Annotated in this window: 46 protein-coding genes (1 of these 46 running past the window's edge); 22 read left to right on the top strand and 24 right to left on the bottom strand. The window is 64.2% G+C overall.

Annotated features, from left to right (window positions below):
* Window positions 1–320: 320 nt before the first annotated feature.
* Window positions 321–938 (bottom strand): L,D-transpeptidase, encoded by a 618-nt coding sequence (locus RFM52_RS02890; RefSeq protein ID WP_320294333.1) that lies wholly within the window; start codon window positions 936–938, stop codon window positions 321–323.
* Window positions 939–1,162: 224 nt separating this feature from the next.
* Here RFM52_RS02890 and cueR point away from each other — a divergent pair, with 224 nt between their 5' ends.
* Complete coding sequence (gene cueR, locus RFM52_RS02885) at window positions 1,163–1,552, top strand: Cu(I)-responsive transcriptional regulator (protein WP_320294472.1); 390 nt, start codon at window positions 1,163–1,165, stop codon at window positions 1,550–1,552.
* 14 nt (window positions 1,553–1,566) lie between these two features.
* On the opposite strand, the gene RFM52_RS02880 is transcribed toward cueR, so the two are convergent.
* Entirely contained in the window at window positions 1,567–2,037 is a 471-nt protein-coding gene (locus RFM52_RS02880; protein ID WP_320294332.1) for a nucleoside deaminase, read from the bottom strand.
* Window positions 2,038–2,191: 154 nt separating this feature from the next.
* Here RFM52_RS02880 and RFM52_RS02875 point away from each other — a divergent pair, with 154 nt between their 5' ends.
* Together RFM52_RS02875 and RFM52_RS02870 are read left to right on the top strand one after the other, a co-directional pair.
* Window positions 2,192–2,413, top strand: coding sequence for a hypothetical protein (locus RFM52_RS02875; protein WP_320294331.1), 222 nt, complete (start codon window positions 2,192–2,194; stop codon window positions 2,411–2,413).
* Between the two features lie 136 nt (window positions 2,414–2,549).
* A complete protein-coding gene (locus RFM52_RS02870; RefSeq protein WP_320294330.1) occupies window positions 2,550–3,050 on the top strand; it encodes an MmcB family DNA repair protein in 501 nt (166 codons plus the stop codon).
* A 252-nt stretch (window positions 3,051–3,302) separates the two neighbouring features.
* On the opposite strand, the gene nhaA is transcribed toward RFM52_RS02870, so the two are convergent.
* The 5 genes from nhaA to RFM52_RS02845 all read right to left on the bottom strand — a co-directional run bounded on the left by nhaA (window position 3,303) and on the right by RFM52_RS02845 (window position 10,782).
* Window positions 3,303–4,493: a Na+/H+ antiporter NhaA gene (nhaA, locus tag RFM52_RS02865; protein WP_320294329.1), complete on the bottom strand. Its 1,191-nt coding sequence runs from the start codon at window positions 4,491–4,493 to the stop codon at window positions 3,303–3,305.
* Window positions 4,494–4,812: 319 nt separating this feature from the next.
* Complete coding sequence (locus RFM52_RS02860) at window positions 4,813–5,376, bottom strand: ActR/PrrA/RegA family redox response regulator transcription factor (protein WP_127227806.1); 564 nt, start codon at window positions 5,374–5,376, stop codon at window positions 4,813–4,815.
* Window positions 5,377–5,687: 311 nt separating this feature from the next.
* Window positions 5,688–7,013, bottom strand: a complete 1,326-nt coding sequence (locus RFM52_RS02855; protein WP_320294328.1) for an ActS/PrrB/RegB family redox-sensitive histidine kinase — start codon at window positions 7,011–7,013, stop codon at window positions 5,688–5,690.
* A 359-nt stretch (window positions 7,014–7,372) separates the two neighbouring features.
* A complete protein-coding gene (gene hrpB / locus RFM52_RS02850; RefSeq protein WP_320294327.1) occupies window positions 7,373–9,835 on the bottom strand; it encodes an ATP-dependent helicase HrpB in 2,463 nt (820 codons plus the stop codon).
* A gap of 56 nt (window positions 9,836–9,891) precedes the next feature.
* Window positions 9,892–10,782: a DMT family transporter gene (locus tag RFM52_RS02845; RefSeq protein ID WP_320294326.1), complete on the bottom strand. Its 891-nt coding sequence runs from the start codon at window positions 10,780–10,782 to the stop codon at window positions 9,892–9,894.
* Between the two features lie 21 nt (window positions 10,783–10,803).
* On the opposite strand from RFM52_RS02845, the gene RFM52_RS02840 reads away from it, so the two are divergent.
* From RFM52_RS02840 to RFM52_RS02765, 16 genes are all read left to right on the top strand, one after another.
* Window positions 10,804–11,502 carry a PIG-L deacetylase family protein gene (locus tag RFM52_RS02840; RefSeq protein WP_320294325.1) on the top strand — a complete coding sequence of 233 codons (699 nt, stop codon included), beginning with the start codon at window positions 10,804–10,806 and terminating at the stop codon, window positions 11,500–11,502.
* A 253-nt stretch (window positions 11,503–11,755) separates the two neighbouring features.
* Window positions 11,756–13,084 (top strand): ABC transporter substrate-binding protein, encoded by a 1,329-nt coding sequence (locus RFM52_RS02835; RefSeq protein WP_320294324.1) that lies wholly within the window; start codon window positions 11,756–11,758, stop codon window positions 13,082–13,084.
* A 123-nt stretch (window positions 13,085–13,207) separates the two neighbouring features.
* Complete coding sequence (locus RFM52_RS02830; RefSeq protein ID WP_320294471.1) at window positions 13,208–14,155, top strand: carbohydrate ABC transporter permease; 948 nt, start codon at window positions 13,208–13,210, stop codon at window positions 14,153–14,155.
* On the top strand, window positions 14,152–15,102 hold the full coding sequence (locus RFM52_RS02825) for a carbohydrate ABC transporter permease (protein WP_041001244.1): 951 nt from the start codon (window positions 14,152–14,154) through the stop codon (window positions 15,100–15,102). The genes RFM52_RS02830 and RFM52_RS02825 overlap by 4 nt, the downstream gene beginning before the upstream one ends.
* A gap of 217 nt (window positions 15,103–15,319) precedes the next feature.
* Window positions 15,320–15,523, top strand: coding sequence for a hypothetical protein (locus RFM52_RS02820; protein WP_320294323.1), 204 nt, complete (start codon window positions 15,320–15,322; stop codon window positions 15,521–15,523).
* Window positions 15,524–15,525: 2 nt separating this feature from the next.
* Entirely contained in the window at window positions 15,526–16,632 is a 1,107-nt protein-coding gene (locus tag RFM52_RS02815; protein WP_320294322.1) for an ABC transporter ATP-binding protein, read from the top strand.
* Window positions 16,625–17,638 carry an ABC transporter ATP-binding protein gene (locus RFM52_RS02810; RefSeq protein WP_320294321.1) on the top strand — a complete coding sequence of 338 codons (1,014 nt, stop codon included), beginning with the start codon at window positions 16,625–16,627 and terminating at the stop codon, window positions 17,636–17,638. The genes RFM52_RS02815 and RFM52_RS02810 overlap by 8 nt, the downstream gene beginning before the upstream one ends.
* Window positions 17,639–17,716: 78 nt before the next feature.
* Window positions 17,717–19,357: a dihydroxyacetone kinase subunit DhaK gene (locus RFM52_RS02805; protein ID WP_320294320.1), complete on the top strand. Its 1,641-nt coding sequence runs from the start codon at window positions 17,717–17,719 to the stop codon at window positions 19,355–19,357.
* Window positions 19,358–19,367: 10 nt separating this feature from the next.
* The gene (gene dhaL, locus RFM52_RS02800) at window positions 19,368–19,967 is read left to right on the top strand and encodes a dihydroxyacetone kinase subunit DhaL (protein ID WP_320294319.1); all 600 of its coding nucleotides are present in this window, start codon (window positions 19,368–19,370) and stop codon (window positions 19,965–19,967) included.
* On the top strand, window positions 19,967–20,356 hold the full coding sequence (gene dhaM, locus RFM52_RS02795) for a dihydroxyacetone kinase phosphoryl donor subunit DhaM (protein WP_140544084.1): 390 nt from the start codon (window positions 19,967–19,969) through the stop codon (window positions 20,354–20,356). The genes dhaL and dhaM overlap by 1 nt, the downstream gene beginning before the upstream one ends.
* 19 nt (window positions 20,357–20,375) lie before the next feature.
* Window positions 20,376–20,678 (top strand): HPr family phosphocarrier protein, encoded by a 303-nt coding sequence (locus RFM52_RS02790; RefSeq protein ID WP_320294318.1) that lies wholly within the window; start codon window positions 20,376–20,378, stop codon window positions 20,676–20,678.
* A gap of 41 nt (window positions 20,679–20,719) precedes the next feature.
* Entirely contained in the window at window positions 20,720–22,294 is a 1,575-nt protein-coding gene (ptsP, locus tag RFM52_RS02785; RefSeq protein ID WP_320294317.1) for a phosphoenolpyruvate--protein phosphotransferase, read from the top strand.
* A gap of 13 nt (window positions 22,295–22,307) precedes the next feature.
* A complete protein-coding gene (locus RFM52_RS02780; RefSeq protein WP_320294316.1) occupies window positions 22,308–22,733 on the top strand; it encodes a hypothetical protein in 426 nt (141 codons plus the stop codon).
* A gap of 32 nt (window positions 22,734–22,765) precedes the next feature.
* Window positions 22,766–23,752 (top strand): dihydroxyacetone kinase subunit DhaK, encoded by a 987-nt coding sequence (gene dhaK / locus RFM52_RS02775; RefSeq protein ID WP_320294315.1) that lies wholly within the window; start codon window positions 22,766–22,768, stop codon window positions 23,750–23,752.
* 267 nt (window positions 23,753–24,019) lie between these two features.
* Window positions 24,020–25,045, top strand: coding sequence for a nucleotidyltransferase family protein (locus RFM52_RS02770; RefSeq protein ID WP_320294314.1), 1,026 nt, complete (start codon window positions 24,020–24,022; stop codon window positions 25,043–25,045).
* A 7-nt stretch (window positions 25,046–25,052) separates the two neighbouring features.
* Window positions 25,053–25,982 (top strand): formyltransferase family protein, encoded by a 930-nt coding sequence (locus tag RFM52_RS02765; RefSeq protein WP_320294313.1) that lies wholly within the window; start codon window positions 25,053–25,055, stop codon window positions 25,980–25,982.
* A 61-nt stretch (window positions 25,983–26,043) separates the two neighbouring features.
* On the opposite strand, the gene RFM52_RS02760 is transcribed toward RFM52_RS02765, so the two are convergent.
* Genes RFM52_RS02760 through RFM52_RS02750 form a run of 3 tightly spaced genes read right to left on the bottom strand, consistent with a single transcriptional unit; the run spans window position 26,044 to window position 27,720 of the window.
* Window positions 26,044–27,024 carry a phosphoenolpyruvate carboxykinase (ATP) gene (locus tag RFM52_RS02760; RefSeq protein ID WP_320294312.1) on the bottom strand — a complete coding sequence of 327 codons (981 nt, stop codon included), beginning with the start codon at window positions 27,022–27,024 and terminating at the stop codon, window positions 26,044–26,046.
* Window positions 27,021–27,392: a lasso peptide biosynthesis B2 protein gene (locus RFM52_RS02755; RefSeq protein ID WP_320294470.1), complete on the bottom strand. Its 372-nt coding sequence runs from the start codon at window positions 27,390–27,392 to the stop codon at window positions 27,021–27,023. The genes RFM52_RS02760 and RFM52_RS02755 overlap by 4 nt, the downstream gene beginning before the upstream one ends.
* The gene (locus tag RFM52_RS02750; RefSeq protein ID WP_320294311.1) at window positions 27,310–27,720 is read right to left on the bottom strand and encodes a PqqD family protein; all 411 of its coding nucleotides are present in this window, start codon (window positions 27,718–27,720) and stop codon (window positions 27,310–27,312) included. The genes RFM52_RS02755 and RFM52_RS02750 overlap by 83 nt, the downstream gene beginning before the upstream one ends.
* A 451-nt stretch (window positions 27,721–28,171) precedes the next feature.
* Between RFM52_RS02750 and RFM52_RS02745 the strand changes: the two genes are divergently transcribed.
* Window positions 28,172–30,079: a propionyl-CoA synthetase gene (locus RFM52_RS02745; protein WP_320294310.1), complete on the top strand. Its 1,908-nt coding sequence runs from the start codon at window positions 28,172–28,174 to the stop codon at window positions 30,077–30,079.
* Between the two features lie 492 nt (window positions 30,080–30,571).
* A complete protein-coding gene (locus tag RFM52_RS02740; protein WP_320294309.1) occupies window positions 30,572–31,285 on the top strand; it encodes a metallophosphoesterase family protein in 714 nt (237 codons plus the stop codon).
* A gap of 61 nt (window positions 31,286–31,346) precedes the next feature.
* Here RFM52_RS02740 and RFM52_RS02735 read toward each other — a convergent pair whose 3' ends face one another.
* The 6 genes from RFM52_RS02735 to RFM52_RS02710 all read right to left on the bottom strand — a co-directional run bounded on the left by RFM52_RS02735 (window position 31,347) and on the right by RFM52_RS02710 (window position 38,981).
* Window positions 31,347–33,728 (bottom strand): polysaccharide biosynthesis tyrosine autokinase, encoded by a 2,382-nt coding sequence (locus tag RFM52_RS02735; protein WP_320294308.1) that lies wholly within the window; start codon window positions 33,726–33,728, stop codon window positions 31,347–31,349.
* 167 nt (window positions 33,729–33,895) lie between these two features.
* Window positions 33,896–34,792 (bottom strand): UTP--glucose-1-phosphate uridylyltransferase GalU, encoded by an 897-nt coding sequence (gene galU, locus RFM52_RS02730; protein WP_320294307.1) that lies wholly within the window; start codon window positions 34,790–34,792, stop codon window positions 33,896–33,898.
* 29 nt (window positions 34,793–34,821) lie between these two features.
* Window positions 34,822–35,871 (bottom strand): glycosyltransferase family 2 protein, encoded by a 1,050-nt coding sequence (locus tag RFM52_RS02725; RefSeq protein ID WP_320294306.1) that lies wholly within the window; start codon window positions 35,869–35,871, stop codon window positions 34,822–34,824.
* Complete coding sequence (locus tag RFM52_RS02720; protein WP_320294305.1) at window positions 35,861–36,799, bottom strand: glycosyltransferase family 2 protein; 939 nt, start codon at window positions 36,797–36,799, stop codon at window positions 35,861–35,863. The genes RFM52_RS02725 and RFM52_RS02720 overlap by 11 nt, the downstream gene beginning before the upstream one ends.
* On the bottom strand, window positions 36,799–37,782 hold the full coding sequence (locus RFM52_RS02715; protein ID WP_320294469.1) for a glycosyltransferase family 2 protein: 984 nt from the start codon (window positions 37,780–37,782) through the stop codon (window positions 36,799–36,801). The genes RFM52_RS02720 and RFM52_RS02715 overlap by 1 nt, the downstream gene beginning before the upstream one ends.
* A gap of 23 nt (window positions 37,783–37,805) precedes the next feature.
* Window positions 37,806–38,981: a glycosyl transferase family 1 gene (locus RFM52_RS02710; RefSeq protein ID WP_320294304.1), complete on the bottom strand. Its 1,176-nt coding sequence runs from the start codon at window positions 38,979–38,981 to the stop codon at window positions 37,806–37,808.
* Between the two features lie 283 nt (window positions 38,982–39,264).
* On the opposite strand from RFM52_RS02710, the gene RFM52_RS02705 reads away from it, so the two are divergent.
* Window positions 39,265–40,638 carry a polysaccharide pyruvyl transferase family protein gene (locus tag RFM52_RS02705; RefSeq protein WP_320294303.1) on the top strand — a complete coding sequence of 458 codons (1,374 nt, stop codon included), beginning with the start codon at window positions 39,265–39,267 and terminating at the stop codon, window positions 40,636–40,638.
* Here RFM52_RS02705 and RFM52_RS02700 read toward each other — a convergent pair.
* The 8 genes from RFM52_RS02700 to RFM52_RS02665 all read right to left on the bottom strand — a co-directional run.
* On the bottom strand, window positions 40,540–42,006 hold the full coding sequence (locus RFM52_RS02700) for a lipopolysaccharide biosynthesis protein (protein WP_320294302.1): 1,467 nt from the start codon (window positions 42,004–42,006) through the stop codon (window positions 40,540–40,542). The genes RFM52_RS02705 and RFM52_RS02700 overlap by 99 nt on opposite strands.
* Window positions 42,003–43,121: a glycosyltransferase gene (locus tag RFM52_RS02695; RefSeq protein ID WP_320294301.1), complete on the bottom strand. Its 1,119-nt coding sequence runs from the start codon at window positions 43,119–43,121 to the stop codon at window positions 42,003–42,005. The genes RFM52_RS02700 and RFM52_RS02695 overlap by 4 nt, the downstream gene beginning before the upstream one ends.
* 210 nt (window positions 43,122–43,331) lie before the next feature.
* The gene (locus RFM52_RS02690; protein ID WP_320294300.1) at window positions 43,332–44,411 is read right to left on the bottom strand and encodes a glycosyltransferase; all 1,080 of its coding nucleotides are present in this window, start codon (window positions 44,409–44,411) and stop codon (window positions 43,332–43,334) included.
* A 44-nt stretch (window positions 44,412–44,455) separates the two neighbouring features.
* Window positions 44,456–45,676, bottom strand: coding sequence for a glycosyltransferase family 2 protein (locus RFM52_RS02685; protein WP_320294299.1), 1,221 nt, complete (start codon window positions 45,674–45,676; stop codon window positions 44,456–44,458).
* A gap of 146 nt (window positions 45,677–45,822) precedes the next feature.
* The gene (locus RFM52_RS02680; RefSeq protein WP_320294298.1) at window positions 45,823–47,154 is read right to left on the bottom strand and encodes a UDP-glucose dehydrogenase family protein; all 1,332 of its coding nucleotides are present in this window, start codon (window positions 47,152–47,154) and stop codon (window positions 45,823–45,825) included.
* A gap of 172 nt (window positions 47,155–47,326) precedes the next feature.
* Window positions 47,327–48,211: an endo-1,3-1,4-beta-glycanase ExoK gene (gene exoK / locus RFM52_RS02675; RefSeq protein ID WP_320294297.1), complete on the bottom strand. Its 885-nt coding sequence runs from the start codon at window positions 48,209–48,211 to the stop codon at window positions 47,327–47,329.
* 194 nt (window positions 48,212–48,405) lie between these two features.
* Window positions 48,406–48,783, bottom strand: coding sequence for a hypothetical protein (locus RFM52_RS02670; protein ID WP_320294296.1), 378 nt, complete (start codon window positions 48,781–48,783; stop codon window positions 48,406–48,408).
* A 124-nt stretch (window positions 48,784–48,907) separates the two neighbouring features.
* A protein-coding gene (locus RFM52_RS02665; protein ID WP_320294295.1) for a glycosyltransferase family 2 protein crosses the window boundary here: on the bottom strand, window positions 48,908–49,432 show its 3' portion. Its footprint extends 486 nt past the window's final position; 525 of the gene's 1,011 nt are visible here — the last part of the coding sequence; the start codon falls outside the window, past its right edge; it ends in the stop codon at window positions 48,908–48,910.

The following is a 49,432-nucleotide window of genomic DNA, read 5'->3' as shown; positions in this document are numbered from 1 at the left end:
TGCTTTAAGTCTTTGATCTTAAGCATGTCTTTGTCCCGAAACCGGGACCACTTTCGGGAGACATGCTTTAAATGTACGCTCCGCTCCGGCTTTCGCCGGCCGAAGCCCTTACAAGCGTTTCCACTCTATGAAGGCTACGGCCGGCGTAGGCCGGTTCTCGAAAACCAAGCCACATGGATTCTGCAGGGCGAACTCTCAAAAGGGCGTCGCGTCGCGATAAGCAAACCGCAAAACAAAAAACCGGGCCCCAACAGCCCGGTTTTCTGTTTTTGGACGTCTTGTTGTTGCCTAGACGGTCCGCTTGCGAAACTTTTTCGTGATTACATCACGATGACTTTGGCGCCGACCGACGTGCGGTCGTAGAGGTCGATAATGTCCTGATTCATCAGCCGGATGCAGCCCGACGACATCGCCTTGCCGATCGAGAACCATTCCGGGCTGCCATGCAGGCGGTAGCCCATGTCGCCGCCCTTGTTGAACAGATACATGGCGCGCGCGCCGAGCGGGTTCTTCAGCCCCGGCTCCATGCCGCCGGCGAACTTGGCGAGCTCGGGCTGGCGCTTGATCATCTGCGAAGGCGGCGTCCAGGTCGGCCATTCGCGCTTCAGCGCGATATGGGCGGTGCCGTGCCATTCAAAACCCTCGCGGCCGACGCCGATGCCGTAGCGCATCGCCATGCCGTCGCCCTCGATGAAGTAGAGGAACTTGTTCTGGGTATCGACGATGATGGTGCCTGGCTTCTCGGGAGAGTCATACCGCACTTCCTGGCGGTGGTATCTGGCGGGGACCTTCTCGATCGGGATGCGCGGCAGCTGATAGCCGGCATCGGTCATCGCGCCATAGTTGTTGGTGAACAATTGCCCACCGATGGTGCTGCACCCGCTGATCGCGGTCGACAGCGCAAGGGCGGCGAGGATTGCAAATGACTTCAAGCGCATGAATAGGTCCGACGCCCTGTCTTAACGAGCGGCACGAGTCGGCCGCTTTCTTGCCATCATTCATGCTGGCATTTCTTTTGCTTGCCAAGCGCGCACTGCCTATATGCAAGACCTTACGTGCCGGTAAGTGCCCGACTGCGGCATTTCCGCAACAGGCCTCACAGGATTGTGAAGCAAAATCAATGACGCGGCTCGAGAGCCGCCTGGAATTCGAGGAGAGCGCCATGAATGTCGGTGATGCCGCCGAGCGTTCCGGCCTGCCGGCCAAGACCATCCGCTACTATGAAGAGATCGGATTGATCCGCCCGGCGCGGGCCGAGAACGGCTATCGCGATTACTCCGGCGAGGATATCCACCGGCTTGCCTTCCTGCGCCGCGCACGCAACCTCGGCTTCTCAATCGACGATTGCAGGCAACTGATGGCGCTCTATCAAGACCGCGACCGCGCCAGCCACGACGTGCGCGAGATCGCCGCCGCCCATGTCAGGGCGATCGAGGAAAAGGTGCGCGAATTGCAGTCGATGCGCTCGACGCTGCAGAAGCTGATCCACGCCTGCCACGGCGACCATCGGCCGGACTGTCCGATCCTGGATGACATGGCAGGCGCAGCCTGAGTAAGGATGGCCGATCAGCGCTTCCAGAAATCGCGATGCGGGGCGAGCAGCTCATCCGCGATTTCGGGGAACGGACCGAAGACCTCGATCGTCTTCTGGCCGGAGGCGAAGACGGTGCGCGAGGCGAGGTTCATCGTCGGATTTTCCTCGTGATCCCCGGTGAGCGCCAGGAGATCGGTCTCCTCATAGCCGTAGACCAGCCGCCCGATATTGGCCCAATACATCGTGCCGGCGCACATCGCGCAGGGCTCGCCGGTCGAGACCAGCGTGCATTGCCACAGGAACTCCGGCTCATAGGCCGCCGCGGCGCGGCGGACGAGCTCGGTCTCGGCATGGCGCACCGTGTCGAGATTGCCCTGCCGCATCAGAACCCGATCGTCGGGCCCGACCAGCACGCAGCCGAAGGGATGATGCCCATGCGCCGCCGCCTCGCGCGCGACGGCGTCGGCGGACCGGAGGTGGGCGAGCATCTGATCTCGGGTCATCGGAAAAATTCCTCTCAGGGCGAGATTGCTGCCAGGGGATATGATTAGCAAGGCCTAACCTTCTCTTGGCTACGGCTCGAGCGTCGCGCTGGCTTTGCACTCCGCCTATTCCGGTTTTGGTGCTACTTTGACCGCACAATGAGATTGCCGGATCATGGGCATCCAGAAAGACATCGAACGCGTCGAGCAGCACGTCCGCGAGATCGAACAGCGGATCGAGCGACAGCGCGCAGTCATCACCCAGGCAAAGGAAAGCGGCTTGCCGACAGACGGCCCGCGCAACTTCGTGTGGTTCCTGAAGGAGACATTGAGCCTGAGCCGCGACCAACTGGCCAAGCTCCTGGCGGACGAGTTTCGAGCGAAGGATTCGCAGTAGCGGGCGTCGCCGTAGGCATCTGCTTTTAACCCGCTGCCTTTTCCGCCCTAGGCCTCCGACCATCGAAGGACCAACCAAATAATCGCCCGGCTTTCAGGGGTTCAAACCGTGAACAAAATCTGGCATGGTGCTTCCCATGCCCATCGTTTCCCCGATTCCCCTCAACCCTTTGATCGACGGCCGCCAGTCGGAGCGCGCCATGCTGGTGCGGCGCGGCGTGCAGCGGCTGCTCTCCGAAATGGGCGCGCATGTGTTGCCTGAGCTTTCTTTGGCCACCGGGCGCCGCGCCGATCTCGTGGCGCTGACCAGGCCGGGCGACATCTGGATCATCGAGATCAAATCCTCGATCGAGGATTTTCGGGTCGACCGCAAATGGCCTGACTACCGGCTGCATTCGGACCGCTTCTTCTTCGCCACCCATCCCGGCGTTCCGCAGGAGATCTTTCCCGAGGAATGCGGCTTCATCCTTTCCGACGGCTATGGCGCGGAGATCATGCGCGATGCGCCTGAGCACCGCATGGCGGCCGCGACGCGCAAGGCGCTGATGCTGCGGATCGCCCGCGCGGGCGCCGCGCGGCTCTTGGCAGCCGAGCTTGCCGGCGTTGCGGTGCCGGCGCTGGATGGCGAGAGCGAGTAGCGCTGGTTCCTCGCCCCACCAAGTGGGTACCAAGTGGGAGAGGAGGCCGGCATAGCCGGTCGGAGAGGGGCCAGCGCGGCGTTGGGAAGTTTGTTGTCTCCATGCCTCCCGAAGGCCTCCCATTGCTGATCTTGCATTCCTTCTTGGATTGGTTCTGGTGTCGCCACGGGCGTCCCCCGCTCCGTCCCGGCTTCGCCGGGCCACCTCTCCCCCGCCTTCGCGGGGGGCGAGGAAATGGCGGCGCGGCGTTGCCTACTCCACTTCCTCTTCAACCCCGCCGGCCGCCGGCGCCGTGAGAAGCACGGCGGCGCCCAGCAGCGCGGCGATCAGCGAGCCTGCCAGGATGCCGACCTTCACCGCGTCCTGCAGCGCCGGGTCGCTGGCGAAGGCGAGCAGGCCGATGAACAGGCTCATGGTGAAGCCAATGCCGCAGAGCAGCGAAATGCCCAGCATGTGCAGCCAGCCGGCATTGGCCGGCAGGTCGGCGAGGCCGAGCCGGATGGCGAGAGCCGAGGAGCCGAAGACGCCGACCAGCTTGCCCAGCACAAGGCCGGCGGCGACGCCAAGCGTCAGCGGCTCGACCAGGGCTGCGAAGCTCAGGCCGCCGAGCGAGACGCCGGCATTGGCGAAGCCGAAGATCGGGATGACGATGAAGGGCACGAGCTTGTGCAGGCCGTGTTCCAGGCGGTGCAGCGGCGAGTGCTCGAGATCGTGGCTGATGCCCGGAGAACGCTCAAGCGGGATCGTCAGCGCCAGCGCCACGCCGGCCAGCGTGGCGTGCACGCCCGACTTCAACACCAGCACCCATAGCAGCGCGCCAAGCAGGAGATACGGCCAGAGCTTCATGGCCCGCATACGGTTGAGCAGGACAAGCAGGCCGATGACGACGAAGGCGGCGGCCAGATAAGCAAGCGACAGGCCGCTGGTGTAGAACAGCGCGATGATGATGACGGCGCCGAGATCGTCGATGATGGCCAGAGCGGTGAGGAACACCTTCAGCGAGGCCGGCACGCGGCTGCCGAGCAGCGACAGCACGCCGAGCGCAAAGGCGATGTCGGTGGCGGTGGGGATCGCCCAGCCGGAGAGCGCTGCCTGATTGTCGCGGTTGATCAAGACATAGACCAGCGCCGGCACCACCATGCCGCCGGCGGCAGCGATGCCCGGCAGCACGCGGCGCGGCCAGGTCGAGAGCTGCCCGTCAAGCATCTCGCGCTTGATCTCCAGCCCGACCAGCAGGAAGAACACCGCCATCAGCCCGTCATTGATCCAGTGCGAGATGCTGAGCGGCCCGAGATAGGCGTGCAGCACGGCGAAATAGGTTTCGGCCAAAGGCGAGTTGGCAACGATCAGCGCCAGGGCCGCGGCCACCATCAGGATGATGCCGCCCGCGGCTTCGCCGTCGAGGAATTCGCGCAGGATCGATTTCGGCCGCTCGTCTCGCATGGTCCCTCTCTCACCCACCCTGTTGGCCGGGAATCTGTAGTCCAATGATCCGCAGCGTCAGTGGCGATGCAAGGCTTACGAGTCTACACGGGCGGCGCATGCTTCGAAAATTATTTGAAACGTCCGTCTCTTCGTCATCCACGGGCGAAGCAAGGAGCGAAGCGACGCAGCGCAGACCCGAGGATCGATTCCGTGACATCGGAGCGGTGCCAACGGTGCAGAATTCTGCTCCGCTGCATCCTTCGGCCAAGGTCACGGCATGGATCCTCGGGTCTTCGCGCCGCTTTGCGGCGCTACGCCCAAGGATGACGACGTTTGTTCAGCGCGGCGCGCGCTTGGCCAGAATCCGCTGCAGGGTGCGGCGGTGCATGTTCAACCGGCGCGCCGTCTCGGAGACGTTGCGGTCGCACATTTCGTAGACACGCTGGATGTGCTCCCAGCGCACGCGGTCGGCCGACATCGGGTTTTCCGGCGGTGCCGCGCGCTCGCCGGAGGTGCGGGTGAGCGCGGCGAAGACGTCGTCGGCATCGGCCGGCTTGGACAGGTAGTCGATGGCGCCGAGCTTCACCGCGGTCACCGCGGTGGCGATGTTGCCGTAGCCGGTCAGGATGATGGCGCGGGCGTCGTCGCGCTTCTCGCGGATGGCTGCAACGACATCGAGGCCATTGCCGTCGCCGAGCCGCATGTCGACCACCGCATAGGCCGGCGGATGGGCGCGCGCCTTGGCGACCGCCTCTTCCACGCTCTCCGCCGTTTCGACCACGAAACCCCGGGTCTCCATCGCGCGGGCAAGCCGGGTGAGGAACGGCTTGTCGTCCTCGACGATGAGCAGCGAGGTGTCCTCGCCCTCGACCATTGCGCCCGTCGTTTCGTCTCCGCTCATCTTATCGGCATCCTACTGACCAAGAGCACTTCGCATCAAAATTCTAACGAATGCACCTTAAAGCGCGTCGAGCTGAAACGGATTCAGGCGACGCACTTTAAGTCCTTGTTTTGATGCATGTCGTTGTCCCAGAACCGCTGCGCACTTCTGGGCGACATGCATTAAGTCCTTGTTTCCAGGCATGCCGCCTCGCCAAACGCGGCTGCACAATTTTGGGCGACATGCCTCACTTTTACGCAGATACAATTCCGCAACAGCAATGTCCAATTTTTAGAGCCGGCAACAGAGCTGCCATGCGGTAATCACAAGGTTTACGCATTGTCGAATATGGTGGCCGAGGCCTGGTCCTGGTTGAGGAAGACGCCGCGCGGCCACGCGATCTGGACCACAGCGCCTTCGCCCAGCCCGCTCGAATTGCGGAAATCGATGGTGGCGCCGGAACGCTCCAGCAAGGTCTTGGCGATGAACAGCCCCAGGCCCAGGCCGCCGCCGGCCTCCGTGCCCTGGCGCGTCGACATATAGGGCTCGCCGATGCGGTCGATGATCTCGGCCGGAAAGCCCGGCCCGTCATCGGTGATCGAGAAGGTGACCGCCTCATTGTCCCAGCTCCAGCTGACGGTGACCGACTTGCGGGCGAAATCGACGGCGTTCTCGACAAGGTTGCCGAGCCCGTAGATGACGCCGGGGTTACGCTGGCCGACAGGCTCCGGGCCGATGCGCTCGCCGGGCCGCAACCGGATCGAGATGCCGAAATCGCGATGCGGCGCCGTCACCTCCTCGATCAACGAGGTGAGCGGCATGCGCGACAGATGCGCTTCGCCTTCCGACGAAAGGCTGGTCAGCCGCTTCAGGATCTCGCGGCAACGCTCGCTCTGCGAGCGCAGGAGCTTCACGTCCTCGCCGTATTTCGGATCCTTGCCGAGCGCCTTTTCCATCTCCTTGGCGACAACGGTGATGGTGGCCAAGGGCGTGCCGAGCTCGTGCGCGGCCGCCGCCGCCAGCCCGTCCAGCGCAGACAGATGCTGCTCTCGCTGCAGCACCAGCTCGGTGGCGGCCAAAGCGTTGGCGAGCAGGCGCGCCTCCGCCGCGACGCGGAAGGCATAAATGGCGGTGAAGGCGATCGAGGCGAACACAGCCATCCACATGCCGGCGACATAGATGAAGGGCATCGGCAGCGGCGATCCCTCGTACCAGGGCAGCGGCAAATGGAAGAACACCAGCAGCGTGGCGGCTATCATGACCAGCGCGCCTAGCACCGCGGTCATGCGCAGCGGCAGCGACGCGGCCGAGATGACGACCGGCACCGAAAGCAGCACGCAAAACGGATTGGTCAGGCCGCCGGTCATATAGAGCAGGCCGGTGAGCTGGATGCCGTCGAAGGTGAGTATGGCGAAGGCCGAAAGCGGGGTAAGCCGGTGCGCCGCCGGATAGCGGAAGGTCAGCCACAGATTCATCCAGGCCGAGCAGGCGATCAACGCAAAGCACATCGACACCGGAAGCGGGAATTTCAGGCCATAGGCGACAACAAGAACCGTCAGGCTCTGGCCGACGATGGCCAGCCAGCGCAGGCGGATCAGCGTGTTGAGCCGCAACCGCTGGCTTTGCTGGGTATCGGGCGCGCGCAGGATGTTGATCATCGACTTACGATTATAGCCGCAGGAGGGTAAGCGCTAGTAGTGCTGTTAGCGGACTTGAGAGGCCGGCAGCAGAGCGCCGAGTGACTGGCCGAGGCCCTTCGCGATTCGTCATCCACGGGCGGAGCGACGCGAAGCGGAGCGCAGACCCGAGGATCCATTCCGTTACCTTGACCGTAGAATGCAGCGGAGCAGAATTCTGCAGCGCCGCAGCGCTTCGAAGTCACGGCATGGATCCTCGGGTCTACGCGCGTCGCTTCGCTCCTTGCTCCGCCCGTGGATGACGACGTGATGGGCGTTTGCGCCAATCGCCAACATATGTCGTCCGGTAACGCGAGGCCGCCGAAGCTTCCGTCGCAAGCCTACGTCCCACGCGGCTTGGCGCGGCTGGTGGCGGCGGCCAACAGCGGGTTTTCCGGCCAGACATGCTTTGGGTAGCGGCCGCGCATGTCGGTGCGCACATCCGCCCAGGAACCCCGCCAGAAGCCGGGGAGGTCGCGCGTCGTCTGGATCGGACGGTGCGCCGGCGAGAGGAGCTCCAGCGTCAACGGTACGGTTCCATTGGCGATCGCCGGATGACGGTCGAGGCCGAACAGCTCCTGCACGCGGACCGCAAGCACCGGCCATTCGCCGTCATAGCGGATCGGCACGTGGCTGCCCGACGGCGCGTCGAAATGGGTCGGCGCCAGCGCTTCGACCTTGCGCTGCAGGTCGTGCGGGACCAGCGCCATGAGCGCCGACGACAACGTCGCCGGCCTGATGGCCGTGAAGGAGGCGTCGCCGGAGAGAAACGGCAGGAGCCAATCGTCGAGGCCTTCGACAAGCGCTTCATCCGAAACGTCGGGCCAGGGTGCGCCGAGGCCGCGATGCAGCCAGCCTAGCCGCTGGCGGAGCGCCTCCGCTTCCTTGCCCCAGTCGAGCAGCGACAGGCCGTGCTCGCGCAAAGCATCTATCATGGCGCGGTCGGCATCGGCGCCGGACGGCGCCGGCAGCATGCGTTCGGACAGCGTGATGGCGCCGAGCCTGGCGGTCTCGCGCATGCGCACGGCGCGGCGTTCGCGATCGAAGGTCGCCTCGCGCTTCATCTCGATGCGATCGGCAAGGGCGGCGCGGATACCGGCTTCGCCGACCGGCGCGGCGGCGGTGATGCGGGCGTTCTGCGCCTTGCCCTGCAAGTCGGCGACGACCAGCCAGGTTTCGTTGGCGAGCGGATCGGCGGCATCGACCATGGCGCCCGAGCCGTTGGCGAGCACGAAGCGGCCGCGCTCGCCGCGCGCCCTTGCGACGCGGTCCGGCCAGGCATGGATGAGGAGCGAGCCGGCGGAGGCCGCCTCGCCGTCCTGCCGGCCACCGGCCTGTCTGGCCAAACGCTCGGCGAGCTGCCTGGCGGCATTGGCGCGGGGTGATTTCTCACCGCGAAAACGGATCAGACGCCGCTCCAGGTCGGCGCTGTCGCCGCCCAGTCCACGCTCGGTGAGCAACACGGCAAGCGTCGCCGCTTCCCGCGCATGGGCGGTCTTCGCCGCCTCGGCCACCATATGCGCCAGCCGCACCGGCAGCGCCAATTTGCGCATCGCAGCGCCCGCCTCGGTCAGCCTGCCGGCATCGTCGATGGCATGAAGGGCGGCGAGGAGGACCCTCGCCTCGTTGAGCGCCGGGGCCGGCGGCGGATCGAGGAAGGAAAGGCTCGACGGATCGGCGACTCCGAAAGCGGCGCAGTCGAGCAGCAGGCCCGACAGATCGGCCTCGAGGATTTCCGGCGGCGTGAAGGCGGGAAGCGACGCGGTCTGCTCGGCACGCCACAGGCGCACCGCCACGCCGGGCTGCGTGCGGCCGGCGCGGCCGGCGCGCTGGTCGGCCGAAGCCTTGCTGACACGCACCGTCTCCAGCCTTGTCAGACCGCTCGCCGGCTCATAGCGCGGCAGACGCGACAGGCCGGAATCGATGACGACGCGCACGCCGTCGATGGTGATCGAGGTCTCGGCGATCGAGGTCGCCAGCACCACCTTGCGACGGCCGGCCGGCGCCGGCTTGATCGCCGCGTCCTGCGCCCGGTTGTCGAGCTGGCCATAGAGCGGCACGATGTCGGTGTCGGCGGCGACATCGCCTACGAGCCGCTCGGCGGTGCGCTCGATCTCGCGCTGTCCGGGCAGGAAGGCGAGCACGCTGCCCTGCTCGCCGGCCAGGGCGGCGCGCACGGCCTTGGCCATCGCGTCCTCGATCGCCGTGCCGGCGGCCCGTTCGTCGTAGCGGATCTGGACCGGAAAGGCGCGGCCCTGGCTTTCGATCACCGGCGCTTCCGACAAAAGCCGCGCGACGCGCGCACCGTCGAGCGTCGCCGACATGACCAGCAGACGCAGGTCCGGCCGCAGCGCACCCTGCACGTCGAGCGCCAGCGCCAGGCCGAAATCGCCGTCGAGCGAACGCTCGTGGAATTCGTCGAAGATCACCGCCGAGACACCGGGCAATTCCGGGTCATCGAGGATCATGCGGGACAGCACGCCTTCGGTGACGACCAGGATCTTCGTCCGCGCCGAAGTGCGGTTCTCCATGCGCATGGCGTAGCCCACCGTGCCGCCGGGTTCTTCGCCGAGCAATTCGGCCATGCGGCGGGCGGCGGCTCGGGCGGCGAGCCGGCGCGGTTCGAGGAGCACGATCCGGCCTTGCCCCAGCCATGGCGCATCGAGCAGCGCCAGCGGCACCAGCGTGGTCTTGCCGGCGCCTGGCGGCGCCACCAGCACGACGCTGTTGCGCCGCGAGAGTGCTTCGCCGAGTGCCGGCAGCACAGCTGTCACCGGAAGCTCCGGCAGGGATTTCGTCGTCATCTGGCCCGCATATCAGCGGTCGCGGTCACCATGCAACTTGCGCGGCCGGTGCGCGGTCAAAGCCTGGTGCGCGAAAACGGATTCCAGCGCACGGTGCCGAGCCTCACCTCTTCGCGCACCATCGTCAGCAAGCCGGAGGCGCCGACCACCGCCAGGCCGACCAGTGACAGCCAGTCGGGATATTCCTGGAAGAACAGCGCGCCGAGGATAACCGCCCAGACGATCTGCGAGTAATGCGTCGGCGCGATACGATTGGCGGGCGCGTATTTGACCGCAAGAAGTTGCAGCAGCTGCCCGCCGGCGGTGAAGACGCCGGCCAGCATCAGCCAGACCAGTTGGCCGAGACCAGGGAGCGAGAACGACGTCGTGGCCGCGCCGACGCCGTTGAAGACCAGGCCATAGCCGACCAGCGCGCCGAGAATGGTCGTGCGCTTTTCCTGCTGGGCCAGCGAGCGCATCAGGATGACGCTGGTGGCGGCGAGGAAGGCATTGGCGAAGGCGGCGAGATGGCCGAGATGCAATTCGCGAAAGCCCGGCCGCACCACCAGCATGACGCCGACGAAGCCGGCGACGACGGCCAGCCACCGCCAGGGACCGACCCTCTCCTTCAGGATGACCGTCGACAGGATGGTGACCAGCAACGGCGCCAGGAAGATCAGCGCGTAGACTTCCGCCAGCGGAATGGTGGTGAAGGCAAAGACGCTGAGCACGCCCGACGCGATGCCCGCCAGGGCGCGGGCCTGCACCGCCCAGGGCCTTTTGGTGCGCCAGGCGTCGCGCCAGCGTTCGTCGCTGGGCCTGGTGAAGAACAAAAAGCAGCCGGCAAACAAAGTCGAGAAGAAGCCGATCTCGAAGACGGTGAACTGCCCGCCCAGGCTCTTGATGACGGCGTCGCTGAACGAATAGCTTGCATAGGCGATGAGAGCGAGCAGGATTCCGTTCGGCATACCATTTCCGGGAGAGAAGACGTGAAGATACTGGCGCTGGGGGCGCATCCCGACGACATCGAGATATTCATGTTCGGTACGCTGGCCGCCTATGCCGCGCAAGGCGCAGAGCTTTATTTTGCGATAGCCACCGATGGTGCCAAGGGCGGCAGGGGCGACCCGAAGGCGCTTGCACGCTTGCGGCGCGAGGAAGCGGCCAGGGCGGCGGGCCTGCTCGGCGTCGAGCCGCGTTTCCTCGATTTCCCCGACGGCGCGCTCATCGCTGATGCCGCGTTCATTGCCGTGCTGAAGGCGCTGATCGGCGAGGTGAGGCCCGACCTCGCGATCACCCACGCGCCCTACGATTATCATGGCGACCATCGCGCCCTGTCCGACGGCGTGCGCATCGCGGCGTCCTTCGCGGTGCCTGTGTTGCATGCCGACACGCTCGGCGGCACCGGTTTTTCGCCGACGCATTATGTCGAGATCTCGCATCATTGGGACATCAAGGCGAAGGCGATCCGCGCGCACCAGTCGCAGGGTCCGGAGCACTATGTGCACAGGGCGCGCCTCCAGAACGAATTTCGCGCCGGCCAGTGCAATGGCGCTTCCGGCGCGCTGGCTGAGGCCTTCCGCTTCGAGCCGACGTTTCCTTTCGCCGATATACGCGCCCTGTTGCCGCCGGCGCCGCCGATCCGGCCGCTGACGGCAAGCCCGGGCCTCGCCGACCCGGCCGGCTGACCGCGGCGGGCCACAGCGCCCGGCGGTCATTTCCCAACGATTTCAATCACCCGTTTCGCCATGCTGCGGCGCAGCAACGAATTCGCTTGCGTTGTTTAGTAAAAAGAGCATCACTAAACAAATTACTAAACATCGGCGGCGCATCGCGCGCCATGGCGACGCATAGCGCGCCTTGTTTAGGCCCTCGGAGGAGCGAGGGTTGAGGGCTCTTGAAACCGTCATCCGGACGCGTTTCGCAAATGGGAGGTAAGGCATGAAATCGACCCTGAAACTGGCGTTGGGACTGGCCTCGGCGATCTTTGCGTCGACAGCCGTCTCGAACGTCGCGCATGCGGAAGACCTGACGCTGTGCTGGGCGGCCTGGGATCCGGCCAACGCGCTCGTGGAACTGTCCAAGGACTTCACCAAGGAAACCGGCATCGGCATGAAGTTCGAGTTCGTGCCGTGGACCAATTACGCCGACCGCTTCCTCAACGAGCTCAACTCGCACGGCAAGCTCTGCGACCTGATCATCGGCGACAGCCAGTGGATCGGCGGCGCCGCCGAGAACGGCCATTACGTCAAGCTGAACGACTTCTTCGACAAGGAGAAGATCAGCATGGACGATTTCGTGCCGGCGACCGTGGTCGGCTATTCCGAATGGCCGAAGAACACGCCGAACTACTGGGCGCTGCCGGCGATGGGCGACGTCGTCGGCTGGACCTATCGCAAGGACTGGTTCTCGCGACCGGAGCTGCAGAAGGAATTCAAGGAAAAATACGGCTGGGAACTTGGCCCACCCAAGACCTATGACCAGCTGATGCAGATCGCCGAATTCTTCCAGAAGCGGCAGATCGACGGCAAGACGGTCTATGGCGCCTCGATCTATACCGAGCGCGGCTCGGAAGGCATCACCATGGGTGTCACCAACGTCCTCTATGACTACGGCTTCGACTATCAGAACCCGAACAAACCTTACGACATGAAGGGTTTCGTCAACTCGGCGGACGCGGCCAAGGGCCTCGAATTCTACAAGAAGCTCTATGATTGCTGCACGCCGCCCGGCTCGTCGAACGTCTACATGGGTGAATCGGCCGACGCCTTCAAATCCGGCCAGGTTGCCCTGCACATGAACTTCGCCTTCACCTGGCCCGGCCTCTACAAGGACGAGAAAGTAGGCGGCGACAAGATCGGCTTCTTCGCCAATCCCGCCGGCCCGAAGGGACATTTCGCCCAGCTCGGCGGCCAGGGCATCTCGGTGGTGTCCTATTCCGACAAGCAGGAATCGGCGCTGAAATACATCAAATGGTTCGCCAACAAGGACGTGCAGGCAAAATGGTGGGCGCTGGGCGGCTACTCCTGCCTCAATGCGGTGGTGAACGACCCCAAGTTCCCGGCCAGCCAGCCCTATGCGTCGACGTTCCTGGAATCGATGGCGATCGTGAAGGACTTCTGGGCCGAGCCGAGCTACGCCACGCTTTTGCAGGCGATGCAGAAGCGCGTTCATGACTATGTGGTGGCCGACAAGGGCACCGCGCAGGAAGCGCTCGACAGTCTGGTCAAGGACTGGACGCAGACCTTCCAGGACGATGGCAAGATGTAGTCGGGGCAAGATGTAAGGCTCCTCCCGAGCCAGACCGACGCGTCCCGTGCCGCCCTTGGCACGGGACGCAGTTCAGATAAATTCCATCATCGAGACTGACCCGTGACCGAAGCAGGACTGACCATGCTCAATCGGACTGCGGACAACGTTGCCCGGGCGACACCGGAACCGTTGGCCAAGAAGATCCGGGGCATCAGCGACAAGGGCCTCGCCTGGCTGTTCATCTCGCCGACGATCCTTTTGCTGTTGGCCATCAACATCTTCCCGCTGTTCTGGGCGATCTATCTCTCCTTCACCAACTACCGCGCCAACCGCCCCAACGAGGTGGTGAAGAATCTGGGGCTCGCAAACTACCAGCGCATCCTTGGCGACCAGGACATCTGGATCGCCATGCAGACGACGGCGCATTTCGTGTTCTGGACGATCCTCCTGCAGACCGTCATCGGCTTCACGCTGGCCTGGCTGATCGACCGCAAGTTCCGCGGCCACGCCTTCTGGACCACCATCATCCTGGTGCCGATGATGCTGTCGCCGGCGGTGGTCGGCAATTTCTGGCGCTTCCTCTACGAGCCGCAGATCGGGCTGTTTTCCTATGTCGTCTCGTTCGTCACCGGCATTCCGCCGACGAATGTGCAGATGCTTTCCAATGTCGAGCTGGCGCCGTGGTCGATCATCATCGTCGACACCTGGATGTGGACGCCCTACGTGATGCTGATCTGCCTCGCCGGCCTGCGCTCGATTCCCGAATACATCTACGAGGCGGCCGAGGTCGACCGCGCCTCCAACTGGCGGCAATTCTGGTCGATCACACTGCCGATGGCGCTGCCCTTCATCATGCTGGCGGTGCTGTTTCGCGGCATCGAGAACTTCAAGATGTTCGACATGGTCAACCTTTTGACCGGCGGCGGACCCGGCTCGACCACCGAGGTCGCCTCGATCACGCTGAAGCGGCAGGCCTTCGAGAGCTGGCGCACCGGCTATTCCTCGGCCTTCGCCATCATCCTGTTCGTCGCGGTGTTCGGGCTGGCCAACATCTACGTCAAGGCGCTCAACAAGGTGAAGCAGAGATGAGCCTGACCACCGCCCATTCCGTCGTCGCACCGTCGTCGAACGCCAAGCTGATCGCCGGCACGATCATCATAGCCTATGCGCTGATCTCGATCGTGCCGCTCTTGTGGATCTTCGCCACCAGCTTCAAGACGCCACCGGACTCGATCGCCTATCCGCCGAAAATCGTCTTCCAGCCGAGCATCGAGGGCTATTGCAACCTGTTCACGACCCGCACCCGGCAAACGCCGGAATACATCAACTCGCTCGGACCGGCGACCGGCTTCTGCGACGAGACCGTGCGCAAGCGCAACATGGTTATCGCCGGGCCGTCGAACTTCCTGCCGCGCTTCGTCAACTCGCTGATCATCGCCTTCGGCTCGACCTTCTGCGCGGTGTTCCTCGGCACGCTGTCGGCCTATGGCTTCTCGCGCTTCAAGGTGCCTTTGGCCGACGACCTTCTGTTCTTCATCCTGTCGACGCGCTTCATGCCGCCGATCGCGGTGGCGATCCCGATCTACCTGATGTATCGCGAGCTCGGCCTCTCCGACACCGCGCTCGGCATGATCCTGCTCTACACGGCGGTCAATGTCTCGCTCGCGGTCTGGCTGCTCAAGGGCTTCATCGACGAGATCCCGCGCGAGTACGAGGAGGCCGCGATGATCGACGGCTACACGCGGCTGCAGGCCTTCTGGCGCACCGTGCTGCCGCAGGCGACCACCGGCATCGCCGCGACCGCCATCTTCTGCCTGATCTTTGCCTGGAACGAATATGCGTTCGCCGCCCTGCTCACCTCCGGCACGGCGCAGACCGCGCCGCCCTTCATCCCAACCATCATCGGCGAAGGCGGCCAGGACTGGCCGGCGGTGGCCGCCGGCACGACGATCTTCCTGGTGCCGATCCTCGTCTTCACCATCCTGCTCCGCAAGCAACTCTTGCGCGGCATCACCTTCGGCGCGGTGCGCAAATGATTGGTGTGAGAACAAGTCGACCCCCACTCCGTCGAGCTTCGCTCGACACCTCTCCCCCGATCGACGGGGGAGAGGAAGGGCGCGAAATTCATTCAGCCAGGTTCCCTTCCTCTCCCTCCGGAGGGGGGAGAGGTGGCGCTGCGAAGCAGCGACGGAGTGGGGGGAACACCTGGCAACCATCTCTCCCCGTAACCGGGGAGAAGGAAGGGAGGAACGCATGAACCGCTCTGTTGCCTCCAAGCGCTCCTCTTGGCCGCGCTGGGCAAGGCGCGGGCTGATGGAAAACATCGCGACCGCGATCATCGCGATCGGCTTCCTGATGCTGTTCCAGCCCTTCGCGCTGTCGCTCTATACCTATTCCTTCATCACCATGCTTGCCGGCACGGTGATGTTCATCATCGTCTCGAAATTCCCGGAATAACGATGGCCGAGATCCGTGTTCAGAACCTGAGGAAGGCCTTCGGCGCATTCGTCGCCGTGCAGGATTCCAATTTCGTCGTCGAGGACGGCGAGTTCTTCGTCATGCTCGGACCGTCCGGTTGCGGCAAGACGACGACGCTTCGCATGATCGCCGGCCTCGAGCTGCCGACCGGCGGCAAGATCCTGCTCGGCGGCGAGGACGTCACCATGCGCCGGGCGCGCGAGCGCGACATCGCCTTCGTCTTCCAGCTCTTCGCGCTCTACCCACATATGAATGTGCGCAAGAATATCGGCTTCCCGCTGCTGGCGCAGGGTATGCCGGCGGCAGAGATCCGCGCCAGAGTCGAGGAGACCGCGAAGCTGTTGCGCATCGACCACCTGCTCGACAAATCCGTCTCCGGCCTCGCCGGCGGCGACCGCCAGCGCGTCGCGCTCGGCCGCGCCATCGTGCGGCGTCCAAAGTGTTTTCTCATGGACGAGCCGCTCGGCACTTTGGACACCGAATTCCGTGACCTCATGGTCCATGAGCTGCGCGAGCTGCACAACCGAATCCACGCCACGACCGTCTATGTCACGCATGACCAGATGGAAGCGATGTCGATGGCCGACAAGATTGCGGTGATGAACCACGGCGTCATCGAACAGTTCGGCACGCCGCGCGAGATCTACGACCGCCCGGCGACGATGTTCGTGGCCGATTTCATCGGCTCGCCGCCGATGAATTTCCTGAAGTTCGGCGGCGGGCTTGCCAAGGGCGCCAAGGAGATCGTCGTGCAGGGCGCCAAGGTGATGGTGCCGGAGGTGCGCGAGGACATCGCGCCCGCCGACATGGCACTCGGCATCCGGCCCGAGCACATCCGCTTCGACGACGCCTCGAAGCTGCGCGGCGCGATCTACGGCACCGAATATCTCGGCACCACGCAGATCGTCGCCGTCGAGACGGCCGACGGCATCATCAAGGCGCGCGTGCCGGCCGGCATCCATCTCAGCCCCGGCGAACAGGTCGGGCTGGCCTTGAGCAGCGCCCGGCTGTCGCTGTTCGACAAGGGTTCCGGCCGCGCGGTCGGGACCGCCATGCATGATCAGGCAGCGGAGGCGCGCCATGGCTGATGTCCGTATCCAGGGCGTGACCAAGAGTTTCGGCGACACCGTCGCGATCAACGATCTCGACCTCGCCATCAAGGACGGCGAGTTCGTCGTGTTGCTCGGGCCGACCGGCGCAGGCAAGACGACGGCGCTGAGGCTGATCGCCGGGCTGGAACGGCCGGACAGCGGCACGATCCACATCGGTGGCCATGATGCGACGGCGCTGTCGCCGGCCGAGCGCGACACCGCCTTCGTCTTCCAGCAATATTCGCTCTACCCGCATCTTTCAGTGTTCGACAACCTGGCGTTCCCGCTGCGCTCGCCGGCGCGGCGGTTTCCGGAGGAAGCGGTGCGCCGCCGTGTCGAGGACGTGGCGCGTATGGTGCGCATCGACCACAAGCTCGACAATCGCTCGACGAAATTGTCTGGCGGCGAGATGCAGCGCGTCGCCATCGGCCGCGCGCTGGTGCGCAAGCCGGCGATCTACCTGATGGACGAGCCGCTGTCCTCGCTCGACGCCAAGCTGCGCGCCGATCTCCGGCTGGAGCTCAAGCGCATCCAGTCCGAGCTCGGCGCGACCATGCTCTATGTCACGCACGACCAGATCGAGGCGATGACCATGGCCGACCGCATCGGCATCCTCGCCGACGGCGTGCTGGTGCAGATCGGCACGCCGCGGGCGATCTATTCCGAGCCGGCGAACCTGCATGTCGCGGCCCGCCTCGGCCAGCCTGCGATCAACCTTCTGCCGGCCGGGCTGCTGCCCGACGGCGGCGCGCCGACCGGAACGACGACGATCGGCGCCCGCACCGAGCATCTGGCGATCGAGAGGGCGATGAACGGCCATGCCGACGGCGTCGTCGACTGGGTCGAGCATCTCGGCGACCAGAACCACCTGCATGTGACGGTGGGGGCGAAGAAGCTTGTGACGCTGACCGACCCCGACACGCCGCTCGCGAAGGGAGACAAGGTGACGATCCGCTACATCGCGCCGCTCTATTTCGGCCCGGACGGGCAAAGACTGATGTAACCGGCTCGCGCCACATAATTGCAAACCGCCCTATACGCACACTGATCGACGACCGCAGATACGGACTGGACGAAATCCATGAAGCACTTTTTCAACCGCAAGGACACGATCGTCACCGAGGCGCTGGATGGCTTCCTGGCCACGGCGGGGTCGGGCGCGCTCGCCCGCCTCGACGGCTATCCCGAGATCAAGGTCGTGCTGCGCGCCGACTGGGACAAGACGAAGGTGGCCGTGGTTTCGGGCGGCGGCGCCGGGCATGAACCGTCGCATGCGGGCTTCGTCGGCGCCGGCATGCTGACGGCGGCCGTCTCCGGCGAGATCTTCGCTTCGCCGAGCGTCGAGGCGGTGCTGGCGGCGATCCGCGCCACGACCGGCCCCGCCGGCTGCCTGCTGGTCGTCAAGAACTACACCGGCGACCGGCTCAATTTCGGTCTGGCGGCCGAGAAGGCGCGCGCCGAGGGCCTGACGGTCGAGATGGTGATCGTCGGCGACGACATCGCGCTGCCCGACATCGCGCAGCCGCGCGGCGTCGCCGGCACGCTGTTCGTGCACAAGATCGCCGGGCATTTGTCCGAAAGCGGCCGGGATCTGGCGTCGGTCGCTGCCGCGGCGCGCGCGGCCGCGAAGGACATTGTTTCGCTCGGCATTTCGCTCTCCTCCTGCTCGATCCCCGGACAGGCGCATGAGGAGCGCTTCGGCGCCAATGACGGCGAGCTGGGCCTCGGCATCCACGGCGAGCCGGGCGTCGAGCGCATCGCCCTGGAGGCCGTCAGCAAGCTGGTCGCCATCATGGCGGAACGCCTCGCGGCGCGGCTCGATCCGCACGGCCGTTACGCTCTGCTGATCAACAATCTCGGATCGGTGCCGCCGCTCGAAATGTCGCTCATCGCCAATACCGTGCTCGCCTCGCCGCTGGCGAAGGCGGTGGCGCTGACCGTAGGCCCCGGTCACCTGATGACCGCGCTCAACATGAACGGCTTTTCGCTGTCGCTGCTCAGGTTGGACGCGGAGCGCGAGGCGGCGCTCAAGGCGCCGGTCGGCCCGCACGCCTGGCTGCCGGCCAAGCCGGTCCGCGCCCCGGTCGTCGTGGCGATGGCCAGGCCCGCCATCGGCGCAACCACCAGGCCCGCCAGCCGCGATGTGGCCGCGGAGCGGCTGATCACAGCCGTCTGCCAGAAGCTGATCTCGCTCGAAGAGCCCCTCAACGCGCTCGACGCCAAGGCAGGCGATGGCGACACCGGCTCAACCGTGGCGACGGGGGCGCGCAGCGTCCTCGAGCGCATCGACACGCTGCCGCTTGCCGATCGCGCCGCGACCGCCGCCACGATCGGCGATACGCTGGGCACGTCGATGGGCGGTTCCAGCGGCGTGCTTTTGTCGATCTTCTTCACCGCCGCGTCACAGTCGCTCGGCAGCGGCGCCTCGCTTGGCAAGGCCTTGCTCGCCGGGCTTGACCGGATGACTTTCTACGGCGGCGCCAAGGTCGGCGACCGCACCATGGTCGATGCGCTGGAGCCAGCGCTGAAAGCCCTCGATGCTACCGGGCTGGAAGCGGCCGCAAAAGCAGCGCGACAGGGCGCCGAGGCGACCGCCGCGATGCGGAAAGCCAAGGCCGGCCGTTCCGCCTATATCGGCAGCCAGCTCGACACAGCGGATCCAGGCGCCTTCGCGGTCGCCGAAGTCTTCGCTGCCGTGGCGACGCTGTTCGCCCCGGCCTGAAGGACAGACGATGGCCGCATCCGATTTCTCCCGATTGATCGCGGCGGCGGCCGATACGATCGCGGCGCATGCCGAGGAATTGACCGCGCTCGACCAGGCGATCGGCGATGGCGATCACGGGCTGAACATGAAGCGCGGCTTCGAGGCGGTGCGCGCCGAGGCGGACGCCTTCGCGGCCAAACCGCTGCCCGAGGCGCTGAAGGCGGTGGGAACCAAGCTGGTGATGACCGTGGGCGGCGCCTCCGGGCCCCTGTTCGGCACGCTGTTCATGGCGCTCGGCAAGGACCTGCCGGCAGCACCCGATCGCAACGGGCTTACGGTGGCGCTGGGCAAGGCGATCGAGGCGGTCGCGGCGCGCGGCAAGTCGCAGCCGGGACAAAAAACCATGCTCGACGTGCTGCAGCCGGTGTATGAGGCGCTGGCGCAAGGCAGGACGGCTACCGAAATCGCCAATGCAGCCGACAAGGCGGCGGAGGCCACCGTGCCGATGAAAGCCCTGCGCGGACGCGCCTCCTTCCTGGGGGAGCGCTCGATCGGGCATATGGACGCCGGAGCGCGCTCGACCGCGCTTCTGGTGCGCGCAGTCGCCGAAACTGTCGAGGGTATTTGATGAGCAATGTCGGTATCGTCATCGTGTCGCATTCGCCCCTGGTCGCCGAGGGCACGGCCGACATGGTGCGCCAGATGGTAGGCGACGAAGTGCCGCTTGCATGGTGCGGCGGAAACGGCCATGGCGGGCTCGGCACCAGCGTCGAGGCGATCATGGGCGCGATCGACAAGGCCTGGTCGGAAGCAGGCGTCGCCATATTGGTCGATCTCGGCGGCGCCGAGACCAACTCGGAGATGGCCGTCGAGATGATCGGCGAGCCGCGCTCCCACAGAATAGTCGTGTGCAACGCGCCGATCGTCGAGGGCGCGGTGATGGCGGCAACCGAATCCTCCGGCGGCGCCTCGCTCAAGGAAGTGGTGGCGACGGCGCATGAATTGTCGCCGTCGTGAACGAACGGGAACCGACCGAATGTCCGCATCCGCCGAAGCAACGGTCCTGATCACCCACGCGGTGGGCCTGCATGCGCGCCCTTCGGTGAAGTTCACCAAGCTCGCCAAGTCGTTCGCGGCCGAGGTGGAAGTGGCGGTGGCGGCGAACGGCCCCTGGTTCGACGCCAAGAGCATCGTCAAGGTGATGGCGGCGAAGGCGCCGAAAGGCACCCTGCTGCACATCCGCGCCAAGGGCGACGGCGCGCGCGAGGCGGTCGGCGCCCTGGTCGACCTGGTGCGGCGCGACTTCGACGAGGATAAGGACCATGCCCGGTCCGCTTGATGCCAGCCAACCCGGTTCCCCGACCACAAGGAACGCGGACCATGCGCATTGAGGGTGTTCCAGCCTCGGCCGGTTATGCCGAAGGCTCGCTGTTCGACCTCGACCAGCCTCCGGCCGGTTACGAAGCCAAGGCGGGAGCGGCGGAAGAGAGAGCCGCGCTGGAGGGGGCGATCGGCAAGGCCGTCGGTCGGCTGGCGGCGCTGATCGAAACCGCCGATGGCGACGCCGCCGGCATCCTCGAATTCCACATCGCCATGCTGGAGGACGACGCGCTGGGTGGTCCGGCCTTCGCGTCGATCGCTTCCGGGCAGCCGGCTGACGCCGCCTGGCGCGCGGCGCTGGACGGCGAGATCGCCGGCTACGAAGCGTCGGACCAGGACTATTTCCGCGCCCGCGCCGCGGACCTGCGCGACATTCGCGACCAGGTGCTGCGGGCGCTGAGCGAGGACAGCGAGGCCGCGGCGCCCCCGGGCGCGATCCTCTATGGCGAGGACATCGCGCCGACGCGCTTCCTCGAAACCGATTGGAGCAAGGGCGGCGGCATAGCGCTCAGGCGCGGCAGCGCCGCCAGCCACGTCGCGATGCTGGCGCGCTCGCGCGGCGTGCCGATGGTCGTCGGTCTCGGCGCTGCAGCCGAATCGCTAACAGGCGTCGCGCTGCTCGATGCCGAGCGCGGCGGGATCGTCTTTTCGCCGTCGCCGGCCGAGATCGAAGCCTTCCGGCAAGCCGCCGCCTCCTTCGCCGACCGCCAGGGCGCGGCGCGGACATTCCTGACGGAGCCGGCGGCGACCAAGACCGGCACCGCCGTGCGCGTCCAGGTCAACATCGCCTACCCTACCGACGTCGAAGGCATCGATATCGCGACCTGCGACGGCGTCGGCCTGATGCGGACCGAATTCCTGTTCGGCAAGGCTCTGCCGGACGAGGAGACGCAATATCACGCCTACCGCAAGGTACTGGAATGGGCCGGCGACAAACCGGTGACCATCCGCACCGTCGACGCCGGCGGCGACAAGCCGGTACCGGGTTTCACGGTCGAGGAGACCAATCCTTTCCTCGGCCTGCGCGGCATCAGGTTGTCACTGGCGCGACGCGACATCTTCCGTGTGCAGATACGGGCATTGCTGCGCGCCGCCATCCACGGCAATCTGAAGGTGATGTTCCCGATGATCGCCACGCCTGACGAGTACGCCCAAGCCGCCGCGCTGTTCGCCGGGGAGCAGGCCGCGCTTGCCGCCGAGGGCGTCGCGCACAGGCTGCCGCCGCTCGGCATCATGGTCGAGGTGCCGTCCGTGGCGCTGGCGCCGGAGGCCTTCGCCGATGTCGCCTTCTTCTCGATCGGCTCCAACGACCTGACGCAATATGTGATGGCGGCCGCGCGCGACAATGCCGCGGTCGCGCATCTCAACTCCGTCCGTCACCCGGCGGTGCTACGGCTGATCGCTGCGGTTGCCGACTTCGGACGCGAGAAAGCTATTCCGGTCAGCCTGTGCGGCGACGCGGGCGGCGATCCGGCAGCCATCCCGGCGCTGCTCGAGGCCGGCCTGCGCGACCTGTCGGTCGCGCCAACGCAACTCGCCATGGCCAAGGCGGCCATTGCGGATGTTGCGGTGTAGGTGCGGCATGGCCATGACCGAAAAGATCCCGGAAGCTGGCTCGGAAGAGGCGATCCGCGCCTACAAGACGATCCTGTCGCAGGTGATCGACCAGCGCCCGTCCGGCATGCGCCAGCGCCTGGCCGATGCGCTCGGCAAGCACCGCAGCTTCGTCACGCAGATTTCCAGTCCGGCCTATTCGATCCCGATCCCGTCAAAGCATCTGCCGTCCATCTTTTCCGTCTGCCATTTCAGCCAGGCGGAGCGCGACCAGTTCATGGCCGCCTATCACCAGGCGCATCCCGGCAAGGTGCCCGCGGCCTCCGGGCAGCGCAGGACACGCCATGTCTCGCTGATCGTGCCGGATTTCGGCGACGACAGGCAGAACGCCGCGCTCGACCGGGCGATCAACGAATTCATCCAGAAAATAACCAGCATCGCCGGCAAGGGCAGCGGCTGACTTTTTGTTGCCGGGCTGTTTGGGAGGACGCCATGAAGAAATTTTTAAACGCCGTGGACACGGTCCTGACCGAGAGCCTCGATGGCTTCGCCGCGGCCCATGCCGACATCCTCGTGCTGGGCGAAGAACACAAGTTCATCCGCCGCAGGGAATTGAAGCCAGGCAAGGTGGCGCTGGTCTCGGGCGGCGGCTCCGGCCACGAGCCGCTGCATGGCGGCTTTGTCGGCCATGGCATGCTGGACGCCGCCTGCCCCGGCCAGGTCTTCACCTCGCCGACGCCCGACCAGATGCTGGCCGCCGTTCAGGCCGTCGACACCGGCGCCGGCTGTCTGTTCATCGTCAAGAACTACGAAGGCGATGTGATGAACTTCGACATGGCGGCCGAGATGGCGGATGGTGTGCTGCAGGTGGTGACCAATGACGACGTCGCGGTCGAGAATTCGTCCTACACGACCGGACGGCGCGGTGTTGCCGGTACGCTGGTGGTGGAAAAAATCGTCGGCGCCGCCGCCGAGCAAGGCATGCCTCTGCCCGCGCTCAAGGCGCTGGGCGACCGCGTCAACGCCGCGACGCGCTCGATGGGCGTGGCGCTGACCAGCGGCACGGTGCCCGCCGCTGGCAAGCCGACCTTCGAGATCGGTGACGGCGAGATGGAATTTGGCGTCGGGATCCACGGCGAACCCGGCCGGCGCCGCGACGCGCTGAAGAGCGCCGACGCCATCGCCGAAGAGGTCTGCGCAGCGATTGCCGGCGACCTCGGCAATCGCGCCAAGGGGCCGGCGCTGCTGTTCGTCAACGGCTTCGGCGGCACGCCGTCGATGGAGCTTTATCTGATGTACAACAGCGCCCGCAGGATTTTCGAGAAGCAAGGCGTGACGGTTATCCGCTCGCTGGTCGGGTCCTACGTGACCTCGCTCGACATGGCAGGATGCTCGATCACGTTGACCATGCTGGACGATGAAACGTCAGCACTTTGGGACGCGCCGGTCCACACGGCAGCACTGCGCTGGGGGATGTAGCCGGCTTCAGCCAAACTGAAGCCGCTAACGCCTCAAAGCACCTTCGACTGCCCGCCGGCAACCAGGCTCGACAATTTTCCAGCCTTGCGCAGCACAGGCGCCTCATACTTCTTCTTCGTCATTTCCAACCCTCCGGATCGAATCCAGAGAATGGACGATCGGCGCGGAAAGTCAAACTCACAAGCCGTTCTGCCGCCACACACTGGCTTCCAGCCTGCTTTTCTGTAAGTTTGCCTCGTTCCTATCGTTCGAACGCCAACCGGATTGATGCTGCCTTCTCTTGCGCCTGCCGATGAAAAACTGCTGCTGACCTTCGCCGATCCCGAGGCGCCGGTTGCCATTGGCAACGGCCTTGCGGCAAAAACCCTGCTGGCGCTGCTCGCCAACGCAGCGTTCCATGGCGTGCTGCCGATCATGCTGCGCAAACTCCGGGAAATCGGCGACGCCCGACTGCCGCAGGACGCAGCCTTGCAGCGGAAATTGTCGGAGTTGCGCGACGAAGCGACGATCGCCACCGGCCAGTCGATGTTGTTGCAGTATCACGGCGACCGCATCATGAAAGCGCTCGCTGCAAAAGGCGTGCCGGCCCGGATCGTCAAGGGACCGGTGTTCGCGCGCAAGCTCTATCGCCATGTAGCCGACCGTCCCTTCACCGACATCGACATCCTTGTCGACCCCGCCAGCATCGAGGAGGCCAACAAGACCATCTGCGAATGCGGCTTCGAGCTCGGCAGCGACGAGGCCGAGTCGCACGAATTGCAGGAATTCAAATGGCTGGAGAAAGACAACTCCAGCCTGCTGATCGAATTGCACGGCAACCTTGTGCATGACACCGGCATGCGGCGCCGCCTGTCGCTCGGGTTCCGGGAGCTGCAGGTGATCGACGACGGCGAAACCGACACGCCGGCCGCGCTGCTCACCATCGCCATCGTCCACGCCGCCGGCGGCCACAAGTTCCACCGCTTGCAGCTCTGCGTCGACGTGCTGCAAGGCGTGCGGGCGCTGAAATCGCCTCAAGAGGAAGCGCGGCTGCTCGATGCCGCGCGCATGACCGGCATCGAGCTCGAGCTGGCGACGGTTCTCAACGTCACCGGACGCCTGTTCGGCGCGCCACGCGCGATCGAGCTTGCCAACCGTATCAAGCCGGATCTCTCGATACGGCTGGCGAAATGGCTCATCACCGGCAACATGCTGCTTCGGGTCAATTCCCGCGAAAAGCTGCGCTCGCGCCTCAGCCGCGACGCCTTCCGCTGGGTGCAGAGGCTGGCACGGCCGCGACCGTATCCAGCCTGAGCCCGGCATGGAGAAGCCGCTCTCGGCCGTGTTCGTCACCGAGGTTTCTTCCGTCACCGCGCCCATGCTTGCGCGTTGGGCAAACAGCGGCCACCGCATCGTTGCCGTTGTGGTGCCTGGCCCACGTGCCGGCAAACGCTTCAGCTTCAGTGTGCTCCGCCGTCGCCTGCGGCGACGGTTTGCGCTGATATCTCATCCCGGACACGCCATACCCGCGCTGATCGAATTCAGCCCGCCCTACGACTGGGATACGCTCGGGCCGCGGCTCAGCGCATCTGGCGCCGATCTCTTGATCTGTTTCGGCTACGGCAAGCGGATCCCGCGAACCGTGCTGGAGCTGTTTCCAAACGGCGGCCTCAACCTGCATCCCGCGCTTCTGCCGCACTATCGAGGCCCTCATCCAATCCACCGACTGGTTATCGACCAGACGCATGAGGCCCATGGCGGCGTGACCTTGCACGAGATGACGTCCGGCTTCGACGAGGGCGACATCCTCGCGCAAATTGGCTTTGCCGCAGAGGATTGGCATTCGGCCGCAACGGTGAACCGGGCCCTGGCCGACGCGATGGCCGTGCTTGCGGCGGATGTTGCGCCTGAGTTTTGCCGCGGCAGGCTTGCCGGATCGCCTCAGCCGGATGGGGCATATGTCTGGGCGCAGATCGAGCGCGGTCCGTTGATCGTCGGCGCGCGATCGTCAAGCGAGCATGTCGCCCGGCTGTGCCGGATCGTCGGGTCGAGCGTTCCGGTTAGCGTCCTGATCGATGCAAAGCCGGTCCGGCTGGCTCAGCCGATTCGCCGCCTGGGACCACCCACGGGCGAAGCAGCGAAATACCGATGGGGACTGGTGGCGTTCGACTGCGCCGACGCGCGCGTCGTCCATCTGGCCTACAACAGGCTGTCCCGGCTGTTGTTGCGATGGCAGTCGAAACCCCGCTAGGCCCGGCGGGAACAGCGATCCTTCGACATCCGGCGTTTCGGCGCGAAGGATTGAACGCGCTTCAGCCGTGCAGCGTAGCCTGAATCAGCGCGGCCGCATCCGAGGGACTCGAGCCGACTTCCAGCGTGAAGGTCGGAACCGCCTTCACCAGGGTTGCGATCATCGCCATGCGCCTTTTCTGCAGCGACAGCAGGCCGGTCATGCCGGTCCTTACATTGTCGGTGGCCAAAGCCACCATGGCGTCGGTCCTGGCCATCGGCAGCAACCGGGTCTCGGTGTCCGCCGAGCGCGCAAGATGCAGGAGCGCTGCGACGGGCCTGGCGCACACATCCTCGACGCGGATGATTTCGCCGAGGCGGTCCAGCGAAACGGATTGCTCGCCCTCGGCGTCCCATGTTCCGCCCAGGAAAGGCGCGACGAAGGGCAGCATCGCCGCGGTGTTGCGGTGGACCTTCACCTTGCGCGGCATGCCCCAGGCCGTGATGCCCTGCCCGTTTGCATTGAGGATCATGACGTCGTCCGAGCAGAGGCCGAAGCCCTGCGATGCAAGCGCCAGCGATGTGGTCGACTTGCCTGTGCCGCTTGGCGCATGAATGAGAACCAGGCCGTCCTTTCCAGGCAAGGTGAGACCCGCTGTGTGCAGCATATGCTGGCCATCCGCATCGAGCGCGGCATCCAGCACCATCATCAGCAAGGTCCACTTGATCTTGCTGTCCGGATGGAGACGGATCTCGGCCCGGCCCTCGCCGTCGTGTATCGACACGGTCTGCTGGCCCGGAAAGACGAGATGGAACACGCTTCCGCAGTCGATCATGCGGCAATGGCCGTCCAGCGGCACTTCGCCGTCGAAAGCCAGCTTTCCTTCGGGGTTCTCCCGCAGATCAAGCGTCTCGAAGATATCGACACGAAAACCGGGCTCGACAGGCGCGTCCACACGCAGGGCGCCGAGCATCAGGTCGAAGCTCGGCCACAGATCGGCACGCGCGGCGGTGATGCCCAGGACCTGACCGTTGAGGTCGTAGCGGAAAGTCTGGTCGCTCAAGCGGCTGGCGCCTTCATCCTGACCGGGTGGCGGTAAATCTCCACCATGCCGGGCTGGCTGTCGCTGACCACCGGCTTGCCGTCGAGGCAGACCCAGCAGTGCGCCGACAGGCGAGGCTCGTGCATCGATCTGGCGTCGACGCCGAAACGCAGCTCCGGGTCGAGGCCGGCCATGCGCAGAAAGCGGAAGCCGAGCAGACCTTCCCGAAGGCATCTGCGGTCGCGCATCAGCCAAGGGCGCCGCACCGTTCGCTTGACGCGATGGACGATGTAGGTCGAGGGCAAGTCACGATAGGGTGCAGGCGACTGCAGCGGCGCCAGTTTCAACACGCCTTCGAAATCGCGCCGGCCGACCAGCACCGGCATCAGCCGGGCGCTGAGCCACAGATGGACGCGGAACAGGGCGCGCAGGACGGGTCCGTCGGCCATCACGCGCCCGGGTCGGCGAGGATGCCTTCAGCCACACCATATCCTGGTCGAGCGTTGCCTTGTCGATGTCGAACTCGTCCGACAGCAGGTCGACGATCTGGTCGAGATTGCGCGCGCCATCGACCTTGCCGAGGAAAGCCTCGGTCGTGTCGTTGCAGGTGTAAAGCTGGCCGCTGCGCGCCAGGAGCACGACGGCGCCGTCGCCGACATGCTGAACAGACGCATCGTCCGCCATGCGCAGCACCGTTTCAGAGCCGATTTCAGCCATCCGCCCGCTCCCTTCGCTGAAAAGCAATTAGCGCGGCACCGCGAGGCTGTCCATCGCCATGGATGGCGAAGCGGACGATCCGCTCCGCAGGCCTGTCCGTAGGGGGCGAATATTAGCGAGGTCTTGCCTTCCTGCCCTTGGGTAAGCTATGAGTCCGCCGGGTTTTGGGGAGTGATTTGTATGCGTTACAATTGGGAACGGGCTCCGACGGCGTTCGAGCGCCATCGGAAGGCGCTTGCGGCGGCCATCCTGATCGCCGGCGGCGTCGGGCTGATGCTGGCGGCGCTGCCGCTCTAGCCGGCTTCCATCACGGACGGTGACAGCGACGCTTCCGCTGGAGGCGTCGAGGGAAGACATTCGCCGGCGATGTCGACCAAAATGCAGGAAGACATGGCCGGCAGAAACGACTTAGGCTATTCCCAGACGGCAAAATGTTCTGGGAGGAATGCCGATGGCCTCACGCTACCGCGAAGTCTATGAGGGCTGGAAAAGCGACCCCATAGGGTTCTGGGCCGAGGCGGCGAAGGCCATCGACTGGTATAAGCCTGCCGAAAAGGTCTTCGATCCGGCGGAAGGCGTCTACGGCCGCTGGTTCGTCGGCGCCTCTTGCAATACCTGCTACAACGCAATCGACCGCCATGTCGCCGGCGGACGCGCCGACCAGCTGGCGCTGATTCATGACAGCGCCATCACCGGTACGATCCGGAAATTCACCTATGCCGAACTGAAGCGCGAGGTCGTCGCGCTGGCTTCGGTGATCAGGCATCGCGGCATCGACAAGGGTGACCGCGTCATCATCTACATGCCGATGGTGGCCGAAGCGGCCATCGCCATGCTCGCCTGCGCAAGGCTAGGCGCCGTGCATTCGGTGGTGTTCGGCGGCTTCGCCTCGCATGAGCTCGCCACCCGCATCGACGACGCCAAGCCGAAGCTGATCATTACCGCTTCCTGCGGGCTGGAGCCCGGCCGCGTCATCGCCTACAAGCCGCTGCTCGACAAGGCGATCGAGATGTCGAAGCACAAGCCCGACGCGTGCCTCATCCTGCAGCGCGAGCAACTGCGCTGCGAGATGAAGGACAATTACGACTTCGACTATGCGGATGCGGTTGCCCGGGAGCGGGCCGCCGGCGCCAATGTCGACTGCGTGCCGGTGCTGGCCACCGACCCGCTCTACATCATCTACACCTCCGGCACGACCGGCCAACCGAAAGGCATCGTGCGCGACAATGGCGGCCATATGGTCGCGCTGAAATGGACCATGGACAACGAGTTCGGCGTCAAGCCGGGCGAAGTTTTCTGGGCGGCTTCCGATGTCGGCTGGGTGGTCGGCCATTCCTACATCGTCTACGCGCCGCTCCTGCATGGCTGCACCAGCGTGCTGTTCGAGGGCAAGCCGATCGGCACGCCGGACGCCGGCACCTACTGGCGCGTGATCTCGCAGCACGGCGTGGTGGCGCTGTTCACCGCGCCGACCGCCTTCCGCGCCATCAAGGGGCAGGATCCCAAGGGCGAGTTCGTGCCGAAATACGACCTGTCGAAGTTCCGCACCCTGTTCCTCGCCGGCGAGCGTGCCGACCCCGAGACCATCAAATGGGCGGAACAGAAGCTCGACAGACCGGTGATCGACCATTGGTGGCAGACCGAGACCGGTTCGCCGATGACGATCAACCCGGCGGGCCTGGGGCTGTTGCCGGTGAAATATGGCTCGCCCGGGGTGCCGATGCCGGGCTACGACATCCGCATCCTCGACGATGCCGGACACGAAGTGCCGCGCGGGACGCTCGGCAACGTCGTGGTCAAGTTGCCGCTGCCCGCCGGCTGTCTGCCGACGCTTTGGAACGCCGATGCCCGCTTCCGCCAGGCCTATCTCGAGGAGTTTCCCGGCTACTACAAGACGGCCGACGCCGGCATGATGGACGAGGACGGCTACCTCTATGTCATGGCCCGCACCGACGACATCATCAACGTCGCCGGCCACCGGCTCTCGACCGGCGCCATGGAGGAGGTGCTGGCGGCGCATCCCGATGTCGCCGAATGCGCCGTCATCGGCATTGCAGATGCCTTGAAGGGCCAAGTGCCGCTCGGCTTCGTCGTGCTCAATGCCGGTGTCTCGCGCGATAGCGGCGCGATCGAAAACGAGGTTGTGGGGCTGGTGCGCGAGCGGATCGGCCCGGTCGCCGCCTTCAAGACCGTGGTGACGATCAAGCGGCTGCCCAAGACCCGCTCCGGCAAGATCCTGCGCGGCACGATGCAGAAGATCGCCGACAAGGAGGCATGGACGATGCCGGCGACCATCGACGATCCCGTGATCCTCGACGAGATCGCGGCGGCGCTGAAGGGGCGCGGCATCGGGGTATAGCCCCTCGGCAGACGCGTTAAGGACGAATTCACCAATTTATCCCGCACTGCGATCACTTGTTGTGCAACGCAGCAATAGACTTTAGACTTCGCGTGGGGGCCATACCGAAGGCACGGCATGGCTCAGCTCAAGAGGACATCGGCGGCGGCGACATCCTGCGTTTCCTGGCCGCCGTCATGGTGATGTTCCATCACTATGGCTTCTGGGTCTGGGCCTTCCCCTACGGCGTTTCAGCGCGCCACCGGCGGCATCCCGCCCCATCCCGAAATGGGTTTTGCCGGCTCCGCTTGGGATTCTGTGAAACGCTGACCCGCTCTGAACGCGGACGCCGACCGCCGTGCAAGAATGAGCCGGCTTGGGAGCGCCGGTGTGGAATTGTTTGCATCCGGCATGATATCGAGGCGCAAACCAGTGCAAATATCCGAGTCTCAATCCGTGAGTCTGTTCCAACGTTCGAGACGTCCTCGGCCCGCGCCACGCGAGCGCCTTGTCATGGACATGCGCGACACGGTCGTCTACGCGATCGGCGACGTGCATGGCTGCCACAAGGAACTGCTGGCGCTGGAAGCAAAGATCGAGCTCGACGCGCAACGGTTCAGCGGCCGCAAGATCATCATCATGCTGGGCGACTATATCGACCGAGGGCCGCACTCGCGGCGCGTGATAGAACATGTGATGGCGCCGCCGCCGAAAGGCTTCCAGCGCGTTTGCCTGGTAGGCAACCACGAGGTCGCGCTGCTCCTTTATCTCGACGGCTATCTTTCGCGCGAGCCCTGGCTCGGCTACGGCGCGCGCGAGACCCTGTTCTCCTACGGCGTCGACCCGGACCGCCTGGCAAGCCTCTACGGCTCGAACGAGCAGACGGACGCGCGCATCCGCGAGGCCATTCCCGCCAGCCATGTCGACTTCCTGCGCACGCTGCCGGCGATGGTCTGCTCCGAGGAATTCGTCTTCGTGCACGCCGGCATCCGGCCCGGTATCGCGCTGGAGGCGCAGGACGAGAACGATCTCCTCAACATCCGCGAGGAGTTCTTCCAGGCGGCCCATCGTCTCGACCGCTGGGTGGTCCACGGACACACGATCGTCGACGTTCCGACGCTTGACGGGCGCCGGCTCGACATCGACACCGGCGCCTTTCAGACCGGGCGGCTGACCGCGCTCAGGATCGTCGGCAAATACGGCCGGCTGCTGTCTTCACAAGATTAGGGCGGTTCGCCGTCTTAGGCTGAACCGCCCTATAGCTCTGTCTTTCGAAGGGAAAAACGCCTCAAGCAGCCTGTTTGGGGCGCGATTCCGACTTGTCCAAATAGTAGGACGAATAGCGGTCGAAGAATCTTTCCGAGCCGCCGAGCGAGCCGTATTTGGCCAGCTTCTTCAAATCGACCTTGTTGAGCACCGCGCCGATCACCTTGTTGGCGATATAGGGCTCCGATTCCAGCATCGAGCGCACCATGTTGCGCGGCGTGCGGCCCCATTCGGTGACCAGCACGAAGCCGTCAACCAGCGGCGCGAATGCCTTGGCGTCGACGACGGGGCCGAGCGGCGGCAGGTCGACGATGATATATTCGAACGTCTCCTTGGCGTTCTCGATGAAGCGCCGCATGCCGGCCGAGCCCAGAAGCTCGCTGGTGTGCGAGAACTGGCCGCGCAGCACAGCGGGGATGATCGCAAGCTTGGTCTGGCGGTCGACCTTGCCGACCGACTGCCATGTCTGGCCGTTGACCACCGCCTCCATCAAGCCCTGCTCGCTCTCCATGCCGAGGCTGCGGCTCAAGCCCGGATTGCGCAGGTCGCCGTCGATGAGCAAGGTCCTGGCGCCGTTGGCGGCGAGCAGGCCGGCAAGGTTCGCGGCCACCGTCGACTTGCCTTCGCCGGGCAGCACCGAAATGACGCCGATCACCCGGCTGCCGCGGTCTTCCATCACGACGTCGAAGGCGATCTTGGCGTTGCGCAGCGTCTCGGCGAACATCGAGGCCGGGGCGTCGATGCTGACACGCATGCGCGCCCGTCTCTCGGCGGCGGAGAGGCTGGCCACCTTGTCATCGACCGGCAGGTCGTCGGCCTTGGAATCCCTGGCCTTGCCGCCGCCGATCGTCGGCAGATAACCGAGGAATTTCAAACCGGCGCGGTCACGAATATCCTCGCCCGTCCTGAAGAAACGCTCGTTGAACTCGTTGAGACCGCCGAAGCCGGCGCCGAGCATCAGGCCGAGCACCAGCGACAGCGCCAGCACGCGCAAGGTGCGTGGGCTGGAGGCCGCGAGCGGCATCGTCGCGTCGGAAATGATGCGGACCTTGCCGACCGGGAAGGACTGCTGCTGCGAGGCTTCCTCATAGCGGCTGAGGAAGGTCTGGTAGAGCGTGGTCAGCGCCTGCGCCTGCTGGTCGAGCTCCTTGAGCTTCACCTGCGATTGGTTGTCGATCGAACTCTTGCCGGCGGCGGTGGAGATCTTGTCGCGCAGCGCCGTTTCGCGCGCCTGCGCCACTTCGTAATCGTTGCGGTAGCTTTCGGTGAGCTGCTTCAGCTGGCCGAAGATCTGCGCCGACACATCGGCCTTTTCCTTGGCCAGCGCGACCGCCTGCGGATGATCCTTGCCGAAATTCGTCTCGACGTCCTGCAGGCGTTTGGCAATGGCCAGATAGCGGGTCTTGAGCGCGATGATGACCGAGCTGCTCGGCTGGTCGGCCGCTATGGCCGAATCGTTGAAGGCGCTTTCGGAGCCGCTGTCGACGATCGCCTTATACTGCTGGTAGCGGGCGCTGGTGCGCGCGGTATCGGCCTGGGCGACGATGAGCTGGGCGTTGAGGTCGGCAAGTTGCTTGTCGCTCAGCAGCTGGCCGTCGCTGTTGGCGGAAAGACCGTGCTCGGCCCTGAACTTCTCGACCGCCAACGAGGCGGCCTGCGAGCTCTCGCGCAACTCGGTAAGTCGGCCCTGCAGCCAAAGGGCCGCGCGCTCGGTGGCGTCGAAGCTGGCGTTGAGCTGGTCGGCGAGGTAGGCATCCGCATAGGCCTTGGTGATGGCAGTGGCGAGTGCCGGGTCTGCCGCCTGGTAGCCGATGCTGATGACATTGCTGCGGCTGACGCGATCCGCCAACAGTCCGGTCTGCAGCACAAGAACCGCGTAGTCGTGGGTCGCGGTCTTGATCATGGCTTCGCGCGTCGCGGCATCGACATTCTGGATGCCGGGAATTTGGTCGGCCGAATTGCCGCGGAAATAGCCGACGATGCCGCGCAGAAACCCGATGCCCTTGGCCAGAGCCGATTGCGGCGGGCTCATGAAGTCCTGGTTCTGGTCAAGCTTCAGCTTGTCGACCACCTCAGACGCCAGGCGCGCCGAGTTGAGAATCTCGATCTGGCTGAGGATCGTCGCGTCGGTCTGCTGCGTAGCGCTGGCAGCCGAGATATCGTCCATGACCTTATTCATGCCCTCGTCGATCAAGACGCTTGCCACGGACATGTATTGCTTGGGTGTGGTCTGCAGATAGATCACGCCCAGGAACAGGCCGATGATGGCGCAGACCGCCACCACCTTGGCCTGCCGGGCGGCCATGCCAAGCAGACGCTCGACGTCGATGAAGTCTTCACCCTTTTCCGGATCGGTGCTGGGCAACGGCATCCTCTTGTCGAGAGGGAAGTTGGCATAGTTCATGTTCGGTCCAATTCCAGGTTGCAGGCGCTAGCGGCCTTGGTAGATCGGCGTCGTGACCAGAAAAGACCGCGCAACGTCGTTGCCAGGATGCGCCGGGCCAAAAGGCCCGGGCGCTTGAGTGGCTGTCGCGCCATCGCGAGTTCGCATATGCACCCGAAAGATGGGCATTATGCGGCTACTTCCCGGCGCTCATGCGACCGGACGAATTGCTGCAGCATTTCGAAGACAGGCCCCTTCATGTCGTCGCGCGCCAGGGCAAAGGCTATTGTGGCCTCGATGAAGCCTTCCTTGGAGCCGCAGTCGAACATGCGGCCATCGAAGGGCTGAGCATAGAAAGGCTGGCTCTGAGCCAGGCGCACCATGGCGTCGGTGAGCTGGATCTCGTTGCCGGCGCCGCGCTGCTGGTTGCCGAGCAGCGCAAAGATCTCCGGCTGCAGCACGTAGCGGCCGTTGATATAGAAATTCGACGGCGCCTTGGCGGGCGCGGGCTTTTCGACCATCTCCGTGACCTTGAAGCCGGAACCGACCTCCTCGCCCCGGCCGACAATGCCGTATTTGCCGGTTTCGGCCGGGTCGCAGCGCTCGACGGCGATCACATTGCCGCCTGTACGCTGATAAAGATCGACCGTCTCGGCAAGGCAGCCGCGCGCGCCGAAGGACACCATGTCGGGAAGCAGCAGCGCGAAGGGCTCGTTGCCGATCACGTCGCGCGCGCACCATACGGCGTGGCCGAGGCCCTGGGGCGACTGCTGGCGGATGAAGGAGGTGGCGCCGGCCACCGGCAGCAGGTTCTCCAGCGATTCGAGCTGCGCCTTCTTGCCGGTCTGCTCCAGCGTGCCGATCAGTTCAGGATGCAGGTCGAAATAATCCTCGATGACCGCCTTGTTGCGCCCGGTGACGAAGACGATGTGCTCGATGCCGGCCTCGAACGCCTCGTCGACGGCATATTGCACGACAGGCTTGTCGACGACGGGCAGCATTTCCTTCGGCATCGACTTGGTCGCCGGCAGGAACCGCGTTCCGAGCCCCGCCACCGGGATGACTGCCTTCCTGACTTTCTGCATATGGTCTTCCTTCTGAGAGAAAAAGATTTCTACCTGTCGCCGGCTAATTCATTGTTGGGAGCATGATCTTTTCCGAAAACCGGTTCCCACTTTTCGGGATCATGCTCTAGAAAATCGCCCGCATGCTTCATCTCCCCGCCCCCACGGCGAATTTGCGCCGCAACCCTTCTGAGCCGGACCGCGATGGGCATGCTCATATGCCCGATCGCGGCCGGATCCCTGAGCGCCGTGCCGATCGCCTTGAGCGGGGCGCGCGCCTTGATGTGCTGAACCAGGGACAGGAACGACGATGCCTTGCGCAGGCTACGGCCGCGCCTGGCGAAGGCCGCCTTTGCGCTACTGTCCATGGAATATGCCGCCGCGAAGGCGGCGTCGGCGCGCGTCATCGCCTCGACGTGACGCAATTCGAGCACGCGCGAGATCGAGCCGGTGCGGATGTGGTAGACATAGCCGACGCTCGGCTCGACCGCGCAGCGACCGCCGCTGGCCAGCGCGCTCGCCAGGAGGATGTAGTCCTCGCCGATGCGCAGCTTCTCGTCGTAGCGCAGCCTGTTGTCGTCGAGGAAACGACGCTGGAAGATTGGCTTGAGGTAGCCGAGATTGAAACGCGATTCGAAGACCAGATTGCCGGCAATGTAGTCGGCCAGCGAGATTTCCCGCAGGCCTTCGAGATAGCCGGCCGGGAACATGGTGTCGTCGGGCGTGCCGTCCTCGCGCACGACCTGCACATTGTCGACCGCAATCTGGGCGCCCGCCGCTTCGGCGCGGGAGATCATCGTGGCCAGGCGGTCGGGAAGGACGGCATCATCGGAATCGAGCACCGCCACCCAGCGGCCCCTGGCAAGGTCGAGGCCGGCATTGCGAGCGCCGCCTGGACCACGATTGGCGGGCAGCGCCACGACCTTGACGATATCCTGCGGATAAGCGCGCGCCACATCCAGCGTGCCGTCGCGCGACTGGTCGTCGACGACGATGACCTCGACCGTCACGCCAAGTTGGGCGATCGCGCCGGCGATGGCGCGGTCGAGAGTCGCCTCCGCATTGTAGGCGGCGATGACGAAGCTGACGTCAGGCTGCACGCTTTTTCCCTTGTTCTGGCGAAGTGAGGCCGTACTGGCGGATTTCACGGACGCCGACCAAACCGCTAATGACGCCAACGTGCATAATGCCGCGCAGCACGCTGCGGTTCCGTCGCACCGGGCTGATCGCGGTCAAAATCGCCATGCCGAAGCAATAGGCGACCTTGGCCGAAGCGAGCCCAACCTGGCCGGCGCGGCGCACGCCGCCGGCGCCGCGGCCGATCAGATGGCCATGCGTCTGGCCGAAGCGGAAGCGGCGGCGGCGCAGCCAGTCGAAAGCGGCCCTGGCGCGCGGCACGACTTCGTCGACGAAGGCATCGGGCGCAAAGGCGATGCGGCCGCCGGCCCTAACCATGGCGTCAAAGAACTCGGTATCCTCGCCGCCGGTCTGGCCGCGCGCCAGGCTGAAGCGCCGGCCGCGCAGGCTCGCATCGGTCATTTTGAGCAGGACGTTGCAGGTGTAGCCGGTGCGGATCTCGCCGCGCACCCAGACCGGCAAGGTGGAATGGAAATCGCCCTTCTGCATCCAGTCCGGCGCGTCCTGGCGATAGTGCGCCCGCACCGGACCGAGCACCGCCGCGGCGCCCGCGGCATCGGCAGTCGCCATCAACTCGACCAGCCAGGAGGGAGAGGCCGTCTCGTCATCATCGATGAAGGCGGCGAAGTCCGACACGCTGGCGTCGAGGCAGGCGTTGCGGGCGATCGAGATGTTGCGCGCCGGCGCGTGACGGTAGCGGATCGGCAGCTTCAGCTCTTCGGCCAATGCCTTCACCAGCTTCTGCGCGCTGGGCTCATCGTCATTGTCGGCAATGACGATGCCGATCTCCACGCCCTCGGGCTTCTCCAGCGCGGCGACCGAGCGCAGCGTATCGGCCAGTTCCGGCCGGCGGAAGGTGCAGATGCAGATGTCGAGCGAGCGGCCGGCCATCACGCCACCTTACGCTGCAAGCGAGACGTCAAGAGCTGCTGCCAGAAGCCGACCGACCAGCCGAAATGCATGACCATCGCCGAGACCCCGACCAGCGCGATGCCTGCGTTGCGCTGACGTATCGCCGTCACCACGCCGTAACCGAGGCACACCGCCGCCCACATCAGGAAAGGCACCGCCGCGATCCAGTGGACGAAGGAGAACAGCGCGAGCAGCACCACGGGCGCCACCAGCAGCGGGATCATCTGACGAAGCTTCGGCACCATGCGGTGCTTCAGGACGTTCCTGGCGCGGCCGCGGCCATAGCCGAGATACTGGAAATAGAGGCTCTTCAGCGTCGAGCGCGGATAGTAGACCATCTGCGTCCTGCCGCTCATCCAGATACGGTAGCCAGCCTGGCGCAGCCGATAGTCGAGCTCGGCGTCCTCGTTGTGGCTGAAGCTCTCGTCATAGCCGCCGACATGCCTGAAAGCGGCAATGCGCATCAGCGCGTGGTGGCCGTGGTCGACCCATTCGCCCTCGGACATGTGCCGGTGCTTCGAGCCGCCGGTACCGAGCTTGGAGTTCTGTGCCGCCGCGACCGCCTTCTGCACGGCGCCGGTGCCGACGGTCAGCATCGAAACGACGACCGAATCGGCGCCGGTGGCAAGGGCTTCCTCGACCAGCCGATCGCAGTAATCGTCCGGATAGCCGCCATGCGCGTCGATGCGGATGAGGTAGTCGGCGCCTTCGCCGAGGGTCACTACCGCCAGATTGATGGCGGCACTCTGCAGGCGCTTCGGATTGGCGAGCAGGATGACCCGGGGATCCTTCGCCACGATCTTTTCGACGATGGCTTGCGTGCCATCGGTGCTGCCGCCGTCAACGACGACGATGCGGCCGCCGAGCCGTACTGCCGCGGGCCGCAACTGGTCGAGCAGGCCGCCGATATGGGCCGCCTCGTTGAGGCAGGGAATGACGATCAGGATCGATGCCTGCGCCATCGGTTCTTGTGCGTCCCCTGCCATCACGCCGCTGCCTCCGTCGTCGCAAAATTTGAAGGCATTGCTGCAAGGCCGCGCAGCTTGTCGACGAAGGCCGCGCAATCGCTGCGGTCGTAGCTCCAGGTCCTTGGGTTGCGTGCCAACACCCGGGACTTCAGGCCGCGATATCGATCCTGATCCATCCGGCCAAGCATCGCCTCAATACCCTCGGGCGTCGCTTCGGGCAGAAGCACGCCGATATCCCGCTGCTTCAGGAACCTTCCCGTTTCGGTGTCCGCCATCGAGATCGGCACGGCGCCGAAGCGGCAGCCCTCATAGAGGCGGTTGGGAAGCAGCCATTCGGAATTCTGGCCCGCCTCGAAGAAATCGATCGCCCAGGAGAAATGCACCTGCCCGTAGATGGCCGCCATGTCCTCCGGGTTGCGGTAAGGCCCCTCGAACGAAAGCCACGGCTCGGCCTCGACGAAACCGTGGAAGTCCGGGAATTCGGACAGCGCCGGACGGCCCCTGAGCACGACCTCGAAACGCCCTGCCTGGCGGCGGGTGAAATCGGCCAGCAGCTCCAGCGAGCGGCGGCAGCGCAGCGCGCCGAACCAGCCGATGCGCCAGGGCGGCGTCGCCGGGCTGTCGTCCTCGAAAGAATGCGCGGCGACAACGGATGCCGCCTCGAAATATTTGTTCTCGATCAACTCGACCGGCGCGCCGATCTGCCCGAACGGCTCGAAATAATTGGCGATGAAGGCGGGCGAGCTCGTCACCAGAAGCTTCACGTCGCGAGCGAGATGACGTTCGGCGCCGCGCAGCGTCCTGCCGACGAAATCGTCGCGCAGCACCAGACGGTGGATATCGAGGCATTCATAGACGATCGGCACGCTCGCTGCGAGCGCGCCATTGGCGCGGCGGGCCAGCGCCAGCATTTCGAGGTTGCGCGCGATGATGAGATCGGGCGCCGGCATCGCGCCCAGCTTCGCGCCGATCGACATGGCTGCCTTGGCGACCGCGCCGAGGCGCTGCGCGAATCGGCCGTCGCGCGTGGCGCCAAGGTCGACAGGCTCGACACCCTCGATCTCGGCGACCGGACTGGTGGTGCGGCGGAAGCCCGCCAGGGTGACCCTGGCGCCGCCTGCCTTGAGCATCTGAACCCTCCGGCGCACTGCCGGGTCGGATACGTCATGCACAAGGTACAAGACATGCAGCATGTAACTCGACCGCTGTTGGCCCACCCATCGGGGATGCTAGTACAGCTTTTGCTGCATCGCAACAATTTTGGTGCTGCGTAGCAAACGACCGCACATTTTTTGTTGCACTGCAAAATTGGTTCGCTACTCTCGGCCCGGCTTGGCACCCGTCTGGATTCCGCATTTGGCTACCAGTCAGGTGCGGCCTGCCTAAATCGTGGCGCGGATCGCGTGGCAGCTCTTCGGCAACGGTGCCGTCTTAACGCCGCTGGCCTGGCCACGGATGCGAAACGAGGTTACCCCAATGAAAGTCGTGGTTGAAAACACGGTGTGTCTGAACACTGGCGATGCCGCGATCCTTTTGGCCATACGCCATATTCTCAAATCGATCGCCGGCGGCGATGTGCAGTTTTTCGTTTTCGACAGTCAGCCCGAGGTCGCGGCCAGGCTCTATCCGAAGAAGGATTACCCAGATCTCGAATTTCACAAGCTGTTGTCGGAATCCCTGTTCAGGGATCAACATAGCGGCGGAATAAAGGGCCGGCTCAAGTCGATCTACAATTGGGGTGTCTTCCGCGCCTTGCGCCGCTTCGCCCAGAACGGCGCCGCCAGCAGCGTCATTTTCAGCCCGAGCGACCGCCGAGGGCTTGATGCCTATGCAAGCGCCGACATGGTCGTGACGACAGGCGGGACATATCTTGTTGAAAACTACGATCTTGAAAAGCGCCTCAATCAATTCCGTATCGATGCAATCTTGGGCAAAGATCCCATCTTCTTCACGCAATCACTCGGCCCATTCAAAAAAAGCTACAATCGCCAGGAACTGGGCCCGATCTTTGATCGGAGCCCGCTCATCCTGCTGCGCGACGAGCGATCCAGAAATCACATGCTGGATCTGGTGAAAGACCCGGGCAAATGCCATGTGGTCGCCGACGCCGTCTTTGCGCTGGCCGATACCGACAGGATCAAAAAACATCTCGACAGCGCGCCGGCTCCGACGGGCCGTGTCGCCATTTCCGTCCGCCACTGGAGCTTCGTCAGCGACGGTGAAGACGGTATGCGCCGCTATCTCGATTCGATCCGCGAGATCGCCACAATTCTTGTCAGGGACCACGCCAAAGAGGTGACCTTCGTTTCAACCTGCCAGGGCGTGCCGGAATATGCCCATGACGACGCCAGGACGGCACGGGCGATCGTGGCCGAACTCGATCCGGACATCGCCAAACATGTCAGTGTCGACGCTTCGTTTCATACGCCCGACCAACTGATGGCGCTGGTAAAGGGTTGCGACTTCGTCGTCGCCACGCGCATGCATATGATGATCATGTCGCTCTGCGTTGGCACGCCGGTGCTGCCGATCGCCTATGAATTCAAAACCAAGGAAGTCGCCAAGCGTATCGGCGTCGCCGACCTTCTACTCGACATCGATACGGTGACACCGTCGGAAGCGGCCGAAAAACTCGGCAGATTCATCGGCAGCCTTGACCACTATCGCCGGGCAAGCCTTGCGGCCGTGCTGGAAGAGCATGCATCGGCAATGTCGGCAACCAGGCAGTTGTCGTCCTTGATAGGCAACCGCTTACCCAATGTTGCTGGCGACGTTGGCAAGAGTGGCGAACAGCGCCTTGCGCGACTGCGGAATAGCAAGCATGAGGGCCAGGGCGAACCCGTAGTTTAGGGCAACCGCCACCAGGATCGTGAGCAGGTCCGACTGGTTGGTCAGCAACGCCGGCAGCGACAGATACGAGAGCCAGGCGAGCAGGGACGAGACAATGAAGAGCCCCTGTATGCCCAGGAAATCGCCGGCGGTCACCGGGCCGACACGATGGATCAAGGCGGCAAGCACCGGAACACGCAGCACATAACCGCTGATGGCATAGGCAGCCGCGACGCCGATGGCGCCCCAATGCAGGCCGACGATGAAGGAGGCGACGGTCGTCAGCGACGAATAGATGCCCCAATGGAACATCGTCTTCGTCTTGCCCTGGCAGATGAATATCCACCCTGTGGTGCTCGATACGGACTGCATCAGGCCGGCGATGCCGAGCCAGGCGAAAATCGGCGCCACGGCCATCCAGCGGTCGCCGAAGAGAAGCCTGACCACCTGCTCCGACGTCAGTGTCAACGTCGCGATGCCGGGCATGGTGATAACGGCCAGCAGCCAGTTTGTCCGGACATAGATGTCGCGAAATCGCTGCTTGTCCTCATGGATGCGACTGAGCAACGGCACCATGATGCGCGTCAGAGGCTGATTGATATTCTGCAGCGGAAACAAAAGAAGCTTGTAGGCGCGATCATAGTAGCCCAGCTCGACCGCGCCGGAATATTTTCCGATGAGGATGTTGTCGAGGTTGCGAGAGAGAAAATTGACAAGGTTGAAGCCCGTAAGGTTCGCCCCGAACCTGAATATGTCGCCGTCGATCTTCAGATTCGGCCAAGACGGCGTCCAGCGCGTCACCAACCAGCCGGCAGCCAGTGCTACGACAGCTGAGACAGCCGGACCCAAAACCAGCGACCAATAGCCGAGGCCCAAATACGCCGCGGTTGCGGTGGCGAGCAGCCCGACGGCCGCGGTGATTGTGTCGTTGAGCGCAAGCTGGCCGAATTGCAGATGGCGGTTCATCAGTGCAAGCGGCACGGCGGCAAGACTGCCAAAAAGCAGCGGCACGGCGGAAGCAAGTGTTATCCCCCACATTCGCTGATCGCCGTAGAAAGCGGCAATGGCGGGGGCCAGGCAAGCCACGACCGCTCCGGCACACAGGCCGACAACCGCGCTCAGCCAGAAGACCTGGTTGAGTTGCCGTTGATCGATCTCCTTGCGCTGGATGACCGCCTGCTGAAGGCCGAGATCCTGGAGCAGGCCGACAAAGGCTACGATCGGCCCCACCGAGGCCACCAAACCGAAATCCTCTGGAACAAGCAGCCGGGCGAGGATGATGACCGAAAGGAATTGGATCGCCATCTTGAAGCCTTGCGCGCCGGCCGTGACCAGCCCGCCGCGCAAGGCAACGCGACCAAATTGAGGGGGCGGCGGATTGGCATTCATGTGTTGGATCCGGTTTCCCCTAGCCGTGCGACGATCTGCGCAAAGCGTTCATTCAAGGCATTCGAATTGAAATCCGCCTCGACCTTCCTTCGAGCGGCAAGCGCTATCGGCTCGCACAGGCCCGGGTTCTCGGCGATCCAAGTGAGTTTGCCGGCAAGCGCAGCGACGTCCCGTTCGGGTACGAGGAAGCCAGTCTTGTGATCCTCGATCAGCTCGGGAATCCCCGAATGATAGGTGCTCACAGCGATCAGGCCGCCGGCCATCGCCTCCATGAGCGCAACCGGGATTCCTTCCAGATCGCCGTCTCGCCCCGCGACGCTTGGCAAAAGGAAGACATCGGCGTCACGCAGGCGCTGCTTCACCTCGCCGTGCGGACGCGGTCCAAGGAAAGTCACCCTGTCGGCAATACCGAGGTCGATGGCGGTAAGTTTCAATTCGTCCAACAATTCCCCGCCGCCGATCACCGAATAGGTCCAATCGCGGTGTGGCAGGCAAGCGAGGGCGCGAAGCGCATATTCGGTCCCCTTCTTCTCGGTCAGCCGGCAGACCGAGATGAAAGACAGCGTGCGTCCCTGCCAGGAGCGCCAGTGATATTCGATCTCGCCAGGACGAATGCCCATATGGTGGACCACAACTTGCGTCGGCTCGGCACCGGCATCGATCAGGGCCTGACGAAAGAACGCGTTCACAGGGAGTTGGAGAGCCCCTTTTTCGAAAACGGGCCTGTACTGATGCAGTGTGCCGTCATGCATCGGCCTGCCGACATCGGTGCCATGGAATATGGTCACCAAAGGCGCGGAAATCCTGCGCCGCTTCATGACGCGGGCGACGCGGAGGCCGTTGTGGCCAAAATGCGCTACGACGACATCGGCGTTTCGCAGCTTGTGCGCGTTGGCCAGGTCGATGAAGGTCGAAAGCTTGTCCCAGAATCTGCCGGACCATTTCCTAAGCAATGAGCGGCAGCGATTGAGGCCCCCCCACCAGGAAACAACCGGCCCAGGCAGCGTCCGCCAGCGTGCATCGTCTATATTGCGGTCCTTGCCAAAGGCCATCTCATTGCAGACGACGCTGACCTCCATCCCCCTTTCAAGACACCCGGCAATCTGATCGAGCACGAAAGTCTCGGATAGGGTGGGAAATTTGTCGACTACGAAACAAATCCTCATCGGCAGGATGTGCTCGCCCGGATCAGGCTGGAAATGTCGGCAAGGCCTGACACATGCGGCATGAATTTTGACTCCTGTCGGCGCAAACTAATATAGGAATTGCTGCGTCGCAACATTCTGGGTGCACTGCAGCAAACCAGTTCCAGCTCTCTCGGCAAGCTAGGCAGCGCGGCGAACGCCCTGCCGGGCCGCTCTTTCGAGCAGTTGGAGAAACACCACCAATTGCCGCGCGGGATCGAGCTCGGGGCGTTTGGAGAAGGCGAGCGCCGCGGCCGAAAGCCGTTCGTATTCCTGGCGGTCGTTCCACAGGCGCCTTACCGCCGCGGCCCATTCTTCGATCGGAGCATCATAGTCGAGTACAACTCCCCCCGGTCCGATGGCTTCAGGCAGGCCGCCACGTCTTGAGCCCAGGACGGGGATGCCGCTGCAATGCGCCTCGGACGCGACGCGGCCCCAGGCTTCCTCCCATTTGCTCGGCGCAAGCAGGATCCTGGTACGGCCATAGACCGTCTTCATGTCGTCGGTGCGGTTTTCGAGCGTGACGTTGGAGAGCGGCGCGATGGTCTTCTCGATGCGGGCGCGATGGTCATCGTCCAGCTTCCAGCTTTCCACGAACAGGAACGGAATCTCCGGACAGGCGGCCGCAATCTTCACCGCCAGATCGAAACCCTTCTCCTCGTAGGGATTGATCATGGTGACGAATTCGCCGGTCGTGTGCGTGCAGTAGAGGGCGTCGTTGATGGTCGGCGGAAGAACAGTGGAATCGATGCCGAATTTTTCCTTGTAGGTGCGCGCCGTGAACTGCGAATTGGCGATGTACAAAGCCGAATGCAGTTCGCGCGGATCGCCGGCGAGCTCGTGGAATTCGACGTTGTGAAGATAGACGACCAGCGGCACCCCTTCGGCGAGAAGCGCCTTTCCGAGCAGGACCGACTTGTGACACTGCACGACGGCAACGTCGGGTCTGGTCTTTTCGACGGCGAAGCCGGCCGCCTCCCACGGGTACCAGGCGCGCATCACCGGGTAGCCGGGAAAATTGTCGACGACCGCGGGCTGCCGCAACAGCTTCATCTTGGCGCGCGCCTTGAAGCCGAACATGCCGTCGCCGAACAGCGAGGCGAGGACCGACGCCTGATGGCCATGCTCGATCAGTTGCTCGACCAGATGGTGGGTGTTGGATTGCACGCCGCCGGTGAACTCGGGAATGTATCCGTTGCCGCTTGCAAAAAGCACTTTCATCATTCGACTCCTAATCCGGCCCGGCGGACGGGCATCCGCGCTGATCAGCTTGCGCCGCGCGCCAAGGGAAGCTTCGACGTCATCGCCTGGCACAGCCGGCCGAGCGAGGCCGAAAGCGACAGCGTCGAATACTCCCGCAACAACTTCGAAGCCGGGATCACCTTACCGGCCTTCAAGTCCCTGGCCAGATAATGGGGGAACGAATGCATGTACTCCCTGACGATATCGGCCTTGAGAGGCCCCGCCTTCCATGCCTTCACCGCCGAGACGAATTCGTCGGCAGGGGCGGATGCCAAACCGGTGTCGTAGGCTTCGAACGTTCGCCGCACGATGGCGCGTTCCTTGTCGCTGAGCGACGTCTTTCCGGCTCGCTCGGCAAGTAGCGCGTAGCGGCGGATGTCTTCGGCCGCGTGGTGCCACAGCCCCTTCCTGGCCATGATGCTCGAACGCTGCAGCAGCGCCTGCATCTCGAGATCGGCCGTCTTCGGCAAGGCCTGCTCCGAGCGGTCGAGATATTCATGCAGATCGACCGACTTGTAGACCTCTTCCATGATCACCCGGTCGTACGAGCCCCAGGCCTTGATCCGGTCGGTATAGGAAATCACCACCTTGGTGCTGCCGCGAACCATGTCGTGCTGGCGCTGAAAGAACATGAGGCCATCGACCCTGACGCCCTTAAAGCGGCGCGCGAGCCTCAGCATCATCTCATAGTCCTGCGACCGGACCAAGGTTTCGTTGAAGCCTCCCACCTCGTCGTAGCATTTGCGGCGCACCAGGAGACCCGGCTGGTGGACGTGGCAATATTCGAGATGCGAGGGGAAAAAATTGTCCTGGCCGACATGACCGAAGGCGACGATCTCGTAATTCTGCTCCTCGATCTGGGCTGACTGCTGGAAACGCGCATATTCGCCGAAGGCGAAATCGGCAGCCGGCTCCCGTACGAACGCAGCGAGAAACCGCTCGAGCGCCGTTGGGTGCGCGACGTCGTCGTCGTCGAATATCCAGACGAAATCTCCTGTGCAGTGCCTCAGGGCGAAATTCAGCGCCGTCGACTTGCCGCCGTTCTCTTTGCGGTAATATTCCACCGGTGCGGGGAAAGACGCCGCCACCGCGCTGGTGTTGTCCGTCGAGCCGTCGTCCACGATGAGAATCTGATCCGGCGCCACGGTCTGCTGAAGCAGGCTGGCGATGGATTCGGGCAGGAACTTTTCCCGGTTGAAGGTTGGAACGATGACGGTGACCGTCGGTTTCCGCTGCGCAGCCATTGGTGACCTCATACTATTGCCGATGCGCGGTTCGCTGGCGTGGTTTTACAAACATGGCGGCGCCCAGGTCTTTACGCGCAATAGTCATTGCGAGCTCCGTTGTCGTCCGCCGCGTCGGCAGTTCTCCCTGGGGCTAGCGGCCATCATCATGCCGCCATCCTGCCGATCGAGAAATATTCGATGCCGTAGCGCGCGATCACCTTGGGATCGTAGAGATTGCGGCCGTCGAAGATGACCGGTGTCGTCAGCGCATCCTTGAGCGCGTCGAAGGACGGCGCGCGGAAGCTCTTCCATTCGGTGCAGATCAAAAGCGCGTCGGCGCCGCGCAGCGCCGCTTCCTTGGTGCCGCACAAAAGCAGGTCGTCGCGCTGACCGTAGATCGCCTGGCACTCCTGCATCGCCTCGGGATCGTAGGCTTGCACCTTAGCGCCGGCCGCCCACAGCGCTTCCATCAGGACGCGTGCCGGCGCCTCGCGCATGTCGTCGGTGTTGGGCTTGAAGGCCAGTCCCCAGACGGCGAAGGTCTTGCCCTTGAGCAAGCCCTTGAAATAGCGATTGACCTTGTCGAACAGGACCGATTTTTGCGCATTGTTGCGCTCCTCGACGGCGCGCAGCAGCTTGGCGTCGAACTTGACGCCCTCGGCGGTCTTGATCAGTGCGCGCACGTCCTTCGGGAAGCAGGAGCCGCCATAGCCCAAGCCGGGATAGATAAAGTGGTAGCCGATGCGCGGGTCCGAGCCGATGCCCTTGCGCACTTCCTCGATGTCGGCGCCCAGCTGCTCGGCGAGATTAGCCATCTCGTTCATGAAGCTGATCTTGGTCGCCAGCATGCAGTTGGCGGCGTATTTGGTGAATTCGGCGCTGCGCACATCCATCACGATCATCTTCTCGTGGTTGCGGTTGAACGGCGCGTAGAGCTCGCGCATCACCATCTCGGTGTCTTCGCTGGACGTGCCGACAATGATGCGGTCCGGCTTCATGCAGTCGGCGACCGCCGAGCCCTCCTTGAGGAATTCGGGATTCGAGGCGACGTCGAAGCTCAGATCCTCGCGGCCGCGCTTCTTCAGCGTCTCGGCGATCCTGGCCTTCACCTTTTCGCAAGTGCCGACCGGCACGGTCGACTTGCCGACGACGATCTTGGCGCTGTCCATCTCACGGCCGATGGTTTCGGCGACGGCGAGCACATATTTCAGATCGGCCGAGCCATCCTCGCCGGGCGGGGTGCCGACCGCGATCATCTGGATCTGGCCATGCCTGACAGCCGCCGCCGCATCCGTGGTGAAGCGGATCCGACCGGCCGCGTGGTTTTCCTTGACGAGGCTTTCGAGGCCCGGTTCGAAAATCGGGATCAAGCCCTGGTTGAGCCGCTCCACCTTCTTCTCGTCGATATCGACGCACACCACCTCGTGGCCGACCTCGGCGAGCACAGCGGCCTGGACGAGACCGACATAGCCAATCCCAAACACCGTCAAATTCATTTGGCTCTATTCCTGTCAAAGGCCGGGCCGCAAAAGCGGTCCGGCCGGTTCAGATGTCCCCAGGCCCAACGGCCTGGCTAGTTCGGCATGATCTTATCCGAACCGCAGGTCAGCGAAGCAAAAACCGGTTCCCACTTTTCGCTGACGCGGTCCTTCGGTTAGGGACCATGCCCTAGTTGCTGTTACTTATGCTGCATGCCAGCGATTCCGGAAACTGGCATGGCTGGCCCAAAGCGGTGAAAGCGACGCGCTTGACCTCCATGGTCACCTTGCTGCCGGGGTCGGCGAAGGCGCCCATCCAGTTGGTCAGCTTGTCACTGCCCCAGAGGCTGAAGAAGATTTTCTGTGAGTGCGTCGGCAACTCGTCGGGGTTGGTCACCTCATGGACGAGCTTGCCGTTGACATACCAGCGCAGCCGGTCCTTTTCCCAGACGAAGCCGTAATCGTTGAAGCCCTTGTCGGCGCCGCCTTCGACGTCGACCAGCTTGCCGTTCTTCGGCTTGCCCTGGATATAGCTGTTGACCTGCACCTTCGACGGATCCTTGGTGAGGACCTCGAAGTCTATCTCGTCCCAGGGCTGTTTGTCCTGCGGGCCGATATAGGAGAAGAAGGCGGCGTTGAGGCCGGAGCCGGTGCCGGTCTTCATTCGCGCCTCGTAGACGCCGTAGCCGTAGCGCTGCTTGGTCTGGATCTCGGCGCAGGCGAACTCGCGGTCCTTGAGCTTGCGCTTTTCGAAGCCCAGCGACAGCACGCCATCGGAAAGCCGCACCAGATCCTTCGACCAGGTGCAGTTCTGATGGGCGCCGTTGGTCCAGCCGTCCGAGACGAACCAGCGGGAACGGTCGAAATTCGAGAAATTGTCGACGAAGGACGGCGCGCTTTGCAGCTCGTGTTGCGCGTCTTGCGCATGCGCTGGATACAGGCTCGCCGCCAGGGTTGCCGCGATCGCAAGCAGGGCGCCGACCGCGCCGAGCCGCAGGCTGGTTAATCCGCTCCCCGGCGCATGCGATATCCCGCAAGCCGCCACGGTGGAGGTGTTGTCCGGATCTGCGTTCATAACAAACTCACCTTGTGTTGTTCCGCCCCAACCCAAAGTCGTCCTCGACCCGCGCGAGCGAGCCACTTCCGATCTTCCGCCCTTTGAACTCCGCTCTATTCCTCGTTTTTACGCAATTCCGGACGGAAAACCGCTCACACTTTTCCCGGAATTGCTTCAGTGCCTCGTACCGATGACGGCGCCTGTGGGCGCCATCATCCTCTTGCCGCGGACTGCGGAGCAGACCGATCGGCACCATCCTCGACGATCGCGTCGAGCGAATGACGCAGTTCTTTCACCAGGCCCTTCTGGCGAACGAGCTCGGCGATGCGGCGCTCGCAATTCAGGATCGAATTCGTCATCGCGCTGACATCCGAGCCCTTGCTGGTCGACGCCGAACCATTCTCCATCGCCTCGACCAGAAAGGCCGCGTTGGCGGCCGTCGACCTGTAGCGATTCTCCAGCCCGGACTTCTCCGCCTCGATCTCGGCCGCGATCTGGTCAAACAGCTTCGCCAGCCGGTCCAAACGCTGGAGATCGGTGTGCCGGTCGCGAGCCGGATCGCGGGATCTGAAGCCAAAAATCGAAGCCATCCTATCGGCCTTTCGAAATTGCTGCATTGCAACATAGACTGCCACTACCGCGGCGACTAGGCAACATCATAGTTTTGCGAATGCGGATTTTTTGAGGGATGACGGCTTGCGGCGTGATGCGGGATCACTCGTTTGCGGCGCTCGTCGCCGCCATCAGGAAGCGCGTCGGCGGTATTTGTTGCTTTGCAGCAATCCCGGTGCGGCGGAACAGCGCGTCGAGTTTGTCGGTGGCGACGCCGCGCACGATCGGGATGAGATTCGACTGGCTGGCGAAGGCGTAAGCAGCGGCGGACGCCAGCCCACGCTCTGCCTTCACATCAAGGAAATTGCGCAACCGGTATTTGTCGCGGACATGGCGCTCGTGGCGCCGCAACGCGGCCTTCGAGCGCTCCGGAAGGTTGTCGAGCGCCAGCAGCGCCAGGTCGGCATCGGCAAGACGTTTCAGATCCTGCGTCCTGTGGCGACCGCTCAGCGAATCGGCGCGGACGATCGCGCCATAGCCGCAGGACTTGATGACCTTGAAACGCGCCCCGCGGGCGACGGCGCGCGCATAGAGCTCGTAGTCTTCGCCAAGACGCAAGCTTTCATCGTAAGCCAGCCCATTCCGTTCGAGAAAAGCCCGGCTGATCACCGGCTTCAGGAAACCGAG

It is taken from the genome of Mesorhizobium humile (genome assembly GCF_033977215.1).
Classification (GTDB): Bacteria; Pseudomonadota; Alphaproteobacteria; order Rhizobiales; family Rhizobiaceae; genus Mesorhizobium; species Mesorhizobium humile.
Note: the sequence above shows the minus strand (reverse complement) of the source record. Positions and strands in the feature narration are given on the sequence as shown.

Excerpts from the sequence above, each read along its gene's own strand:
- RFM52_RS02705 (WP_320294303.1), top strand. The coding sequence starts at position 39,265 with ATGAAAGTCGTGGTTGAAAACACGGTGTGTCTGAACACTGGCGATGCC.
- exoK (WP_320294297.1), bottom strand. The coding sequence starts at position 48,211 with ATGAACGCAGATCCGGACAACACCTCCACCGTGGCGGCTTGCGGGATA.
- RFM52_RS02670 (WP_320294296.1), bottom strand. The coding sequence starts at position 48,783 with ATGGCTTCGATTTTTGGCTTCAGATCCCGCGATCCGGCTCGCGACCGG.
- RFM52_RS02805 (WP_320294320.1), top strand. The coding sequence starts at position 17,717 with ATGAAGCACTTTTTCAACCGCAAGGACACGATCGTCACCGAGGCGCTG.
- RFM52_RS02700 (WP_320294302.1), bottom strand. The coding sequence starts at position 42,006 with ATGAATGCCAATCCGCCGCCCCCTCAATTTGGTCGCGTTGCCTTGCGC.
- RFM52_RS02790 (WP_320294318.1), top strand. The coding sequence starts at position 20,376 with ATGTCCGCATCCGCCGAAGCAACGGTCCTGATCACCCACGCGGTGGGC.
- RFM52_RS02770 (WP_320294314.1), top strand. The coding sequence starts at position 24,020 with ATGCTGCCTTCTCTTGCGCCTGCCGATGAAAAACTGCTGCTGACCTTC.
- RFM52_RS02735 (WP_320294308.1), bottom strand. The coding sequence starts at position 33,728 with ATGAACTATGCCAACTTCCCTCTCGACAAGAGGATGCCGTTGCCCAGC.
- galU (WP_320294307.1), bottom strand. The coding sequence starts at position 34,792 with ATGCAGAAAGTCAGGAAGGCAGTCATCCCGGTGGCGGGGCTCGGAACG.
- RFM52_RS02835 (WP_320294324.1), top strand. The coding sequence starts at position 11,756 with ATGAAATCGACCCTGAAACTGGCGTTGGGACTGGCCTCGGCGATCTTT.
- RFM52_RS02715 (WP_320294469.1), bottom strand. The coding sequence starts at position 37,782 with ATGGCGCAGGCATCGATCCTGATCGTCATTCCCTGCCTCAACGAGGCG.
- RFM52_RS02830 (WP_320294471.1), top strand. The coding sequence starts at position 13,208 with ATGCTCAATCGGACTGCGGACAACGTTGCCCGGGCGACACCGGAACCG.
- RFM52_RS02810 (WP_320294321.1), top strand. The coding sequence starts at position 16,625 with ATGGCTGATGTCCGTATCCAGGGCGTGACCAAGAGTTTCGGCGACACC.
- RFM52_RS02880 (WP_320294332.1), bottom strand. The coding sequence starts at position 2,037 with ATGACCCGAGATCAGATGCTCGCCCACCTCCGGTCCGCCGACGCCGTC.
- hrpB (WP_320294327.1), bottom strand. The coding sequence starts at position 9,835 with ATGACGACGAAATCCCTGCCGGAGCTTCCGGTGACAGCTGTGCTGCCG.
- RFM52_RS02750 (WP_320294311.1), bottom strand. The coding sequence starts at position 27,720 with ATGGCTGAAATCGGCTCTGAAACGGTGCTGCGCATGGCGGACGATGCG.
- RFM52_RS02780 (WP_320294316.1), top strand. The coding sequence starts at position 22,308 with ATGACCGAAAAGATCCCGGAAGCTGGCTCGGAAGAGGCGATCCGCGCC.
- RFM52_RS02815 (WP_320294322.1), top strand. The coding sequence starts at position 15,526 with ATGGCCGAGATCCGTGTTCAGAACCTGAGGAAGGCCTTCGGCGCATTC.
- RFM52_RS02825 (WP_041001244.1), top strand. The coding sequence starts at position 14,152 with ATGAGCCTGACCACCGCCCATTCCGTCGTCGCACCGTCGTCGAACGCC.
- RFM52_RS02745 (WP_320294310.1), top strand. The coding sequence starts at position 28,172 with ATGGCCTCACGCTACCGCGAAGTCTATGAGGGCTGGAAAAGCGACCCC.
- RFM52_RS02875 (WP_320294331.1), top strand. The coding sequence starts at position 2,192 with ATGGGCATCCAGAAAGACATCGAACGCGTCGAGCAGCACGTCCGCGAG.
- RFM52_RS02870 (WP_320294330.1), top strand. The coding sequence starts at position 2,550 with ATGCCCATCGTTTCCCCGATTCCCCTCAACCCTTTGATCGACGGCCGC.
- RFM52_RS02890 (WP_320294333.1), bottom strand. The coding sequence starts at position 938 with ATGCGCTTGAAGTCATTTGCAATCCTCGCCGCCCTTGCGCTGTCGACC.
- RFM52_RS02860 (WP_127227806.1), bottom strand. The coding sequence starts at position 5,376 with ATGAGCGGAGACGAAACGACGGGCGCAATGGTCGAGGGCGAGGACACC.
- nhaA (WP_320294329.1), bottom strand. The coding sequence starts at position 4,493 with ATGCGAGACGAGCGGCCGAAATCGATCCTGCGCGAATTCCTCGACGGC.
- cueR (WP_320294472.1), top strand. The coding sequence starts at position 1,163 with ATGAATGTCGGTGATGCCGCCGAGCGTTCCGGCCTGCCGGCCAAGACC.
- ptsP (WP_320294317.1), top strand. The coding sequence starts at position 20,720 with ATGCGCATTGAGGGTGTTCCAGCCTCGGCCGGTTATGCCGAAGGCTCG.
- RFM52_RS02710 (WP_320294304.1), bottom strand. The coding sequence starts at position 38,981 with ATGCTGCATGTCTTGTACCTTGTGCATGACGTATCCGACCCGGCAGTG.
- RFM52_RS02820 (WP_320294323.1), top strand. The coding sequence starts at position 15,320 with ATGAACCGCTCTGTTGCCTCCAAGCGCTCCTCTTGGCCGCGCTGGGCA.
- dhaM (WP_140544084.1), top strand. The coding sequence starts at position 19,967 with ATGAGCAATGTCGGTATCGTCATCGTGTCGCATTCGCCCCTGGTCGCC.
- RFM52_RS02740 (WP_320294309.1), top strand. The coding sequence starts at position 30,572 with ATGGACATGCGCGACACGGTCGTCTACGCGATCGGCGACGTGCATGGC.
- RFM52_RS02680 (WP_320294298.1), bottom strand. The coding sequence starts at position 47,154 with ATGAATTTGACGGTGTTTGGGATTGGCTATGTCGGTCTCGTCCAGGCC.
- RFM52_RS02845 (WP_320294326.1), bottom strand. The coding sequence starts at position 10,782 with ATGCCGAACGGAATCCTGCTCGCTCTCATCGCCTATGCAAGCTATTCG.
- dhaK (WP_320294315.1), top strand. The coding sequence starts at position 22,766 with ATGAAGAAATTTTTAAACGCCGTGGACACGGTCCTGACCGAGAGCCTC.
- RFM52_RS02765 (WP_320294313.1), top strand. The coding sequence starts at position 25,053 with ATGGAGAAGCCGCTCTCGGCCGTGTTCGTCACCGAGGTTTCTTCCGTC.
- dhaL (WP_320294319.1), top strand. The coding sequence starts at position 19,368 with ATGGCCGCATCCGATTTCTCCCGATTGATCGCGGCGGCGGCCGATACG.
- RFM52_RS02855 (WP_320294328.1), bottom strand. The coding sequence starts at position 7,013 with ATGATCAACATCCTGCGCGCGCCCGATACCCAGCAAAGCCAGCGGTTG.
- RFM52_RS02690 (WP_320294300.1), bottom strand. The coding sequence starts at position 44,411 with ATGAAAGTGCTTTTTGCAAGCGGCAACGGATACATTCCCGAGTTCACC.
- RFM52_RS02720 (WP_320294305.1), bottom strand. The coding sequence starts at position 36,799 with ATGGCCGGCCGCTCGCTCGACATCTGCATCTGCACCTTCCGCCGGCCG.
- RFM52_RS02685 (WP_320294299.1), bottom strand. The coding sequence starts at position 45,676 with ATGGCTGCGCAGCGGAAACCGACGGTCACCGTCATCGTTCCAACCTTC.